We start from the raw sequence: 57,105 nt of genomic DNA on the forward strand, positions 1-57,105 counted from the left end.
AGCCTGCGGACCTTGACCGGTTGCGTCACCTGGCCTCCTGAGCGCCGATCGAACGTGATCAGCACCATCCAATCGGCAGGAGCGACTTACACGCCAACCCGGTGATCGTTTCCGGTCACAGCACTAGTGTCATGCGCCTGAAATTCGTCGGAGATATTTAGCGAGGGATTCAAGGATCTCTTCTGCGGTCTTCTTCCATACGAAGGGGCGGGGATTGTCGTTCCACTGAGCGATCCAGTCCCGGATGTCTCGCTCCAGGGATTGGATGCTCTTGTGCACGCCGCGGCGGATCATTTGGTCGGTCAGGAAGCCGAACCAGCGCTCGACCTGGTTGATCCATGAGGAGCCGGTCGGGGTGAAGTGCAGGTGGAAGCGGGGGTGGCGGGCCAGCCATGCCTTGATCGCCGGGGTCTTGTGGGTGCCGTAGTTGTCGCAGATCAGGTGGACGTCCAGCTCGGCCGGCACCGTCTTGTCGATCGTGATCAGGAATTTCTTGAACTCGGTGGCGCGGTGCTGGCGGTGCAGTTCCCCGATGACGCTGCCGTCGGCGACGTTGAAGGCGGCGAACAGGCTGGTGATCCCGTTACGGACGTAGTCGTGGGTGCGCCGCTCGGGCATGCCCGGCATCATCGGCAGCACCGGCTGCGACCTATCCAGCGCCTGGATCTGGGACTTCTCATCCACGCACAGCACCACCGCCCGCTCGGGCGGATGGTGATACAGGCCGACCACATCGACGACCTTCTCCACGAACAACGGATCGCTCGACAGCTTGAAGGTGTCGGCCTGGTGCGGCTTGAGCCCGAAGTCCCGCCAGATCCGCCCGATGGTCGACTTGCTCAACCCGCTGCGTACGGCCATCCGGGCGCGTGACCAGTGCGTGGCGTTCTTCGGTGTCTCCTCCAGTGTCGCCACCACCACCTCTTCGATCTGATCCAAGGTGATCGAGGCCGGCCGGCCCGGACGCTGCTCATCGATCAGCCCGTCCAGTCGTAACCAGATGAACCGATGACGCCACTTCGACACCGTGTCCGGGTGCACCCGCAACTCGGTGGCGATCTGCTGATTGTCCTTACCGTCCGCGCACGCCAGCACGATCCTCGAGCGCATCGCCAAGACCTGCGAGGACTTCGCCCGCCGGGCCCACCGTTGCAGTACCACCCGCTCGTGGTCGGTCACCGTCAACTCCGCCTTAGGCCGCCCCACGCGGGACCCATCGGCCAACCCATCCAACCCACCCTCGGCAAAGGCGGCACGCCATTTGCGCACCGTGCCCACGGCGATGCCCAACTCCCGCGCCACCTGGGCATTACTGGCCCCCGGCTCCGCGCAGGCAAGCACGATCTTCGCCCGGATCGCCAACCTCGATGGCTCTGCCGACATGCCAACCAGCCGAGCTCGCTCGACTTCGGTCAGATGGATCTCCACCGCCAGCGGTCCCGAATGCGCCATGCCCACAAGAATAGAAACTTATCCGGCGAATTTCAGGCGCATGACACTAGGTGCACGTCGACCAGGCCGACCTCCTCTGACAGTTCCCGGCGCGCCGCCACTTCGATGTCCTCGCCTTGGTGGTGGAGAAAGCCCCCCGGGAGAGCGAGCATGCCGTAATGCGGCTCGACGCCGCGTTCGACGAGCAGGACGTGCAGGCGGGCGTCACGCAAGGTCAAGATCACCAGATCGACAGCGAGCAGGACGCTCGGCGGCTCCCATTGGTCGTCGGCCATGAATCCTACAGTATCTTTTTGTCAGATTGACAGGAAGCTTCGAAAGGTCGCAATTCCCTTCCCGGTTAAGGCTCACGGGAGTCATTACAGGGGTTGCAAAGTTGAGGCGACCCGGCGTGGTTGCGGGCCTTTCACCTGATCGGGGATTATCCCCATAGGGTGCGGCATCCGCATGGGGTCTGACCCCGGCTACCCAGGCCAAGGCCAAGCGTGAGCAGGTGCGGGCGAAGCACCGCTGATGTGGCACCGCCATAGGCGGCCAAGCACACCGCGCCCGGGCCGACCGCACATTGCCACAACCAGGGCCTCGTAACGGAATGTGATCTACCGCATTCATTCGCGAAAGTGTGTTCGATTTTGTTATCTGCGAAGGCTTGTCCCCTCAGGTAAGGATGAGATAAAAGGATCTTGAGATATATCCCATCACTCCTGATTGAGGGTGTTAGTGAAGACCACACAGAAATTAGGGCGCTCCCGGTTACTCGCGATAACGTCAGCGCTCTCAGTGGCCACCTCGCTGATGACGGCCCCCGCTATCGCCGAGGTGGAGGCTCCACCTCCCACCCAGAAGCCCTCCGCCACAGCTTCGACTGATCCTTTTGAGGCTCTGAGGGCTGAAGCAAAAAAGCAAAATAAGCGGGTCGAGATCCCCGCTTACCGCAGCGAGTATGGAACGTTCTACGCCAACCCCGACGGCCGGACGATGCACGCCGAGGTGGCGACCAGGCCGGTGTGGATGCGGGCGAAGGACGGCACCAGTTGGCTGCCGGTCGATCCGACGCTGGTCGAGAAGGATGGTGTCATCCAGCCGAAGGCGGTCAAGGGCGACCTCGTCCTTTCGCCCGGCGGCGACACCATGCTGATCAAGGTGAATGGCGAGGCGGGTCCGGCCTCGATCGCGACCCCGAACAAGCTTCCGAAGCCGGAGATCAAGGGCAGCGTCGCCACTTACCGGTCCGCTTACGGCAAGGGTTTGGATCTCGTCATCACAGTGACGCCCAGTGGCTTCACGCAGGAAATCGTGATCCGCGAGCGGCCCGGCTCCGGGAGCAGAGACCTGAAGTTCCGCATCCCGGTGAAGTTGCCGAAGGGTTCGAAGTTCGGCACCGCGGCAGGCAAGCCCGCTCTGCTGAACGCCAAGGGCAAGCAGACGGGGGATGTCTCATCGGCGCTGATGGTGGACGCTGCCGCTAACGCCAACCCCGACACGGGGAAGATCGGCCAGGCTCCGATTGAAGTAGAGCACAGTGCTGCAGGTGACAGTGCTGTCGTCGCCGCCGACTCCAAGTTCCTGGCCGATCCTGCTGTGACATATCCGGTGACGGTGCAGACGGCGTCGGAAACATGGACGGGTACTGGGATCGACGGCGACACGCACGTTAGCAACGTTCGCCAGAGCGGCAAGGATAATGCGGGGCTGACGTGGTCGTTCGCCGGCAGGTCGCACAGCGGCTCTCAGACGCACCGCGCCTATTTCCGCTTCAACATCAAGGGCACGCCGCTGGAGGGTGGCACAGTCAGCAACGCGGACCTGCGACTGTTCAACTACAACTCCTCCAACTGCTCTGACACCGACAATCCTGGTATCGAGCTGCGGCAGATCACCAGCTCCTGGGACATACAGACGCTGACGTGGAACACTCAACCGCGCTCGACGACCGAGGGGCACGTCGGCAACAAGGGCGCCTACAGCGCGACCATCTGCCCTGAAGGCGAGGGTGAGCTGTACTACTCGATCGAGCAGATCGTCCAGGGTTGGATGAACGGCACTCCCGACCTGGGCGTGGTGCTGAAGTCCCCGATCGAGACGGAAGCCTCGAACTGGCGCAGCTACCGGATGTTTGAGTACGGCGGCTACGACACCTACCCCGCCACTCCTCGCGGCCCGGTGCTGTTCATCGAGTACACGCCCGTGCCAGCGGAGTACCTCGACGTCGCCTATCTCACCGACAGTGACGCGGCGACCGAGGATACCTATGAAGCGGATCAAGCGCAGGTGGACTCAGGCACAACGGGAAATGAGCCGGATCCCACGCCTGTTCCGAACGCCGACGAAGTGCGGGCAGACAGCCTCCGCTCCGGCGTGGCCAGCGAGAGCGAGCTTATGGAGCAAGGTCATCCGGATGGGCTGACCGATGAACAGATCGAGCAGGGAAGCGACCCTAACCGTGGTGACAACACACCGCCAACCTCGACGCCAACACCTCACCCGACTCCGACAGGTCCAACAACTCCCGACAAGATCCTCAATGAGAACCCCTACTTCGAGACGGCCATCGCACCATGGACCGGCATAGGAGGCCTTCTGGAGCGTTCGACCGACCGGGCACACGAGGCGAACGGACAAGCGTCCGCACGAGTAACCACCGATGCGGGGGCTTCGGAAACGACCGTGCGTTCTGAAGGCGACATTCCGGTATCGAAGACGGAGTTCTACACGTCCTCAGGCTGGTTCTACTCGCCCGGAAAGGATCAATCCCTCCACTACGGCATCGAATGGCTGGATCAGACAGGCCAGACGATCAGCTCAAGTCTTGAAAACGTTACCGCTGCCGCAGACACCTGGACCCAGGTAGAAACTCCGGAATGGCCTCCAGCCGATGCGGTCAAAGCACGACTTACCGTACGGCTAGGCGCCCAAGCAACGGCCACATCGCTCTATATGGACGAACTCATGTTGCTTGGACCGGGCGCGCCACCACCTGTGACAGGGAATCAGCACACTATAACTATACCGCTGCAAGCGGACATGTGGATCGACAATGAAGGCGGTGGCGATGCCGCGGGTGAAGGGCTATGGGCCGGAGCTTGGAGTTTCTTCAGCAGCATGACCCTGGAGCGCAGCTACCTGCGATTCGACACGACCGCAATCAGTGGCAAGGCGGTGGTAGACGCAAAGCTCCAGCTATGGAACAACTCATCCGACGGCTGCGGAGACAGCCAGTCGGGAATCAAGACGCAACAGGTCACAACTGCGTGGACCACCGACACAGTATCGTGGAGCAACCAACCTGCCAGCACGACCGCAAATGAGGCCACGGCCCAGGATCCGGGAGGCTGCACCGACGAGCCCGGCGCGAACGTGGCCTGGTCCTGGCCCATCACCGGGATTGCTCAGGCGTGGGCTGCGGGCGAACAGAACAACGGTCTCGTCCTCCGAGGCGTCGATGAGTCCGCTACGGCCCCCGTATACGACCGCGGATTCCTCTCCTCCCGCGGGAGCACGTCCCAGGAGCAGAGTCCCACTCTGACTGTGACCTACGTCGATACCACGACTCCGACACCTACACCCACCCCCCCTTCGACGGGGGAACCGGATGTGACACCGCCGTCGATCGTGGAGACCAGCCCATCGGACGAGGCCCAAGGCGTCCCAGCCGACACCGAAATTACTGTCCACTTCAGCGAAGCCATTAAAGCCGCAACGCTGACCCTGGTCGACCAGTTTGAGAACGTGATCGTGCCGGGCCGATCGCAGATGAGCCAGGGCGACACAGTGCTCACGTTCACTCCCAGCCATCCTCTGGATGGCATCTACAACATTCAGCTAAGTAATGTGTCAGATGTTGCAGGAAACGTCATGCCTCCATATTCGGGGATATTCTCTACCGGTACTTGGAGTCCCGCAAAGGCGCTGTCTGACCCGTCCAGGCAGTCGTTGAAGATCGGCACGCTTCGGGTGCGAGGCAGTCGCCTGGACAAGGGCAAGCCGACCATCTCTAGCGTGGAGCCGTACCTGCTGGTCAACGTGGAGCGTAAGGGCGCCGGCCGCACCACTGTTGAAGTCGAGGTAGCGCACGATCCTGATGCCGTCGGTCATCGCGAGGGAACAGTCTGGGATTCCACCGTTAGCGTGACGCCAGGAACACGAACCGTGAGTTTCAAAATCCCTCCGACGAAACTCAAGAAGGGGTGGGGCCTGCGCTGGCGGGCCCGAGCATCAGCCGGCGGTGCGACTGGCGCGTGGTCTGAGTGGAGCACCTTCCGAGTGGAGGCATCCGAGAAGCGCTCGACCCCCGTCAAGACGATGGATGAGCTCCCATCCACGAAGTCGTGGCCAGAAGAAATTAAATCCTGGAGCGAGTGCACGGCAGACAATGCCGCCATCCTCTCAGGCCGGAAACAAGGATGGCTCAAGAACCGGTTCAATTGGTGTCAGACCCGGTTTGTCAAAATACGCCAGTGGGTCAAGCGAGGCGGAAAGAAAACAAAGATCGGTGAGGTGAAAGGGTGGCTGTATCTTCGAACCACGGCCGCGCTTGACGATCGTAAGTTCTCGGTCTTCTATCGACTCGATCCCACGCTAGCATGGGGCACCCTGTTAAATCCCAACCTGCAACTTCTGCCATACAATACGAGTTCCTCAGGGAACCCGACGACGTGTGCCGGAATACAGTACGGTGTCAGCAATGCTCCGCTGTCATCCTGGGGGCACGGAAATGGGGATCAGGACTGGGATGGCGCCTGGGAGTTTCATTCCCGGTATCTGGCCGATCCGAGAAGCGCCATCGAGCAGTGTGTAGTGAGCCCACATTTGAAGGCTACGGCCCCAGGGTTCAATAAAACGACCAAGAAGAATGTGAAAATTTACGTCCGGTGCGACAGCTCGGCCGCTATCACCTGGTATGGGGGGCGTGGTGGGTGCGTGGTCATGATGGGTGTTCCCATCATGCATCTGTCGAGAAACGACGTTAACGAGAAGGGCGACACCTGGCCTGAACAATATGACCATATCTACGATGCGCTTTATCGGAGCATGGGATCTTATCCGCTACCGGGGGGCGTCAACTTCCCCGGCTTGCCGCCCAATACGCAGAAGCGTATCCCCGGAGATACAGCAATGCGTTCGCTAACCCGGCTGACGAACTCGACAGCAGTGAATGAGCAGCGAACAGAATCGAGCCGTATCTGCCACACTGAAATCAGGAAAACGTGGCCCGGGAGCATTAAAAAATACGGAGACAAGGCGCTAAACTGCGACGAATTCCCATTCGCCTCTACCTATCAGGGATCCTTGCGCGCAGATCCTGCATATAACTTCTCTGTTCGACTGATAAACGGTAGGCAGAACCAAAAGTTCGGCAGCTCGCTGGGGGCGTGGTTCCAGAATAATCGGATTCTCGATGGAGACTCCTTCATGGTCAACATGCATACGCCGGTGAGATGGACCTAGCCCCATAACTACTGGAGATTCGAGTGTCGCCCCGACGGATAGACTCTGTCGGGGCGCCTTCCACTAGACTGGCGTGGAACTGAGGAGGCCCGTAGCATGGCGAAACTGGTCACTGCCATGGAAGACATAGTCTCCGTCGAGTACGGACAGTTCCTGTTCCTAGACGAGGACGGCTCGGCAGGCGCTAAGGATGCCCCCTCTCCATGGGAGCTCGGCTATGACGACGATGACTGGTTGCAGGTCACCGTTAACGGCGGTCTGGTCAGCACCGGATACTCCGATCACAAGGTGCAGGTGCGGTTCGAGCTCTGGGACGGGGCTCCCGACGATCCCGGCGACGGCAACGTGCGGGAAGTGGAGTTCTCGGCTACCTCAGGGCGGATCCGCCTAGCCGAGTTGGTCTCCCACAGCGACCACGCCGCCTTCGATCTAGGACAGCAAGTTACGTCATGGAAGCTCCGCGCGATCTTGCGCGAACTCCGCGACCCCGACGAAGTTGACTGGGAAACCGAAGGATTCCCGTCGGACCTGGAGGTCTACTGCCTTCAGTTCTGGCCAGGCGGGTAAGTCTCGAGCAACGCACGAAATCTGTGGATCTGTCGGGAAGGGGCTCCTTCCCGACAATCACATAGGGACTCAAGTATGACCGACGCGCCAACGGCGGTCGGGAAGGCACGCCCGATACTCAAGCTAGTGCCCGGGCCGTCGGAGGGAGACCGGACCGGCGGCCAGGTTGCCGGGCCGTCGTCGTCGATCGATGAGATCGTGCGGGAGGGGGCGGCGGATGCTGGCCGGGATGCTCCAGGCTGAGGTCGACGCCTGTATCGCCAGGTTCGTCAATGAGCGGTGACGAGCGGGGCCGCCGTCTGATGGTGCGGAATGGCTCTCACCAGTCGCGCGAGATCGCTGACCGTGCGATCAGCGGCTTCCCGGAGCGGTCGGGGCCCGATCGGGCTGCGCAGAAGCCTGCAAGTCTCTGAGGATGGCGTCGCTCTCGCCTCGGCCGGTCGGATCTTGAGCCAGTCGTACGGCCGTGCTGAACTCGGGAAATGCCACCAAGATCATCCCGTATATATCCCGTGATCATGCTCCTACGGCTGCATTGGGGTGCGCCCGGCGGCCTACCAACGGTCTAGCAAGCAAAAGACCTGCGGCCGAGAAAGCGCAGGTCAGCATGCTAAAAGCCTGGTGGAGAAGAGTGCCCCCGGCAGGATTCGAACCTGCGGCACCCGCTTTAGGAGAGCGGTGCTCTATCCCCTGAGCTACGGAGGCGGACCCCGTAAGCCTAGCGAAACTACGGCAGTGTGTGGGACGCGGGGCGGCGGTGAGTTTGGCGGGGTGGGTCATGGGTGCTCTGAGCTGCAGTAAAGGCATGGCAAGCGATCAGATTGTTGCGCATCCCGCGTAGATAGCGTCGGGTCCGTGACCAGAAGGCGACGTAGTCAGGTGCGTAGGCGGCCTGTCGTGTTGATTGCGGCTGTGTTGGCGCCGGGGATCCTTGCTGGGGGGTTGTTGGCGGGGGAGCTCACCGGCTATGAGAGGGCGGCGGCGCAGCGGGGGATGCGGGCTGGGGTTGGGGGGTGGGTGGGGTTTGAGCCGGTTTTGATGCCTGCGCCTGGTCGGCCTGAGCGGTGGTACGAGGGGGTGGTGCCGGCAGTTGTGCGCGATGCCGCGCCGAAGCCGAAGCCGCAGGAGGGCGAGGCAGAGATGGTGATGCCCTCTCCTGCGCCTGTCGTCGTGGAACGAGGTACTACGGCTGAGCCTGTGCGTACGGAGCGGGCGTGTGCGGGGGAGTGGGTGGATACGTGGCTTTGGAAGTCGTGTCGGGAGCATGAGCGGCGGCCCCAGCGGGAGGCGACCGGCCTCGAGCGGGAGGCGGCTGGCCCCAAGGGAGAGGTGACCGAGCCCAAGCGGGAGGCGGCCGGCCCCAAGCGAGAGGTGGCCGGGCTCAATCGGGAAGTGACCGAGCCCAAGCGAGAGGTGACCGAAGGGGGAAGCGAAGGCGGAAGTGAGGGTGGAAGTGAAGGAGGGGAGGTGGATGTTTGGGAGTGGTGGTGGCCTGCTTGATGCGTTCGCTGAAGATGGTGCTGTTCCGACTGTGCTTGGCCTCGTCTGAGTGTGTATGGCTCCGCTTGCCGGTGAAACCGAGTACGCGTTGATCCGACCGTGAGGAGTGTGGCAGTCGCCTGCCCTGCCACCCACCCCCATAGATGCCACAGATGGCCGCCGCGCCACCCCGAGGGTCATCACATGCCCCCGTGGGTCATATGCCCGTGAGGATGCACCGGCCGCACACGTGGGCGGATCTGTCCGTGATGTACCCGTCCTACCTGGGACGACAAGCCCCTGAAGGCTGCTGGTAAGGCAGTTGGACGTACAAAGTGGTTCTTTCGCGGTCATAACAGGTCTTCTGACTTCGGTCCGGGCACTCGGAGGGCTGTAGTAACGTGCGTGCCGGACCCTGGTAACAGAGTTGCAAACGGAGGAGTCGACGGTGCCATCCCCTCGGTCAGCGGGTCTGATCGCGGTTGTCATGGCCATGACTTCCCTGGTCGTGCTACCTGCGGCTACGCCTGCCCACGCCGAACGGCGGGATCCGGCGACCCTTACCGAGCTCCGCAAGGAGGCCGAGAAGTCGGCCAAGGAGCTTGAGGACGCGACCAAGGCGCTGGAGAAGCGTCGTAGCGACATCGCCGCCTCTGAGAAGGCGCTGACGGGCAAGCTCAACGCGCTGCAGGAGGCGGAGAGGAAGCTTGCCGTGATCCGGCAGCCCGTGTCGCAGATGGCGGAGTTGCTGTACGAGCAGCCCGTCGGAGGTGATGGGGTTACGCCGTTCCTGTCCGGTGACGCTAACGCGGATACGTTGCGGGCCCTGACCAACACCTCTCATATCGTGGCGCTTCGGCAGCAGGTGGTTGAGCAGACCAGCACGCTCTACAAGGAGACGGAGCGGCTGGCCGGGGAGGCGCAGGAGTTGCGGGCGTCGAATCTGCTGGCCGAGGCGCAGATGGCGGTGGAGATCGATACGCTCAGGCAGCGGTCGGACAAGATCGTCAAGTCGTTGACCGCGGCGCTGGTGAAGATGGGCATCAAGGTCGACAAGGTGGGGCGGGCGGCGCTGGGGTGCAATCCGTTGCGGGCGGCGACGGCCAACTCCTATCCGAATGGGTTGATCCCCAAGGCGATGTTGTGTCCGTTGCAGCAGAAGGGGCAGAGCCTCAGGGCTGATGCGACGATCGCCTTCGTCAGCTTGAATGAGGCCTATCGGAAGCGGTTCGGCAAGCAGATGTGCGTGACCGACGCGTACCGCAGTCTGGCTGAGCAGCAGTCGGTTTACTATCGGCGGCCGGGGTTCGCGGCGGTGCCGGGGCGGAGTAACCACGGGCTCGGGCTGGCTGTTGACCTTTGTGGTGGGGTGGAGCGGTTCCGGTCGGTGGAGTTCGTCTGGATGGAGAACAACTCCAAGAAGTATGGGTGGTTCCATCCGTCCTGGGCCTACAGCAGCCCGTTTGAGCCGTGGCATTGGGAGTACGACCCCAAGAAGGATTCCGTTCTCTAGGCGAATCCATTTCGGTGACGGTTGCTACGGGTGGGGCTTGATGGTGATGGACAGTCGGCCGCCTGCCTGGGCGGCGGCCAGCTGGCTTGCTTGTGACGGGGTGGTGGCCAGCACGATCAGGGCGCCGTGGTCGTCGTCGGCCTTGGGGATGGTCACGACGGTGACGTCGTCGGCGACCAGTTGGGCCGGCTGGCCCTCCCAGGCGGCCAGGACGCCGATCGTCGAGCCTGGGGCGATCAGCTGGGCCGTGTCGGAGTCGGCGATGCGCACCGGCGCGGCCACGGTGCCGGGTGGCAGCGGGAGCGAGTGGAGCAGGCGTACGTCGGTGAGGGGCTCGCCGCGGCGCATGGCCCCGGCCAGCACGCGGCCGACGGCGCCCGAGCGGACGGCGCCGGACGGGGGTGGGTTGAGGGCGGCCGGGCGGAGGTCGCCCGGTTTGAGGATGCCGGGGGAGAGGTCATGGGTTGCCACCAGTACGGAGGGGGCGTGAGTAGGGCGTAGGGCGACATATGTGGAAAGGACGCCGATGCCAGCTGCCATCGCCGCGACAAGACGCCGCCGACGACGTCCAACCCGCCCAAGGCACCCGAGCCGGCCGAGCCCTCCGAGCCCGCCTAGCCGGCTGAGCCGTTCAGGCCGCCCCGCCGAACCGGGGCGGGCGAGCCCCGGCCGGCCGCCCGCAGGGCTTCCATTCACGGCAGTTCGAACGGCAGCTTGATGCCGTCCAACGCCGACCCGCACGGGCACGATCGCTCACTCGGCAGCCCCTGCACGGCCTCCGCCACCAGACCCCGCATGCGTGTCACATTCCGGGCGAAGAACTCCAGCACCTCGTCATGGGTCACGCCTTCGCCGGCCTCGACCCCGGCGTCGTGGTCGGTCACCAGCGACAGGGAGGTGTAGCACAGCGCCAGCTCGCGGGCCAGAATCGCCTCGGGGAAGCCGGTCATGCCGACGATCGTCCACCCGTTGCCCGCGAACCAGCGCGACTCGGCCCGGGTCGAGAAGCGCGGGCCCTCGATCACCACGAGGGTGCCGCCGTCGACCGTGGCCCAGCCGCCCGCCCGAGCGGCCGTGACGGCCACGGAGCGGCCCGAAGGGCAGTAGGGGTCGGCGAAGGACACGTGCACCGCGCCGTCGATGTCGTAGAAGGTCTGGACTCGTCCTGACGTACGGTCGATGAGCTGATCGGGGATCACGATCGCGCCCGGCCCGTGCTCCACCTGGAGCGAGCCCACGGCGCTGGGCGCGAGCACCTGGCGGACGCCGAGCGAGCGCAACGCCCAGAGGTTGGCCCGGTAGGGGATGCGATGGGGCGGAAAGCGATGATCCCGCCCGTGTCTGGGGATGAACGCCACGGGGCGCGAGCCGATCCGCCCGACCGTGACCACGTCGCTGGGCGGCCCGTAAGGGGTGGCGACCTCTATTTCCTCCGCATCGTCGAGCAGGGAGTAAAAGCCCGAGCCGCCGATGACGCCGATGTCTGCACGAGTGAGCATGGCGCCGAGATTAGCGGTATCGGTGGAGGGGGAGCAGGGGCTGAATGGCGTTCTGTGGATAACTTACTTCGTTGCGTTAGCACACAAGTGCGAAGAGTAGTATCTTCGCATGCGGCAAAAGGGCCTCGTCTTCATCATCGTCGCGCTCATGCTCGGCCTGCTGCTGGCGGCGCTCGACCAGACGATCGTGTCCACCGCCCTGCCGACGATCGTGAGCGACCTCGGCGGCCTGGAGCAGCTGTCGTGGGTGGTGACGGCCTACCTGCTCGCCTCGACGGTCTCCACGCCACTCTGGGGCAAGCTGGGCGACCAGTACGGCCGTAAGAGGCTGTTCGTCGCGGCGATCGTCATCTTTCTCGTCGGCTCGGCACTCTGCGGCCTGAGCCAGAACATGGGCGAGCTCATCTTCTTCCGCTCGATCCAGGGGCTGGGCGGCGGCGGGCTCATGGTGCTGGCCCAGGCGATCGTCGGCGACGTCGTGTCGCCCCGCGACAGGGGGAAATACCAGGGGTTCTTCGGCGGGGTCTTCGCGGTGTCCAGCATCGTGGGGCCACTGCTCGGCGGGCTGTTCGTCGACCATCTCAGCTGGCACTGGGTCTTCTACATCAACCTGCCCATCGGCGCGGTCGCGCTGTTCGTGATCGCCACGGCGCTGCCGGGTGACCAGACGCGGACCAAGCACAAGATCGACTATATGGGCGTCGTGCTGCTCGGCGGCGCCACGTCCTGCCTGGTCCTGATCGCCACCGGGGGTGCCGCCGTCAGCCCGATGATCATCGGGCTCGCGGTGGCGGCCGTCGCCCTGCTCGCCGGGTGGGTGCTCGCCGAGCGGCGGGCGGCCGAGCCGGTCCTGCCGCTCGGGCTGTTCAGGATCAGGGCGTTCTCGCTGACGGCGTTCGTCGGGTTCGTGGTGGGGTTCGGGATGTTCGGCGCGCTCGCGTACCTTCCGCTCTACCTGCAGGTGGTTCACGGGGTCAGCGCGACGTTGTCCGGGGTCTATCTGCTGCCGATGATGGCGGGGATGTTCACGATGTCCATCGTGAGCGGTCAGATCATCGCCAGGACCGGCAAATACCGCTTCCTGCCCATCGCGGGCACCGGAGTCGCGACGGCGGGGATGTTCCTGCTCTCCATGGTGACCGAGCACACGAGCCTGACGGCGCTGGGTCTGTCCCTGCTGGTCCTGGGGGTGGGGCTGGGGATGACCATGCAGGTGCTGGTGATCATCGTGCAGAACGCGGTCGACTTCAAGGATCTCGGCGTGGCCACGTCGGGGGCGACGTTCTTCCGGATGATCGGCGGCTCGTTCGGCGTCGCCACGCTCGGCGCGGTCTTCACCGCCCGGCTCGACGCCGATCTGCGCGGTCTGCTGGCCAAGACCAGGCTGCCGCCGGGCTTCGATCCGGCGCAGGTCCAGCAGGATCCCACCACCGTCCAGCGGCTGCCGGGCGACCTCGTGGCTGCGTTTCTGCACGTGTACGCCGACGCGATCGCCGCCGTCTTCCGGGTGGCGGCGCCGGTGATGTTCGTCGCGTTCCTGCTCAGCTGGTTGATTCCGCAGCAGCGCCTCAGGGAGACGACCAAGGCGGCCGACCTGGGGGAGGGGCTGGGCGCCACGTCGGCGGAGCGGTCGTCGCTGGCCGAGGTCGAGCGCGGTCTCGTACGCCTGGCGGACGCCAACCTGCGCAGGGGCTTCTACGAAAGGCTGGGCGACTTGGCCGGTTTGACCGGCGTGCCACCGCAGGGCGTCTGGATCGTGGCCAGGCTCGGCGGCGAGGGCTGGGTCAAGGCCGCGGACCTGGCGGAGCGGGCGAACGTCAGCCGCGAACAAGGCCGTCCCTATGCCAACCAGCTGATAACGGACGGCCTTGTCGAACGGTCACCGGACGGCGACTCGCTGCGGCTCACAGAAGACGGGCAGCGGGCCGCGCTGAGGCTGCTGCGCTGCTCGAGCGAGGGATTGAGCAGACTCGTCGCGGACTGGGGCGCGCACCCCCAGCTGGAGCAACTCGTCGAACGAGTCGCCCCGGCCCTGCTCGGCGACAACGCCGATTGCCCACGCCAGGCGAGGCAGCGTAGGGGCGCGGCGTAAAGGGGGCTAAGAGGTCGCGGAAGCGGCTGCGGGGGCCGGAGTCGTGGTGGACTTCGACTCGGCCGGCTTGGACTCCGCGGGCTTGCTCTCGCTCGACTTCCCGTTGGACGAGGACGAAGAGGAGGTGGACGAACCAGTCGAACTGGCCCTGTTGTCCGTACGGTAGAAGCCCGATCCCTTGAACACGATCCCGACGGCGGAGAACACCTTGCGCAGGTTCCCCTCGCAGGCCGGGCAGACGGTCAGCGCATCGTCGGTAAACTTCTGAACGACTTCGAGCTGCTCACCGCAGTCGTTGCAGGCGTACTGGTAGGTCGGCACGCGCTCCTCCTTCAAGTTCTGGCACTCGAGCGATGCGACTGCTAATGGTAACCGATTAGGTCAAACGTCTATTCCGAACCGCGTTCTCCGTACCATCCGGCCAGCTTGCCCCGGCGGCTGACCGCGCGCATGCGGCTCTCGACCTCGTCGCGGCAGGCTGCGGTGGCGACGACGAGCAGCTGGTCGTCCGCCCGGACCCGGGTGGTGCCCGAGGGTACGAACGATTTGCCGTCGCGGACGATGAGCGTGACGGCGGCCCCGGCCGGCAGGCGCAGCTCGAAGATCTCGACGCCGTGCAGCTGGGAGCCGGGCGGCACCTTGATCTGCAGCAGGTCGGCCTTCAGCTCCTCCAGCGGCGCCGACTCCACCTCCAGGTCGTGCGCCTCTCCGGGGGCGGCCACACCGAGGATCCTGGCCACGAACGGCAGCGTCGGCCCCTGCAGCAGCGTGAAGACCATCACGATCACGAAGACCTCGTTGAAGATGTCCTTCGAGCCCGCGACCCCGGCCGCCCAGGGGATGGTCGCCAGCACGATGGGGACCGCTCCGCGCAGGCCGGCCCATGACAGGAACGCCTGTTCGCGCCAGTTCGTCCGCCCGAGGCGCAGCAGCCGGGCCGCCAGCGCGCTGACCATCACGGACAGTGGCCTGGCCAGGAGCACCAGGACCGTTCCCGCGATGAGGCCCTGGACGATCGCCGACGGCATCTCCTTGGGGTCGGCCAGCAGCCCGAGCATCACGAACAGCCCGATCTGCGCCAGCCAGGCGGCCCCTTCCGCGAACCCCCTGGTCGCCGCCCGGTGCGGCAGTCGCGAGTTGCCCAGGATCAGCGCCGTCAGGTAGACGGCCAGGAAGCCCGAGCCGTGCAGCAGCACCGCCCCGCCGTACGAGACGAAGGTCAGCGCCAGGACGGCGATCGGATACAGGCCCGAGGCGGGCAGGGCGACGCGGCGCAGGGCGTACGCGCCGGCGGGCCCGATGGCCAGGCCGACCGCCGCGCCGATGAGCAGCTCGGTCCCGGTCCGCAGCAGGAACGCGCCGAGTGACGGCGGCGAGTGAGTGGCGCCGCTCAGCAGCACCACCGCGATCACGGTGGGCGCGTCGTTGAAGCCCGACTCCGCCTCCAGCACGCCGGCCAGGCGCGGCGGCAGCGGCAGCCGCCGCAGCACCGAGAACACGGCGGCCGCGTCGGTGGAGGCCAGCACCGCGCCGAGGATCAGCGCGGAGTTCAGCCCGAACCCCAGCAGCCCTTGTACGGCCACCGCCACCACCAGGATGCTGACCGCCACGCCCAGGGTGGCCAGGATCAGGGCCAGCGGCACCGAGCGGCGCACGTGGCTCCAGCTCGTGGTCAGACCGCCCTCCGCCAGGATCACCGCCAGCGCGCTCAGGCCGATCTGCTGGGCCAGCTCCGGATTGTCGAACGGGATGCCGAACCCGGCCTCGCCCAGGACCAGGCCCAGGCCCAGGAAGAGCAGAAGGCTGGGCAGGCCGCTGCGATGCGCGATGCGGACGGAGGCGATGGCCGCGATGACGATCGCGGCACCAAGGAGAAGCCAGACATCAAGCGTCATCTGGTCCCCTCCTGTGTGTTTCCTTCACATAAGCCTAGTGAGTCCGCTGGGTGTGATCGCCCAGCGGACCTGCTGATCGTGCGGTTCGGCCGGCACGTCGTCGATCAGCTCGCCGTCGTGGAGAAGGGCGACAGTCGGGACGTTCGGCCCCACTCTGGACAGGGCGCGGTCGTACGAGCCGCCGCCGCGGCCGAGCCGTACCCCTGACCGTATGTCCACGGCGAGAGCGGGGACGATCACGAGGGCGGCCGTGCGGACCGCGTCGACGCCACGCCGGGTGTCGACCGGCTCCATGATCCCGAAGCGGCCGGGCGCGAGTGTGTCGGGACCGTCATAGACCGCCCAGTCGAGGTCGTCGTCCGCCCGTAGCACGGGCAGCATCACGGTCGCGCCGTGCTTCCACAGCGCGAAGACCAGCCCGTGCGTCCCCGGCTCCGACCCGACGGACCAGTAGCAGGCCACCAGCCCGGCCATCTGTACCCACGGCTGATCGAGCAGTGTTTCGCGGACCTTCGAGGCGTTTATCCGCAACTGCTCCGGGGAGAGGAAGCTACGCGCTGAGAGCAGCTCGCGGCGCAGTTTCATCTTGTCCACAGATACCTCCACTAGGGTCTACTCATGGCTGACTTCGACCCTGTGACGAAAGCCGTCGTGCCCGCCGCAGGTCTGGGCACCCGATTCCTACCAGCGACGAAGGCGACACCCAAGGAGATGTTGCCCATCGTCGACAAGCCCGCGATCCAGTATGTCGTTGAGGAGGCGGCCTCCGCCGGGCTCCTCGACCTCCTCATGGTCACCGGCAAGAACAAGCGGTCGATCGAAGACCACTTCGACCGCGCGTTCGAGCTGGAGGAGGTGCTGGAGGCCAAGGGCGACGAGCATCGGTTGTCCCAGGTCCGCGACCCGGCCTCGCTGGCGACCCTGCACTACGTACGGCAGGGCGAGCCGAAGGGACTCGGGCACGCGGTGCTCTGCGCCAAGCAGCACGTCGGCGACAATCCGTTCGCCTGCCTGCTCGGCGACGACCTCATCGACTACCGCGACAAGCTGCTCGAACGCATGATCCAGGTGCGGGGCACCTATGGCGGCAGCGTGATCGCGCTGATGGAGGTGCCCAAGGAGCAGGTCTCGCTGTACGGCGTGGCCACGATCGAGGCCACCTCCGAGTCCGACGTCGTACGGGTGACCGACCTCGTCGAGAAGCCGGCGGTGGACGAGGCGCCCTCCAACTGGGCGATCATCGGGCGTTACGTGATCGACCCGGCGGTCTTCGAGGTGCTCGAGAACACCCCGCCGGGCCGCGGCGGCGAGATCCAGCTCACCGACGCGCTCCGCACGCTCGCCGCGCGCGGTTCCGAGGAGGGCGGGCCGGTCCACGGCCTGCTGTTCCGCGGCCGCCGCTACGACACCGGCGACAAACTCGACTATCTCCGCACGGTCGTGAAGTTCGCGGCCGACCGGCCCGACCTGGCGCCCGAGTTCGTGCCGTGGTTGCGGGAGTTCCTCGATGAAATCAGTTGACGCCCACCTGGCCGAGATCCTGGCCACCGTGCGTCCGCTGGCCCCACTCGAGCTCGACCTGGAGCAGGCCCTCGGCGCGACCCTGGCCGAGGAGGTCTCCTCGCCGGTGCCGCTGCCGCCCTTCGACAACTCGGCCATGGATGGCTATGCCGTACGTGCCCAGGATGTCGCGGACGTCCCGGTCACCCTCCCGGTGATCGACGACGTTGCCGCCGGGTCGAGCGAGCTGCGGGCGGTCGGTCCCGGGCATGCCGTCCGCATCATGACGGGGGCGCCCCTGCCCGCAGGCGCCGACGCCGTCGTGCCGGTGGAATGGACGGACGGCGGTACGGTCTCCGTCACGATCGACCGCGCCGTCACAGTCGGCAACGCCATCCGGCGGGCGGGCGAAGACGTACAAGCCGGTGAGGTCGTCCTCAAACCGGGCACGGTGATCGGGCCCGCGCAGCTCGGCATCATCGCCGGGGTGGGCCGCCGCCGCGTCATGGTACGGCCGCGCCCGCGCGTCGTGGTCCTGTCGACCGGTGCCGAACTGGTCGAACCCGGCATGCCCCTCGGGCCAGGCCAGATCTGGGACTCCAATAGCGTGACCCTGACCGCCGCCGTACGCGAGTCCGGCGCCGACGGCTTCCGCGCGACCACCGTCGGCGACGATCCCGCCGCCTTCCTCGACCAGCTCGACGCGCAGCTCATCCGCGCCGACGCGATCGTCACCAGCGGCGGCGTCTCGATGGGCGCCTACGAACCGGTCAAAGAGGCGCTCACCCCGCTCGGCACGGTCAACTTCGAGAAGGTCGCGATGCAGCCCGGCATGCCGCAGGGCTTCGGCGTCGTGGGCGCGGACCAGGTGCCGATCTTCGCATTGCCTGGCAATCCGGTCTCGTCGTTCGTCTCCTTCCTGATCTTCGTCCGGCCGGCGCTGCTGAAGATGCGCGGCCTGCCCGTGGAACCGCCGGAGACGGTCTCCGCCCAGGTCACCGGGCCGTTGCGGTCGCCGTCAGGGCGGCGGTCATACCTGCGCGGTGTGCTGTCGTCTGACGGCACCGTCTCGCCCGTACGCGGGCAGGGCTCGCACCAGCTGGCCGCGCTGGCCTCGGCCAACGCGCTGATCGTCGTACCCGAGGACGTGACCGAAGTGCCTGCTGGAGCTGTGGTGGAGGTGACCCAGTTTTGACGGAGTTCACCCATCTCGATGAGACGGGCGCCGCGCGCATGGTCGACGTGTCCGGCAAGGAGGTCGGGGCGCGGTCGGCCACGGCCACCGGGCGGGTGCTGCTGTCCGCCGCGGTGGTGGAGCTGCTGCGGTCGGGTGAGGTGCCCAAGGGCGATGCGCTCGGCGTGGCGAGGATCGCCGGCATCATGGGCGCCAAGCGGACGCCCGATCTGATCCCGCTCTGCCATCCGATCGCGTTGCACGGGGTCAAGGTGTCGCTCGACGTCGAGGATTGGGGGGTCGCCATCACCTGCCGGGTGAAGACGGCCGACCGTACCGGTGTCGAGATGGAGGCGCTGACGGCGGTGTCCGTGGCGGCGCTCGCGTTGATCGACATGGTCAAGGCGGTCGATCCGGCCGCGGTGATCACCGATGTGCGGGTGGAGGAGAAGGTGGGCGGCAAGACCGGGTTGTGGACGCGGTGATCCGGGCGCTCGTGGTGACCGTGTCCAACCGCGCATCAGCCGGGATTTACGCCGATAAATCAGGACCGCTCCTGGTTTCGTTGCTTTCGGCGGCCGGATGTGCCGTGGAGGGGCCCGTCGTGGTGCCCGATGGTGAGCCGGTCGAGGCCGCACTCCGCGACGGCGTTTCGCAGGGGTACGCGGTGATCGTGACGACCGGCGGGACCGGTCTGACGCCGACCGATCTGACGCCGGAGATGACCACCCGGGTGATCACCCGCGAGATTCCCGGGATAGCGGAGGCCATCCGGCAGGCGAACCGCGACAAAGTGCCGACCTCGATCCTGTCCCGTGGTCTGGCGGGCCAGGCGGGCGACACGTTGATCGTCAATCTGCCCGGATCCTCCGGAGGCGTACGGGATGGTGTGGCCGTACTCGCTCCCGTCCTTCAGCATGCGGTCGATCAGATTCGTGGCGGTGACCACCCTCGCCCGTAGCGTGCGGAGAGTCACCGCTACTGATCCGTGGCGACATCGTGCCCGATAGGGGGATGATGAGAGATGTGGATCGACTTCGTGGCTGGCCGGCGGTTCTCAACGAAGGCCCGGTGGGCCTGCGACCGCTGCGGCTGGCCGACGTACGTGTGTGGCGAGAGACGCGGCTGCGCAACGCCGAGTGGCTGCGTCCCTGGGAGCCCAGCAATCCGGAGACCCCGCTGTTCCGAACGGGTCTCGGCCCGTACGTCTCCATGGTCGGCACCCTGCGCCGCGAGGCCAGGCAGGGCCTCGCGCTGCCGTGGGTCGTCACGCACGGTGGCCGGTTCGCGGGACAGCTGACCATCGGCGCCATCGTCTGGGGCTCGGCGCGCTCGGCACAGGTGGGCTACTGGATCGACGGCGCGCTGGCCGGTCAGGGCATCACCCCGACCGCGCTCGCGATGGCCGTCGACCACTGCTTCTTCACCACCGGCCTGCACCGGCTGGAGGCGAACATCCGCCCCGAGAACCAAGCCAGCCGCAGGGTGGTTGAGAAGCTCGGATTCAGGGAAGAAGGCATACGGCGTCGCCAACTTCACATCGATGGAGCCTGGCGCGATCACATTTGTTACGCGTTGACCGTCGAGGACGTACCCGGGGGCTTGCTCGTACAGTGGCGTCGCGCGCGTGAGTCAGCCGCTCACGGTGGGTCTCCAGTAGAAGAGGTTTGACGATCTCGCGACACACCGCACCGAATGCTCGTCAATTAGTGACACGCGGTCTTACGGTGCGTGACGTGAGCACATCGAAGACGCCGTCGGCACCTAGGCGTCTTTGTGGTGCCAGGAGGTGGCTGTGAGCATCCTCCTCTACCTGGCCATCGTCGTTATGTGGCTGTGTGTCCTGGTTCCGATGTGGTTGCGCAGGGACAAGACCAACCTCGCCGAGCTGGTGGAGCTCGAGGAGTACTACACCGGCGAACACCAGCTCCCGGACCTGTCGCAGCAGCCCGACGACTTGGTGGAGCAGCCCGAGGACTACACGGGCGAGTTCGAACGCGTCGACCCACGGCAGTTCCGGGCCCGGCGCCGCGCGATCATCGTGGCCCGGCGCCGGCGACTGCTCTTCTTCACCGCCCTGCTCGTGATCGCCTCTGTCGTCACCGCCGCGGTCAAGGTGATCCCCTGGTGGAGCGTCGCGCCCGCCGGGCTCATCATGCTGGCGTACATGACCTTCCTCCGGATCGCGGTACAGGTGGACCGCGAACGGCGCGATCGCGCGATCCAGGCCCGTACGGCCCGCGCCCGACGCCTGCGCGAGCAGCGGCGGGCGGCGGAGCTGGCGGCCGAACAGGCCCAGGCCGAGATCATCGACCTGGCGGCTCGGCAGGGGGACGTACTGTTCGATCAGTACGCGGAGCCGCCTCGGCGGGCGGTGGGGGACTGAATGTGTGGCGCGAGGAGTGCTGGGAGTTTGCTAATCTGGTCGAGTCCATGGGGATGTAGCGCAGTCCGGTAGCGCACTTCGTTCGCATCGAAGGGGTCAGGGGTTCGAATCCCCTCATCTCCACCAGGATATTTGCAGGTGACAAGGGGTTTCGGAGTTGATCCGGAGCCCCTTTTCCCTTGTCTGGGAGCCAATCGGGGAGCCATCTCACTCGGACTCTCTACCCGTGTCGGCTGTCGCCGAAGATGGTGTTCATCGTTTGGGCACCTTTGGTGATCACCGGTCTGAGCTGGTGCCGGTACACGGCTTCGGTGACGCTGGTGCCCGCGTGCCCGACGAGATCGGCGATGGCCTCGATGGGTACGCCTTGGTCACTCATGATGGAGACGAACGAGTGACGTAGTTCCCGGGGGCTCCAGGCGGTTCCGAGCCCCGCTCGTTTAGTGATCTTGCGGAAGGCCCGCCGTACGTTCGAGGCGTCCAGCGGAGTTCCGACGCTCGTGCAGAACACCAGGTTGTGATCCTGCCACGCCTCGCCGACCTTGAGCTTAAGGATGGCTTGGCGGGTGTGATGTTGCCGGAGTGCCCGCGCCGCCAGCTTGGGCAGTTCCAGCGTGCGACGCGACTTGCGTGTCTTGGTGTCCCCTCCTTCTCGGTCGGCACGCCATACGTAGATGGCGAACTTCTTGTGCTGAAATCCCACCTCCGTCACCGGATGCCAGGTCTTGAGGCTGGGGATCCAGGCGACGACATGATCCCAGCGCAGCGCGCGGGCTTCCTCGGTACGGACGCCTGTGGTGAGGCTGAGCACTACGTAGGCGTGGAGTTCGGAGAACTCGGCGGCTTTGAGTACGGCCTCTGCCTCCTGCCGAGTGAGCGCCCTGCTGGGGCGTCCATCCGTACCCGTTGGTGTGGTGACCAGCTCGGCAACGTTCCTGAGCACCATGTCGCGTGCCTGAGCTTGCCGGATAGCTCGCTTCAGCACGCCGTGATCTCCCGAAGAGTGGTGGTGGCCAACGTGTTGGCGAGCCGGTCAATCCACTCGTCCACGTGATCGGCACGTAGCTGCTTGAGCTTGATCTTTCCTAGTTTCGGGATGATGTGCGTCTCGGCGAGGATGCGTAGCTTGGTGACGGTGTTCTCGGACCGGCCTTTGAGACCCTTGCTGAGCCAGTCGTTGACGGCATCGCGCACGGTGTAGGTCTCCGATGCGCTGACGCCTGCCTCAAGGTCCTTGACGGCCTTGATCAGCTTGTCCTTGACCAGGGTCTTGGCCTTGCGCTTGAGGCGCTGACGCTTGCCGTCCGGGCCGAACCCAAGGGAGATGGCTCCGGTGTAGCCGTCCCCCTCGGGGTAGATGGTCGCTTCGTACTTGCCGATCAGGATCTTGGACAAGGGATCATCTCTTCTCGTGACGGTTGAGGTACTCCTCGATCGCCTTCCTGATCACCCACGGCACATCTCGCTCCTGCGACTCGGCGTACCTGCGGAGACGATCTTTCAGTTCCGTTTCCACCCGTACGGGAGGCAGGGTTGTTCGGTCGCTCGTCATTGACGGCTTCCTTTCGTGTCATGCAGTTATCAAGAGGCGCTTGCCGGTTGTGCGGCGGTGCCGCACAACCGGCCCTGTAGCACGCTGTTCTACGCCTCGTCTATCGCTTCCAGCGAGGAAATGAAGTCGGCGAGGCGCCGGTCGGTGATCCGGCGAAGCTTGCCGATCTTGACGCTCTTGACGCTCTTGAGCTGGCCGGTACGGAGAACGAAGTAGACCTTGTCACGTCCGATGCTCAGCATCTCCGCGACTTGTTCGACGGTGTATGCCTGCATGTGCATCCCCCCTCTCGTTCGTCGGGGTGTGCGGCTCCCTTCCTTTGCGGGCTCCCCGCGCACTGTCGCTGGTTACGCATTGTGATCGTCCGTCCGCGTCTGTCGCTCCATATACACGCGCAGACGCGCGCGGACGGACGCGGACAACGAACGCGGACGATTACGGATCGTGTATCTCTGGGAGGACGCGCCAGCGTCCCCGCCTGACCTGTTCGACCTGGCGCGCACGGCCCAGCTCCTGGAGGCGTTGGTAGACCCAGGTGCGGCGCATACCGGTTGCGCGAATAAGATCGCCGATGCTTACCCCGTCGCTGGGGGCCTGCCGCAGCGTGGCTGTCAGGGTTTCCTCGGCCTCCCGCACGGCGCTGTCACGCGCATGCCGGGGCGACGGTTGGACGGTGGACTGTGACGGCATGACGGGCAGTTCAGCCGCGCGTAGCAGGGCTTGAGCCGATACCTCGTCGAGGGGCGGGCGGTGTTCGGCATGCCGCTCTGCGGTGGCCTGTACGCCCTCGTCGTTGAGGAGATAGGTGCGGGCGCGGCGGGGGATGTCGTGTTCTGGGGAGCTGATCAGAAACTTGCCAGGGGCGTCCAGCTTGTGCGGGTGCCAGCCGGCCTTGACCATGCCCTGTCCCAGGATGAGGTTACCGTCGCGGGGTTCTTGGAAAAGGCGTCCAAGATAGACAAGGCAGCTTGGTGCTATTTTCGAGCAGCCGAACATGGTGACAGCAGTGCTATCGCACAAGCTGTCGTTTTGATGCGCAAGAACAACAATCTTCACGGGGCAATCGACCATCTTCGTCGCCTTGTGAATCACGGTGACCCTGTCGCCCTTAGGCACCTAGGCAATCTGTTGGCAGAAGTTGGGGATTCCGAGGCGGCGATCCACGTATACAAGCAATTGGCTTCCACTGGAAGCGCAACCGGATGGCTTTTGTGTGCGCAGTTGCATGAAGGCATGATGCAATACGATCAAGCGGTCCAGGGCTACGAAAGTGCTGCCCGCGCGGGAGAAGCATCTGCATGGCGACTAGGCGGGCAAATCCTAGAGAGACTGACCCGTTATGAAGATGCACTTGGCATGTACGAACGAGCGGCTCAGGCGGGGGATCCTCAAGCGGGCCGGAGAGTTATCGAGCTCAGCGAGGAGTTGAAAGGCGCTGAACATACAATTTCTCTGTACCAGCAGGCTGCCCAGAACGGCGATACGCAAGCACTGTACCGAGCGACTCACCTCTTGAGCTCAATGGCAAGAGAAGAGGAGGCAATTGCATGGCTGAGGGATCTGATCAAGCGAGGACACAAAGAGGCCCTCTACTGCCTGGCTCACCTATTAGTACTCCAGCCGCACTTCCAGTTGCGGTAGGACATCCCGGGACCACCCCGGACCGCCTGGGTCTTGCCCGGTTAAGGAAGAGACGGCCACCGCTGTGATCATTCAGGTGTGATGGATTTGAAGATCATGCGATGGCCGCGTTGGCCAGCGTAGAACACCTCAGCGCTGCTCGTCTGCAGGCCGGCCTTGATACCGCATTTGGGCGGGTGGCCGGCCGGTTCAAGCGCCCGGAAGTGCGGCGGCGTGCTCGCTCGTGCATCGAGGGGATGCTGTCCGGGTTGGAGCGTAAGAACGGCTGGTCGCTGGCCGAGTACGCCGGGGAGGGCAGGCCTGATGGGATGCAGCGGCTGTTCAACGCCGCCAAGTGGGACGTCGAGGGCGTGCGCGACGATGTGCGCGCCTATGTCGGGGAGCATCTCGGCGAGGTTGAGGGTGTGCTGGTGGGCGATGACACCGGGTTCGAGAAGCAGGGCGCCTGCTCGGCCGGGGTGCAGCGGCAATACACGGGCACCGCTGGGAAGATCACCAACTGTCAGATCGGGATGTTCCTCGGCTACGCCTCTAGCCGCGGCCGGGCGATGGTGGATCGAGAGCTGTATCTCCCGCGTGAATCGTGGATCAACCAGCCTGACCGGTGCATGGCCGCGCAGATAACCGAGCACGTCGGCTTCGCCACCAAACCGCAGTTACTGCAGACGATGATCGACCGGGCGATCACCGCTGGGCTGCCGTTCGGCTGGGTGACCGCCGATGAAGCTTACGGCGACAACGGGCCATTACGTCGCTTCCTGGAAAGCCACCGGATCGACTACGTACTGGCCGTCTCCTGCTCCCACCAGATCACTACCCGCACCGGCAAGCACCGCGCCGACCTCATGGCCGCCAAGATCCCCAAGAGCGGATGGCAGCGCCTGTCGTGCGGTGACGGCGCCAAGGGAGAGCGACGCTATGACTGGGCACTGATCGCCACCGACACCCCGACGCATCGCCTGCTCATCCGCCGCTCGATCAGCAAGCCGTCCGAGCTGGCGTTCTACCTGTGCCACACCCCCGCCCCCGTCCCGCTGGCCCGTCTGGTCCACGTGGCCGGCACCCGCTGGACGATCGAGGAATGCTTCCAAAGCGGCAAGAACGAGGCCGCCTTCGACCACTACCAAGTGCGCCTCTACCCCGCCTGGTACCGCTACATGACGCTGGCCATGCTCGCCCTGGCTTTCCTGGCCGTCACCCGCGCCTCCCTCGGCCCAGAGCCCGACCCGCCGACCGCCACGCACACCGACCAACTCATCGCGCTCTCCGTGAACGAGATCCGCCGTCTCTTCGCCCTGCTGACCCGGCCACCCATCAACGAGCCTCACATCCTGGCCTGGTCACGCTGGCGACGACGCCACCAAACCCGCGCCCGACAAAGCCACTACCAGCGACAACAAATCAAAGATCGATAAGTGCGGCTGGAGTACTAGGTCGGCCTACTCATCGATCGGCGTGAGGATCAAGCGGGCGTTGTCCCTCGATGGACGGGTCATCGCGTATCGGGCCGTGTGGTTGCTATGGCCGACCGGGCGGCGAAAGGCGGCAAACCGCTGCGCCAACATAGCCAGGATGAGGAGCCCGGTCATGGTGGCCATGTCCTCACCGATACATTTCCGCTTTCCCTCGCCGAACGGCAGATAAGCCGCCCGTTGCTCGTGGTCGAGCCTGCCGGCGAATCGGCCGGAGTCGAAGCCCGCCGGGTCCGGCCATCGGGCTGGATCGCGGTGCGTCGCATAGGGGGCGACGATGATCTGGTCGCCCACGGCGAGCCGGTGCCTACCAAGTTGGGTCTCCGCCTTGACGTTGCGGAAGAACATGGGGAACGCGGGATGCAGGCGCAGCGACTCCTGCAGAAGAGCCTGCGCGGTGACGAGCCGCGGAAGGTCCTCCAGCGTAGGGGTGCGGTCCGCGCAGACATTGGCCACCTCGGTCCGTAGCCGGTCCAACTGATCTCCTCGCTCGGCCATCAGGACGCACGCCCACGACAGCACGGTTGCCGTGGAATCGAATCCCGCCATCAACAGTGTGAAGACCTGGTCTCGTACCTGCCGGTCGCTTAGGCGGTGACCGCTCTGCGGATCGGTGGCGGTCATCAGCTGCCCGAGCAGGTCCCCGGCCTCGGTGCCCTGATCCCGGCGCGAGGAGATGATTGACTTGACTCTGCCATCCAGCGCCGCGATGGCCTTTCGATAGCCGCTCGCCCCGGGTGCCCAGTGCGGGAGGAAGATTCGCCCCGCCATGCCGTCGAAGACCGGCAGGGCGAGCTGCGTAAGCTCGGCCGTATCGACTGCGTTCCCCAGCGCATGCCGCATCAACACCTCGACACTCAGCAGCTTCAGCTCGCTGAAGAGCTCTATCGGACCGCGCAGATCCCATGCGTCCATTCGGCTCCGCCAAGCATCGGCGGTCAACTCTATTACGGTGCGCAGTTCGGCTCGGCGAAAGGCTGGATTCATGATCTGGCGCAGCAGGTGCCAGGTCGCCTTATCGTTCACTGTGAATAGGCCATCCTCACCCAGGGCATCGGCGATGATTCGATAGATGGGCCCGCCCTTGTCGAACTGTGTCGCGTCGGTGACCAGGATTCGATGCAAACACTCGGGATCGCTCACTACCCAAAACTTCCGGCGCCCCGGGATCGGCAGCCGGGCAACTCCTTCGTGTGTGAGCGCCAGCCGGGTACACAGCACGACCGGGTCTCGGCGTAGCAGCGCCGCGACCACCTCGGGCAGGGACGGCTTCGTGGGCATGCGCTGCCTCCAAGTACTCCAGGGGGAGGGCCCCAGTGACACTTCGCGATCTTGCTGTTGAGGCCACATGAGTACGGCCACCGCGTGATCATCAATGTTTGTGAGACCGTGGGCGGTAAGCGTAGACCCTGAGGATTGGCTGGTCACCTTCGAGGAACTGATGGGCCGGATCGCGGACCGGTTTTGCCGGGTGGAACCGCGCCGTACCGCCCGCGCCTACCTGACCAGGCTGCTGTCCGGGATCGACGCTGAGAGCAGCAGCCGTCCTGGATCTTGTTCTCGTCACACAGGCATGATCACGGGCGGCTGCACTCGTATGTTCTCCCCGCCATCACAAGATCACATCAGTCGGGCGCGTTCGTCCAGCTCACACGGCGAAATGCGGCTGCCGTATTAGAACAGCATGGACGCATTGATGAGGCTATCGAACTGTGCGAGAAAGCCGGACGGCAAGGAGACTCAACGGCACTCGGCCGCGCTGCAGGTTACCTTCAGAAGCAAGGGCGTACCGAAGAGGCAATAGGCTTATACCGGTATGCGGCCGAGTCCGGAGACCTCTTGATGCTTACGTTTGTTACTCACATTCTCGCTGGTCTGGGGCGGGTAGACGAGCTAATACCTATTCATCAACGCGCGGCAGAGAATGGTATCGTTGGCGCCTATGACACGGCAATAGAGCTTTTCAGTGAGCCCTTCCGCGTAACCGAAGACCACGGACCGTGATCGTCTAGTCGGCGTGCACTTGCACCACCCCGGGCACGAGAATGCGTGAAGCCCCTGCTAGAAGAGGTCGCTCAACAGGTCACGCCGCCGTGCCGGGTGAGGATCTCCAGCATCGCCCGGCTGGTGCGGGCCTGCCGAGGGCCTTGCCGAGCTGGCCTGACGACGTCCGCCGCGCAAGCCTGGGCAGGCGAGGAAGCCTGTTGATACGCATCTCCACCTGGAGGGCAGGAACGCTGCTGTCACGCCGATCGTCTTCCTTTGTGATCGATGAATGCTCAAAAGAGGGGGACGCATGAAACAGGAGCCATCAAAGGACTTAGGTATGTTCGGCCCGGCTCTCGCCCGGTCACGGGAGAACGTGGTTACCTCCGCGCTTCCGTTCCTCGTTCTCAGCGTTGCGGCCGCGTTCCTGTTCGGAATCTCGTGGGTCGCGCTGCTGGGCGGCGTGGTGCTGTCCGTCCTCGACCTGGTGATCCCGGCTCTGTTGGTCTTCGCGTCCTGGTCGCTGCCCAAGCGGCTGGCAGATCTCGACACGGCCGGGCCGGCGAATACGGTCCTGAATCTGGTGTCCGCAGTTCTCGTTGAGCTGGCCCGACTGGGCGTGGTGGTGTTCCTGAGCGCCCAGCTTCTTGACGCCGCCTGGCTGGGGCTCGGCTTCCACATCCGGACCATGGTGATCGCTGTCGTGATGTTCGGCGTCGCGGCGTTGGTGGCGTCTTCACCATCGGATCAAGGGGATGCCAGGCCGGGTGGGGCGGCTTCCTACCTGCGCGGATCTCTTGGGTTCGGCAGGAACATCCTGTTGGACATGGGGTTGACGCTGCTTCTGGTCTGGAGCCCGTGGCTCGCCTTTGTCACCGTTCCCGTGGGTGCCGTGTGGCATACCCTGCTGACGTCCAAACGGTCACGCTAGGGGTGTGTCCCGGCTCGTCCTGCGTGCATGCAGGAAGGGCGAGGTCAGCTCAGCGTGGCCGCCTTGCGCAGCAGGCGGTCGCCCGACGTGGCCGTCGATGCTTCGGTGAAGATCACGTAGAGAACGCTGAGCACACCGCCCAGCCGCTCCTGGCTACGACGGTTTCCAGCGGCTTCACATGACGCCCGTCTGCGACTTCGGCCTGTGCCCGACACGGCAGTCGTGAGGCCGCTACGAACACGCCAACCCAGTGAGCCTTTCCGTGTAATGGATCACGACGTTGCGTGATCTTCGGTCAGCTGTGGCGGCCGTGTTCGAGGCGGAGCAGGACGTGGGCGGCTTTGACGATCGCGCCGATGCGCCAGGGGTCGAGGGTGACCCGGCGTAGGGCTTTGAAGGTGGTTTTGAGCAGGGAATTCGCCCGTTCCGCGATGGCGTGGATGCCACGGATGACCTGGTTGTAGGCGCGCTGGTCGTGGGACAGGTCGCCGCCCTTGGGCTTCTTGACCGGGTGGCGCAGGGCCGGGTTGAGGTTCTCATAGCCCAGGTCGGTGAGGGTGAGCAGGCCCGTTTCTACGGTCAGGGCCTCCAGCGCGGGCAGCAGTTCCCGGGCGGCCTTGGCGCATGTGGTGTCGTGTTCGCGGCCGGGCCGTACCGGCGAGGTCCACAGAGGCCATCCGTCCGGGTCCGACAGCACCTGGACGTTTCCGCCGTGGTGCTTATGTTTTCCGCTCCACCACAGGTCGGCGCCGTTCGGGCCGGGTGTGCTCACCCGGTCGGTGCGTACCACCGTGCCGTCCAGGTTCAGATGCGTCAGCCCCGATCGCTTGGCCTCCTCCAGCACGGCGGCCAGGTCCGGGGCCTGTGCGGCCAGCACGTCGATGCCCTCGTGCAGGTAGGTGTAGGCGGTGCTCTTGCCGATCCGGTTGTCGGTGGCCAGGTGCCGGATCCGGGTGTCGTCGACGAACCAGCGCAACACCAGCACCGCCTGCTTGAAGGGCCCGAGCGCCCGGGTGCCCTTCCGTGTGCCGATCGCACGCCGGTGAGCTGCCACGATGCCCGCCAGGTACTCGGCGGTGGACCGGTTGATCTCCAAGGCGGCGGTATATGTGACACTGGATGGCACGTGGAGCCTCTCGCTGTGAAGTGGATCTGTCGCAAGACCTCTTCTAGCAGGGGCTTCACTTCTCTCGTGCCCGGGGTGGTGCAAGCGCACGCCGACTAGACGATCACCGTCCGTGGTCTTCGGTTACGCGGAAGGGCTCAGTGACATCGGTCAATTGGATGTTGCCTTGGCCTGGCTGCATGAACGGGTGGCTGCGGGAGATCGGAACGCCGCAGTATGGTTACGTCATCTGCAGTAAATTTGGTTGGGGGTGGGGTGATAGATAGAGAGGTTCAAAGGCTGAGGTTACGGCGGTGAAGCCGCTGATCAGCTGGGGGCGGTACGGGGACATATCGAGCATCGACATGTGAGGCCGCCCTACGAGGAGCGGGTGGCGGGGGCTGTGCTGCGCCGACGGAACCAACGCCGGTGGCCCCGGATGAAGGTCACTACGAAGAGGACCTGGATGGCGCCTTCGATGAGCACCAGGAGCCCGGAGTCCAGCGCTAGGAGCACCGGTCCGCCGTTGAAGCCGTCGGCGATGGCGAGGAGGGCTCGCACCAGCGCCGCGATCGCGATCGGAACGCCGAACAGGGCGAGGAAGCTGAGGCTGATGGTGGCACCGAGTACGAGGAAGACGGAGTAGACGCGGGTCGCCCGCCGCTCATGGGGGGCCAGCCCGGTCGTCGGGTCCGCGACAGGAGCGGGACGGCGGCGCAGGCCTGCGACGGTTCTCGCGAGCAGATACCTGGCGTAGGCGAGCCCGTCGTCGAAAAGGTTCCGGGTCCGCAGCAGATCGCGAAGAACGTAGTACAGGTCGGTGCGCATGTAGACCTGGAGCTGGAACGGAATGCTCAGGAGGACGCAGACGACGAGTGCCTGAAGTACGGCCTTCACCGGCTGAGGCATGGCTACGTGGGCGACCAGCAGGGTCAGGGACGCGATGAGAAACAGGTCCCAGGCCATCCCCGCCAGATACACCCGATAGCGGGATCGCCGCGGCACGCCCCACACCGCCGTGACGTCGGTCTGCACCACCAGGTTGTGGAGGCGGGTGCCGAAGCCGATCCGCCCGGGAACGCCGAGTGACCGGGCCGCCGTCAGGTGCATAAGCTCGTGCATGCTGATGCTGATCGACATCATCACGGTGTTGACCAGCACCGTCAGGCCGACGTAGTCGCCCCAGAAGAAGTCCGTGTAGTTCGGCAGCAGATCGGGCCGCATGGCGAGGGTGACCAGTGCCGCGCCCATGACCAGCAGCCAGAGGAGTTTCATCGGCCGGCTGAAGAGCCACGCCACATGCCGCTCGGTCAGTCGGCTGAAATGGCTGCGCGGAGTGTTCGCCTCCGGATCCGGCAGCGGCTCTCCGTTGACGGAACGGACGAATCCCAGATCCGCCAGGGCTTCCACGAGCTCCGCGACGTCGAGCTCCACCTCCTGCTCGGCTGCCATCCGCTCCTCGGTGGCGCTTATGGGGAGCCCCGCGCTCAGGAGGCTGATCGCGTCGCCGTAGACCGCCGGCAGCTCTATGAACTCGCCGATCTCTGACCGGCCGACGACCACGACTTCCGGGTCGTCGTCGTCCGGGCGGACGATCAGCGGATGGAAGCCGACGTTGCTGTCGGCGGTGAGCGGTGCGGCACTCACGACGTTGTGGGCCCGCAGGCGGGGCAGTCGTCGTCGTGCGGAACGTCGATGTAGTAGAAGTGATCCCACATGGCGTAGTTCCAGTGGAAGACCCGGCCGCGCACCTGGGTCGGCAGGCCGCCGAGGTGATACAGAACTTCCAGCGCGCAGAGATGCCCGCTGATGTTGGCGCTCGCCGCCACCACGGCGTTCGGACGCTCCTCGGTAAGTGAGCGGCCGTGGGCGTTGACCTCACGACGGTCCTCCTGACGGTGCAGGCACGCCCAACACCCGGTCTCGCCTGGGATCAGGGATCCGACGACGGCCATCGGCCCCGTGTAGAAGCTGACGAACCATGGCGTGCCGGTGCGCAGCGCCGCCTCGTTGGTCCAGAACATGATGTCCGGGTGCGGCTTGTCCGCGCAGAGGACGAACACGTCGCAGTCTTCCATCAGGGCGGCGATGTCATTGGACGCGCCTGCCTTGACGGTGCTGCCGGTCACTGTGACCAGACTGTTCATGGCACGCAGCCGATCCACGGCGCTGTCGACCTTGGGGCGGTCGATGTCCTGCTCGGTGTACAGGAGCTGGCGCGTGAGGTTCGGTTCCTCGACTGTGTCGAAGTCGGCGATGTGCAGAGCTCCGATACCGCTGGAGACCAGTCCGGCCGCCACGGCGGAGCCCGTGCCGCCGATGCCGAGCAGGCACACCTTGGCAGCTTTGATCTTGGACTGAATGTCGTACGGAGAGCTCCGCGGAGTGGAGTCGATCCACGCGAAGAAGTTTCTGGCCGGTCCGTAGCGTGCCGCCTCACGCGGGGTGAGGTTGCCGGGAAGCGGCGCGCCGGCGTCTTCGACGAATCCGTTGTCGATCAGCCCCGCGATGACCTCGCGGACGCTCTGGTCATCGAAATCTGGGTGCGTCTCGGCGAAAGTGGCACAAATCTGATCGATCGTCTTGGTGCCGTCCATAAGGACGATCAGCTGGGCGATCGCGCCGTCCTCATCGTCCTGGATCTCGGAGGAGATGCCCTGCTGCATGAGACCTATGACGATGCGACCATCCGGCAAGGCCATGGGCTGATGGACACTCTTGATGCGGGGGAAGTGCACGAGAACCTTCCAGGTCACGCCGAGAACACAGGAGGGCCGGCCAGGTCCTGCCTGACCGGCCGGGTATCCGTAGGTGTCAGCCGACCAGACGGAGCTGGGTGGTCTCCACCTTCTCCAGCCGCTTGATCTTGAGGTCGATCTTCTTCGTGGGCTTCTTGTCCTCGGTTACCTGGCTTGACTTCTCCACGTTGCCTCCCCGATAGAACGAAGGGCGGTGCGCGACGAGTTACGCACCATGATCAGCGATCATAGCCACAAGGTTCCGCCGACGTAAGCCCCGATCTCCTGCGCCTTCGGATTGAACGGTGTGATTAGGCCATCAGGTTGCTGAACGCCCGTTCCATCACATACCGCTCCGCTCCTACTGCCAGCGAGACGATCTCGCATGGGAGGGGTCGAAGGCCCCGGGGAGCACGCCGAGGCCCCTGGGCGCGAAGCGCCTGATCGGGTGAGCTCTTGCAGTGCGCGTGGTCGCCCGGGCTACCGAACCGGGCCGTGTTTCGCGTCCACGACCACCTGTGCGCGGAGGCAGCGATGCCGTTGGGGCTGGCCGCGCCGCCCCCGCAATAGCCCGTAGACCGCTGCGCGGCTCGGCCTGGTGGTGATGGCCTGTTAACCGCGTCAGCTCTTCTCTACTTCGTTCCGTACACACTGCCAGGCGTGCATGCTGACGGCGCGAATCTCGGTCGCGTCGCGAAAGCATGCGGGGTAGAGCAGGTTCTCGGGAGCGTCGCTGTTAGGCACGCTAGGGTCAGCTATGGCCAGAGCAGGCACCTCGACGACGACCCGCCACTCGTCGGGACCGCATTGAGCCAGGACGGTGCCCGGCAGCCACGGCCACGAGTCGCGATCGTCGTTCTGGTCATCGCGTAGGGGATACCTGACGAGGACGGGAGCGTCTTCGGGGAAACGCCCGTCATTGTCGTCAGGGAGGTACTCGATCATGGGATTCCTCTCCCACCCCGGGGAGGAGCCACGGGAGCCAATTTCGGGAGCCACCGCCTTACGGCTCCCTCGGACTTCCCGCGTCCTCCCCGGAGCGTTCTGTAAGGTGAGAGGCATCCGACGACTCGGATCGACATCCTCCGACTTCCCGGAGTTCCTTCGCATCGAAGGGGTCAGGGGTTCGAATCCCCTCATCTCCACCAGGGGCCGTTCTTGAGACGGCTGGACTGAAGTTGACGGGATCCCGTCTGATCATTGAGATCAGGCGGGATCTTGTCGTTTCAAGGTTTCCGAATCTGGTCCGTCCGGGAGCATACGGGTTTCGTGGAGATCGTCGATGTCCTGTCCCGGGACATGCTTGACGCGTCGATCCCAAGACAGCGGGTGACAGGTGCTGTCTTCGGCCAGGCTGTCGTTGCGTCGTTGCGTCGTCGCGCGACGGGAGGCCGGGAATGGCCCTGGTGGATATGCCCGTTGTCGAGCAGCGGTATCAGGCGGTCCTGGCTGTGCTGGCCGGCGGTTCGGTGACCGAGGTCGCCCGGTAGGCGGGGGTGGCGTGGCAGACGTTGTCGGGCTGGGTGTCTCGCTATCGCCGGGCTGGTGCACCGCTCGCGGCGGCCGCATGCGTCTCCGTCACAGATGCGGACGGAGGTGAAGAACTTGACCGATCCCTCTGGCAGGGGTCTCCAGGGGTGAGGACGGATACCTCGAGGAGCAGGATCAGAGCCGGATGCCCTTGATGATCTCCGCCAACCCTGGCACGAGAGGCGGGCTCGCCATCACGGTGACGACGACTCCCGCGCGCTCGACCCAGCCCGTGTACACACCGGCCCCAAGCGCGCCGTCGCCCTGCTGGCGAAGCACCTGGCGATCGCCGATCTTCGTGGTGGTCGTGTCACCGGAGAAGGTCCCGATGTGGAACGGCGCGTTCTTGAGCTGCGCCAACGAGGTCGCCTTCGGCCAGCACACCACCCTGACCCACAGCGCCCGGTGCCGGCGGCTCATGTCGTCGCGGTCGTCGGACCATTGGTAGCTGTACTCGGCGATGCCGTCGTGCCTGTCGACGAGGACCTGCCCGTACGTGAACCCCTTCGGGATGTGGTTGACGCGAACTCCTTTGACCGCTGCCGCGCCTCTCGCCGGCTTGTCGACCTTGGCAGCTGACGACCGCAGAATGTCTGCCTTGGAGGGGACGGGACAGCTCGGCCGCTCCGCCGCCTGTGCGGGGAAGGCCACGACAGACGCGGCAACAGGGAGCACGGCCAGGGCGGCAAGCTTCTGAATCTTGTTCATGGCAGGGTTGGATGCGTCCGGATCGAGAAAGGTTCGGCACTCTTTTCGAGTTCCACCCGCCGCAGCGTAGGGCCCAAGACAGCCCACTCCGGCGCGTCCCAGGGATGGGATCGCTCAGAAGGAGCGATGCGCACATGGGTATTTTGGGCGGAACTTCGTCGGTGATGAGTGCATCAAACCGAGCGTGTTGATCGAAGGAGACCCTCAGCGGCTCGGTCGTTACTGGCTGGCCGGGCGGCTCGGCGCCGGCGGCCAGGGAGTGGTGTATGAGGCATATGCCGAGGACGGCCGCCGGGTGGCGATCAAGGTGCTGTACGGCGATCAGGTGGCCCAGCTCGGCCGGGAGGCGGCGGCCGCCCAGCGGGTGGCCTCATTCTGCACCGCGCCGATCATCGAGGCCAAGCTGGAGGGCCCGCGTCCCTACATCGTCAGCGAGTACGTGGAGGGCCCGAGCCTGCGCACGGCGGGCAGGATCTTCGCGGGTGACGACCTGCACCGCCTGGCCACCGCCATCGCGACGGCGCTGACCGCCATCCACGACGCCGGGGTGATCCACCGCGACCTCAAGCCCGACAACGTGCTGCTGGGCCCGGACGGCCCCCGCGTGATCGACTTCGGCATCGCCAGGACCGCCGAGATGTCGCTCACCGCGACCGGCGTGGTGAGCGGCACGCCCACCTACATGGCCCCTGAGGTGTTCATCGGCCAGCGAGCGGACGCCTCGGCGGACGTGTTCGCCTGGGGAGCCGTCATCGTCTTCGCCGCCACCGGCCGTGATCCGTTCCACGCCGAGAACCTGGGAAGCGTCATGCACCAGGTGTTGTCGGCCACCCCCGACCTGTCCGCTATGCCCAGCACGCTGCGCCGGTTGGTCTCCTCGGCACTGGCCAAGGAGCCGGCCCAGCGGCCGACCGCCCGCGAGCTGCTGCTGGCGCTGGTCAGCGGCGACGGCGACCTCGACACCGCCCGCCTGCTCGCCCAGGGCGGCCACCGGGCCGCCGGGATCGGCGCGCAGGGGCACGATCCCGCGCTCGGCACGCTGGCCGAGCAGGCGTACACGATGCTCGATCCGGCCGAGCGCGAGCTGGTCCCCGAGGTGTTCCTGCGGCTGGTGACGGTGGACGAGGCGGGCGAGCTGTCGGCCCGGCATGCCGAGCTGGCCGAGCTCGTCGAGGGGCGGGCGCCGCACGAGGTGGCCGCCGTGCGCAGGATCCTCGCCGTGTTCGGCTACCTCCTGGCCAGGCAGGACGGCGGCGTACGGCTGGCCAGGCCGGCCCTGCCCCAGGCCTGGCCGCGGTACCGCCGGTGGATCGAGACCAACCGCGACGGCCTGGCCGTACACCGGCAGATCCTCGCCGCGGCGCGACGCTGGGAGACGGCGGGACGCCGGGACGGCGACCTGTTCCAGGGCAGCAACCTGGACAGCGCGTTGGAGTGGGCGGCCACCGCCCGCCGCGACATCACCCTGTCGCCCACCGAACGCGACTTCCTGTCCGCGGCGGCCACCCTGACCAGGCACAGGGCCAGGCGGGCCCGGCTGACCTCGCTGAGCCTGGGCGGGCTGCTGGTGATCGCGCTGGTAGCCGGCGGGCTGGCCGTACAGCAGAGCGCGGTGGCCGACGACCGGGCCGAGCAGATCGCCGGGCAGCTGACCAGGTCGGAGGCGGCCAGGCTCGCGGGGGTGGCGACCACGACCCGCGGGAGCGACCCTCGCCAGGCGATGCTGGCGAGCCTGGCGGCCTGGCGGCTGGACCGCACGCCGGCCACCAGGGCGGCCCTGGTGGCCTCGCTGGCGCAGCGCGAGACGGCGATGTTCCGCGACCCGTCGACCGCGGGCGACACGGTACGCACGCTCGGCGCCGACGGCCGGACGCTGATCAGCGCCGATTCCACCGCGACGCGCGCGTGGGACGTGCGCAACGGCCGGCTCCTGCGGACACGCGGCGCCCGGCCGGCCGAGCCGATGGACAGCGTGACGCTGAGCCCGTCGGGCAAGGTGCTGGTGACCGTGACGGCCAGGCGCGCATCCGCGGTGGACCTCGTCAGCGGCAGGCCGATCAGCGACTACGTCTTCCCCACTGCCAAGGATTTCACGAACGAGTGGGTCGACGTGGCGTTCGAGCGGGACGATTCCGTCCTGCTCCAGGAGGGTGACCGGCGTACCCGCTGGGACCTGCGAACCGGCGCCGCCAAGGCGCTCGGGCCCGCCCCCGCGGGCACATTCAGCCGGGACGGGGTCTGGCAGGCCGCGCGGCGCGGTCGTCTGCTGGAGCTGACCAACCTGAGGACCGGGGCGAAGGACTTCATCGGCGACAAGGACGGCGCCGGCACCCAGGGCACCTGGAACGGCGGCGCGGCCGTGTTCGGCGCCGGCCTCATCGCGACGGTGGCGCCGCGGTCGATCCAGTTCTGGCGCAGGTCGGACACGCAACTGCTCACCACGGTCCAGGTACGGGGGGAATTTGATGAGGCGGCGCAGGGAGCCTTCGACGGAAGCACGTTCCGCTACCTGCTGGGCGACCAGGTTTTCTCGGTGGACGTGGCCGACCTGACCACCGAGGACGACGATCACCTTGTGAGCACGGCGGCGCTGAGCGGCGACGGGCGGCTCGTGGTCCGCGACGGCGAGCTGTCGGCCGTCGGCGGGAGGAAGGTCGGCGCGTTGCCGGAGGCGGAGTACGCGGTATTCAGCCCGGACTCCCGTTTCGTCGCCACGTTCGGGCCCGGGGTGCGGATCGTGGACACCGCCTCGGCCGCCGTCCAGGGCACGCTGCGCACGTCCGCCGTGCAGGTGGCCTTCTCTCCCGACGGCGCCAGGCTGGTCGTGGTCACCGAGAAGGGCGGGGTCGAGCTGTGGGACCGGCAGACCAGGCGGCGCATGTGGTCGGCCGAGGCGGGCGCGGCGAAGTACGCGGCCTTCTCCTCCGACGGGCGGACGCTGGTGGTGGCAGGCGACCGCATTCACCTGCTGGAGACGGCCGCAGGCAAGGCGTTGGGACCGGCGTTCGGCGGCGGCGGCAGGAACGCCGAGGGGGTGCGCGCGTATTTCACCCGCTCCGGCAAGGCGGTCGTGGTGCTCGACGCGCGGCGACGGATGACGGTCTGGGACGTGGCCACGCGCCGCAGGCTCGCCACCGCGCGCGGGTTCGGCGACCCCGCCGCCTACTCGCCGCGCGAGGACCTGCTCGCCAGCCTTCAGCTGGGGGGAAGGGTGCGGCTGGTCGACGTGATGTCGGGCACGGACCTGGGCGCGCTGCTCGACCAGGGCGGCGGGCAGGACCCGGAGACCGGGCAGCCGCTCGACGTGGCGTTCACCGGCGACGGGTCGGCGGTGCTGACCGTGGACGGCAACGGCGCGGTCAGGCGGCACGCCGTGGGCGGGGAGGCGTTGGCGGCGGCGGTGTGCGCGAAGGCGGGCGGGCTGAGCGCGGCCCAGTGGCGGGTGATCGTACCCACGCTGCCGTACAGAAAGGCATGTCCCTAGCCGGCGACCGCGACGAAGCCCGTGCCGCGGTGGGTCACATCGGAGTAGGCGCGTATGTGATCCTCGCCCTCAATGGTCTGCAACTGACGACACCCGACCACATCCGTGGACGGGTCATGGTGTTCGTCTTCAGCTCTCGTCCGCGTTCCGTTCTCCGCGCGATCATCTGGTCAATCGGGTCATCACGTATCAGGGTCACACAATTGGATACCCCCACGAGGGCCCCTTCGATGCCTGACGCTGACCTCACCGGCCCTGCATCGTCAACGCTCAGGACGGAGCGACACCGGGCCGGGTGTAACGGCCCGATCGCAGGCTGAGCGGGAAATGATCTCCAAGAGTTCGGGAAGCGATCTTCAAACAGTCGTTCCTCCGCATGCCACAACCACTTGTGAACACCCCACCAGGGGCCGTTCTTGAAACGGCTGGACTGAGGTTGACGGGATCCCGTCTGATCATCGCGATCAGGCGGGATCTTGTCGTTTCGTGGGGTTCCGAATCGGGTTCGTCCTGGGTTTGGGGGCTGCGGAGCTGGTGTCTGGGAAGGCCCGGGTGGTGTCAGGCCGCTGGTGGGGGGCGAGATCCGGCCGTTGGGCATGGCGAAGCCGACGGTGAGTGGGGCGCTGCGACATGGGTGGTGGGTCTTGCGGCTTATGGCGTTGGCGCCGATGCGTTTGTGCGGGGTGTCGAGGACCAGGCCAAGCGCCAACTGCGGGAAGGAGCCGAGCACGGAGCGAGTGCGGGCGGCGACGGTGAGGGTGGCGCTGTAGCCGTACTCGGGTGGGCCGTTGTCGGCCGAGTGGTGCCAGCCTGCGGTGAGCTCGGTGGAGGCGATCGGTTCGCCGGTGGAGCGGCGAGTGCGGGTTGGGCGGGCGAAGACCGGGGTGGCGGTGGTGTCGATGCCGACATCGCCGCGGAAGTGGCGGAGGTAGCCCCGGCCTTTGGCCCAGCGCACCGGGGTGAGCACCAGCGCGGTGACGATGTCCTGCAACAGTTTCCGCTTGCGCGAGTGTGCTGGGTCGTCATCTTCCCAGGCGGTGGCGGGCGTGTCGGCCTGATGCTGGGGGCAGGCGGGCGCGCCGATCGTGGCGGGCTGGATCCAGCACTGTGGTCAGCTGTTCTAGAGGCGGCTGAATGGGATCCCGCCTGATCATATGGCCGGGCGATGTGGGTCCTGGCCGGGAGGTGATCAACCCGGCTGAGCGGTGGACCCGTTTGTCGCGGTGCGCGCGGCGATATGGGCGATATAGCCGTCGGGCCGGATGAGCACGCTGGAGCTCTCGCCGATATCGTAGGCGCTGTGCACACGGCCGCCGAGGTCGATGATCGTGCCCGGTTGGGTGACTGTGGTGTCGGTGGTGACGCGGACTGTGCGCAGCTCGACGGCGAGGGGATTGTCGATCGTGGCCTGTGCTGCCGGACGGCCGCGGTCGAAGGCCAGCAGCGTCCAGTGCGGGCCCCGGAGGAGGTCGAATATCCGGATCGCCCGGCCGGACCCCGGCTCGACGGCTTCGGCGTCCGGGGCGCGGTCACCGGGGCGGGCCCGGTGCTGGTCGCAGTCGGGCATCGGGCCGGTGAGGGGGCTGTGCGGGTAGGCGATGGTCAGACCCGTGGTGAAGTCGCCGGTGAGCCCGTGCTGCGCGGCAGAGCCGTCACCACTCTCGGCGGCGTGCATGACCGCGTGCAGGCGGGCGGTGCTGTCATCCAGGACGGCACGCGCCACCGGCCGCCGTTCGACTTCGTAGGTGTCCAGCAGGGCCGCGTCGGCGCCGCCGAGGACGGCGGCCAGCTTCCAGCCGAGGTTGTAGGCGTCCTGGATACCGGTGTTCATGCCCTGGCCGCCGGCCGGGGAGTGGATGTGGGCGGCGTCCCCGGCCAGGAAGACCCTGCCCATCCGATACCGGTCGGCCAGGCAGACATTGATCTTGTAGAGTGACAGCCAGTCCGCATCCGTGATGGCAACCCCGGGCAGACCGGCATGCTCGGCGAAAAGGTGGCGAAACAGCTCAAGAGTGGGCTGGACCGGATCGTGGTCGTCAGCGGGAATGGACGCCTGAAACTGCCAGATATCCGTGCTGGGTAGAGGGAACAGGGACAGGATGCCGTGCTCGGGGCTCATCCACAGGTGCTGGCAGCCCCGATCCAGTCCCTCGATGTGGACGTCGCCGAGCCACCAGCGGTGTTCGCCATAGGAGACGCCCTCCAGCGCCACGCCGATCTGCTGCCGGACGAGGCTGCGGCCGCCATCGCAGCCAACGACGTAGCGGGCGCGCACCTGCTGATCGCCGGTCGCCGTGCGCACGCTGACCTCGACGGCGTCGCCGTCCTGCCGGACGTCGGTGGCTGTCGCGCCCCAGGTGATGTTGCCGCCGAGCTCGACCAGGCAATCCCGAAGGATCTGTTCGAATATCGGCTGTGACAGCCATACCGGCGCATAGGGGGCTCCCGGCTCCGCCGTACCGACCGCCGCCTCGACCGCCTCGGAGATCACCTTGTCGTGGTCGTAGTGCCGGGTAGGCACGTGTACTGCTCCCAGTTCCATGACCCGGTTGATGACGCCGAGATCGTCGGCCACTTCCAGTGCCCGCGGCTGGATGGTCTTGGCGCGGGAAGCCGTGCTGGGGCCGTCGGCCCGGTCGAGGATCCGACAGTTGATACCGCGACGGACCAGGTCGCAGGCGAGTGCCAGCCCGGTCGGTCCGGCGCCGACGATAAGAACATCGGTCGAGATGAAAGCCTCTGCCATTTTAGGTACCTACCCTAGATATCTTTTTTCTGGCCGGACGGCTGCGCTGTACGGCTCAGCTGGAGGTGTGCGACAATATACCTATAGTAGATATCTAATCAAGTGAGGGTCGATGACCAGCCGAAACGACGCGTTGATGGGGCTGCTGCATCGCATGACTCAGCTCACCAGCACCCTGAGCCGGGGGCAGTTGTTCGAGCGGGCGACCGCCGCCGCGGGGGTCACGTTGGACAGGCCCCTCGTGACCATCCTCGTGACCCTCCAGGCGGCCGATCGGCCGCTCAGGGTGGGAGAGCTGGCAGCCCGGATGCAACTCGCCGGGCCGTACGTCACCCGGCAGCTTAATGACCTTGAGCAGCGCCGCCTGGTCAAGCGCGTCCCGGACCCCGACGACCAGCGAGTTCGCCTGATCGCCCTCACCCCTTCAGGAGAGGGTCTCATCGGCCGCTATCTACAGGTCATCGATGGTTGGTTCGATCAGGCGCTGTCCGAATGGTCCGGAGACGACCAGCGCGACCTCGTCCGCCTGATCGGTCGGCTCGTCGACGATCTCACCACGCATCTGGACGCGATCGTCAATGAGGACGCCTTCGTCGAATAGCGCCCAAAGTCCATGATCAACCCTCGGGGAGAGTCGGGCTGACGCTGGGAAACGATCGCTGCCGGTCTGGGAAGCGATCTTCTCAACCCCTTCTACATCCCAGGCCAGCTGTACTCGTGAACACCCCACCCAGGTCAAAGGCCACTTCCAGCCATCGGACGTGGCCTTTTTGATCTTCTGAGTGACAAACTGAGTGACATGCTGGCGGGCTACACGTCCGCGATGCCGTCGAAGATACGATCCATGGCCAGCGCGCCGGTTTGGAGCACGGGGCGGATCTGGTGTCGATAGACGGTCTCGGTCACGGTGGTGCTGGCGTGTCCGCACAGTTTTGCGATCTCGTCTATGGATAGGCCGCCGTCGTCGGAGAGCAGCGACACGAAGCTGTGTCGTAGCTCACGTGGTGTCCATGCGTCGGCATAGATGCCCTTGATGCCTCTGATGGGCGTGGCAGGGTTCTGGCCGGCAGGTGCAGCGGGTCTTGTCGGTGCAGGCGTGGGTGCGAACGTGAGTGAGACGGCCGGTCCAGCATGGCGATCAGGGCGGTCCCTGGCGCAGGGTCAAGCCGGAGGACCGGGGATCGTAGCGCAGGCGATGATCGAAGAGGTCAGATCGCGCAGCGGGGTCAGCAGGCGCGGATAGTCGGCCGCGTTGAGCGCGTACAGGCGTTGTGCGCCGTTGCGGCGCACGGTGAGCAGCCCCGCGTCACGCAGGATCTTCAGATGGTGCGACACAGCGGGCTGGGACAGGCCCAGGTGGTCGGCGATGTCGCTCACGCTGCGCGAAGCGCCGGATTCGAGCAGGAACACGATGATCTCCTGCCTGCGTTCGTCGCCCAGCGCGGTGAACAGCGGCCGGGTCGTGGCGAACAGCGCCAGGACGTCCTGTGCCTCGGCATGGCCGGTCATGCGGACGCCTCGGCACGCAGCTGCGTGAGGTGTGTGACGGGAAGGCCACGGGCCGCGCCTTCGGCGATCCAGCCGTCCAGCATCAGGCGCGTCTGCGCGCTCACCTTGGTGAAGTGCGTTTCAAGATAGCGCGGCAGGTCGAAGGGTACGAGCAGTGACAGCGCGCGTAGGGCCACGGACACGGCCCAGGCCGGGATCGCGAGTGGGGCCCGCCTTCCGTGCACTGCCGCGGCGATCGCGACAGCCTCCCGGCTGGCTCGTGCCGCGTGCGCGTACCGGGTGGCCGCGATCGACCAGCCCGCGTTCTCCAGCGCGGCGATGTAGGGCATCATCCGGGCGGCGGTGATGTCGGCCGCCCCCGCTTGCCGTGTGCGTCTGGCGCGCGCGCCGCCCGCCCGGAGCGCGGCGATCACCTGCCGGGCGCGCGGTTCCGCCCCGAAGACGCCGAGCGCTGCCCCGGGCGGTGCCCAGTAGGCGATGCCGGGCTCGCACACCTCGCCGGGCATCGGCGCCTGGTAGGCGAGCAGGGCCGGCACCACCTGGATGATCTGCTCCGCCGGCCAGGTCCGGGTGAGGACCGCGTGGTCCTGTGGTGCTTGGCTGATGGTGACCACGGTCGCGCCGCCGGTCGCGGTGTGCAGGTCTCCCGTCCAGGAGCCGGGCAGCGCGGTGGAGTCCACGCACAACCACACCATGTCCCACTCTCCGGCCACCGGCTCAGTGACCACCTGGTACGGCGTCAGTCGCTGCTCGACGGGCCGTCCTGGCCGGCGCAGCCGGTACAGCAGCGCGCCGTCACCGTCCGCCCAGTGCTCCCTGCCGGGCTTGACCAGGTAGCTGACCTGGGCGCCGCCGGCCGCCAGCCACATCCCGAAGACCTGCCCAAGTGCTCCCGCCCCCACCATCAGCACCTTCATCCGGTCTCCATCCTTAGGAATATTTAAATCTTTCGATGGATAGAGTATCTCGGGATTGGCGCTGGTTGGAAATCCAACGGGTGGCGCCGCCGTGTCGAGCAAGGTTCACACATACATGCGAGCCACGCATCTTTGCGCGCCTCGTATCTTTGCGCGCCTCGCAAATTTGGGTAGAGTGTTCGCGTGGGGCTGAGAGAGCGCAAGAAGGAAGAGACCCGGATCGCGCTGAGCTGGGCGGCGATCAAGCTGACCGTTGAGCGTGGCTTCGACAACGTCAAGGTGGAGGACATCGCCGCCGAGGCGGGCGTCTCGCACCGCACGTTCAACAACTACTTTTCCAGCAAGGGCGAGGCGATCGCGGCCAGGCACTTCGACCGAGCGGTGCAGATCGCCGACGAGCTGAGGTCCAGGCCGGACGGCGAGCCCCTGTGGGAGGCCATCGCCAACGCGGTGTTCGCCCGGTTCGCGCTTGGCATGCAAGAGGCCGAGCGCCCGGCCGACGAGCGCTGGATCGCCGGGGTCAAGCTGATGACCCAGCATCCGGAGCACCGGGGCGAGTTCCTCAAGGCCCACGCGGCCGCGGTCGATGCGCTGGCCGCGGCGGTCGCCGAGCGCACCGGCACCGATGTCGAGCGTGATCTTTATCCGCACCTGGTCGCCGGCGCGGTCGGCGCCGCCATACTCGCAGCCATCCATCTGTGGCTCCACAGCGATGCACCGGCACCGTTCGAGGAGTTGCTGCGCGACGCTCTCGGCCAGCTCGCCGCGGGCCTGCCCATGCCCTGACCTTTCCAGACCTTCCCAGGATCAGCCGGCCTGTCGCCGGTCGATCCGTCATGCCCAAAGGAGCGCCATGATCACCGATGTCGTCATAGCCGGAGCCGGGCCCAACGGCCTGATGCTGGCCTGCGAGCTCAGCCTGGCCGGAGTCCGCCCCCTGGTCCTGGAGCGTCTGCCGGAGCGCACCCAGGAGAACCGCGCCAATGGCCTGGTCGGCCAGGTGGTACGGATGCTCGATCGGCGAGGCCTGTACGAGCGGCTCACCGGAAATCAGGACCCACCCCGGCCCGCTCCCGGATTCGTCTTCGGCGCGTTGCCCCTCGACCTGAGTGCGCTGGACGACAACCCCCTCTACCTCCTTCAGGTCCCGCAGCTCAGGATCGAGCAGATGCTGGAGGAACGGGCCGTCGAGCTCGACGTTGAGATCCGGCGCGGCCACGAGCTCACCGGATTCACCCAGGAAGCGGGTGGCGTGGCCCTCCGGGTCAGCGGGCCGGCCGGGCCGTACACGATCGAAACGCGCTACCTGATCGGCGCCGATGGCGGGCACAGCATCGTACGCAAGCTGGCCGGGATCCCCTTCCCCGGCGTGACGACCGACGAGACGATCGCGCGCACCGCGCACGCCGTCGTGCCGGCCGAGCTCGTCGATCCGGTCACCGGCGGCCTCGACATTCCCGGGTACGGACCCATCCCGCCGTTGCTGCACCACCGGACCGAGCGCGGGTTGTTCGTGTACGCGCCCCTACCGGGCGCCCCCGCACCGTTGATCTCCACCATGGAGTGGAGCGGACAGGACGCCGCGGGGCCGCTCACGCTCGCGGAACTGCGGGCCAGCGCCCGCCGGGTGCTCGGTGTCGACATCGCTTTCGGCCCGCCCGACGGCCAAGGGCCGCACTTGATGCGCAAGCTCAACGGCGGCAACACCCGCCTGGCCGAGCGTTTCCGAGACGGCCGGGTGCTGCTGGTCGGCGACGCCGCCCACGTGCACTCGGCGATCGGCGGACCCGGGCTCAACCTCGGCCTGCAAGACGCGGTCAACCTCGGCTGGAAACTCGCGGCAGACGTGCGCGGCACAGCCCCCACCGGTCTCCTCGACACCTACGAGTCCGAGCGCCGCCCGGTCGCCGAGCGGGTGGTCATGTCCTCGCGCGCCCAGTCCGCACTGATCGCCCCGCGCAGCGAGGTCACCGGCCTGCGCGAGCTTTTCACCGAATTCCTCGGCGACCCGCGCAACGTCCGCCGTATCGCCGACCTGATGTCGGGCGCCGACATCCGCTACGACGTGGGCGTCGACCATCCATTGGCCGGTCGGTGGGCTCCCGACCTGGACCTCAAAGACGGTGGCCGGCTCGCCGAGCTGACCAGGGACGGTCGCCCGTACCTGATCGACTTCACCGGCGGCGACTGGGGATACCCCGCGACCGCGGCACTGCCCGGCTCCGCTGTACCGTGCACGGCGTTGCTGCTGCGGCCCGATGGATACGTGGCATGGGCCACCGACGTCCCGCAGCCGGATGCGGAGTCCCGCGCATCGCTCCGAACGGCGATCCGACGATGGCTGGGATGACCGGATGGGCGCACCTCTCAAGGACTGAGGTGGGCGTGAGCCCGGCAACCGTTCGGGCGTCCCCAGCACGGTGGCGCCGCGAAGCGGGCGTCCTCAGCACGTGGGTTCGTCGGGGTGGCGGGGGACGCCGACGGCGTTCCAGGCGTCGCGTACGGCGCGAAGGCCCTCACTGCCGAACAACTGCTGCCCCGCCTCCATCGAAGCGCGGCGAGCCGCCTCATGGCCGACCTCGCCGAGCAGGTCGCCGAGCTCAAGCGGCAGGATGGCAAGGATCTGCTGCTCACCGGCGGCTCCAGCCTGGCAGCCGCGCTCACCGACCATGGTCTGATCGACGAGTACCACATCGCGGTACACCCGGTCGTGCTGGGCGGTGGCCGGCCGCTGTTCGTCCCGCGCGACGAGCGACTGGGTCTGCGGCTGGCCGAGTCCCGTACCTGCGATTCGCAGGTGGTGGTGATGCGGTACGACTCGGTTTGACGCTTCAGCTCCTGGGATGTCTTTCAGATGCGGGCGGGTTCCAGGGCGCCGAACCACCGCTGCAAGGCCGCCCGGAGTGTTTCCGTCTCCGCGGAATCCGGATGGGGCGAGGCGGATGCCCAGGCCACGTAGCCGTCCGGGCGAAGGAGCAGAGCGGTGGGCCCATCGGGCTGGGGGCGGGCGGTGACGATGTCGACCTGGTCGTGCCGCAGGGCAGGTGCCTGCGTCAGCGATGCGCCTTCGGTCAGGTCGAGCAGCAGGGGACGGGCGGTTCTGGTCAGTTCGGCCAGCCGGACCGGTCCGGTCGGGGTGTGCAGCTCCAGGTCCGGGGCGAAGCGGCCCGTCAGCGGGTGCGGCTTGGGGTCGCCCATGTCGTAGCGGATGTCGGCGCCCGCGGTCAGTTCGGCCAGGCGTCGCACCGTGTTCGGGTCGCGGAGCAGTTCGGTGAACAGTTCGCGCAGGCCGGTGACGTCGCTGCCGGGGGCGATCAGCGCCGCCTGTGCCTGGGCGTTCACCACCATGCGGTGCGCGGCCGATCGCCGCTCCGTCTCGTACGTGTTCAGCAGGCCGGGCGGAGCGCTTCCTCGGATCTCGGCGGCGAGTTTCCAGCCGAGATTGCTCGCGTCCTGGAGGCCGAGGTTGAGCCCGGGGCCGCCCGCGGTGGCGGCGAACACGTGGGCGGCGTCGCCGATCAGGAACACCCGGCCGTGGGCGAACCGTTCGGCGATCCTGGTGTTGCCGCCGGTCAGCCGGCGCAGGGCGTGCGGCCCTTGGCCGTCGGGCGGCCCGAGTGGCACGTCGACGCCGAGCACGCGGCGGATACTCGCCCGCAACTCCTCCAGGCTCATCGGGGCGTCCGTTGCGGGCTGGTCCCACTCGTTGGTGCTGACCAGCGGTGGATGGCCGGGCATCGGCGCGTACGAGAACCCTCCGTGCTCGGTGCGGTGAGGGAGGAACGGCATGACGGCGCCGTAGCCGGGCACGTTCAGCGCGCCGTTGGCCGGGTCGACCCAGTCCGCGGGGACGGTGGCGTGCGCTGAGCGGACGGTCATGCGACCGTAGGTGATGCCGGGGAATTCGATGCCGGAGAGCTTGCGCGTGGTGCTGTGGGCTCCGTCGGCACCGATCAGGTATCCGGCCCGTAGGTGATACACCCCGTCCGGGCCCGTGATGTCGATGGTGACGGCGTCGTCGTCCTGGGACAGGCCCACGACCTCGTGTCCCCGCCGGATGTCCACGCCCAGTTCGATCGCTCGATCCTGCAGGACCTCCACTATCCGTCGCTGCGGCACCGGCAGGGCGTAGACGGGGCTGTCCTCCAGGAGGCTCAGGTCGAGGCCCATCGCGCCGAACATGAAGTACGCGGAGTTCGGCCGCGGCGGTTCGGGGCTGCCGCTGAGACGTTCGTGCAGACCGCGGTGGTCGAGCATCTTCACGACCTGGCCCAGCAATCCGTTCGCTTTCGGTTCCTGGCTGGGCTCGAATAGCCGCTCCAGCACGAGTGGCCGGACCCCTGCCAGGCTCAGTTCGCAGGCCAGCATCAGCCCGTTCGGGCCGCCGCCGGCGATGACGACATCTGCGATCATGTTGTTTCCTTCGTTGGTGGGGCGTCCTGCGAGGAGGCGACGCCAGGCTAGGCAGAAAAGTGCGTGCACGCAAGTTTGCGTGCGCGCACCCAAGCTGGAATGCTGAGATGGTGACGACAAGACGAACCGGGTTGCGCGAGCAGAAGAAGCAGGCCACCCGGGAGGCGTTGAGCGCGGCGGCATTGCGGCTGGCCCTTGAGCGTGGGCCGGACAACGTGCGCGTCGACGACATCGCCGAGGCCGTCGGCGTCTCACCCCGGACGTACAACAACTACTTCTCCAGCCGGGAACAGGCGATCATCGCCGCCGTCACCAGCGAACGGGAAGCGCGGGTCGCGGCGGCGGTGGCCGAGCGGCCCGACGGGGTCGGGCTCGCCACCGCGGTCATCGAGGCGATCGTGGATCTGTACACAGATCCGGGCGAACCCGGTCGCGACGCGCTGCTGCTGATCACCACCCGTCCCGCGCTGCGCGAGGCATTCGTCGATACCACCAGCGCGATCGAACATCCCCTCACCGACGCGATCGCCGGCCGCCTCGGTGATGTCGACCCGCACACCCCCCGAGTGCTCGCGGCGAGCGTGGCCGCCGCGGTCCGTGTCGCGGTCGAGCAGTGGCTGCGGACCACTGCCGCGTCCTTCACGGCCGGCGGGCTCGTCGTGCCGTCCGGCTCGCTACCGGACCTGCTGCGCACCATGCTCGCACCACTCACGCCCGCACTCGACGCCGCGGAGCAACGGGCCCGCCGCCGGCGTCGGTGAGCTGCTTCCTGGCTAGGGGAGCGTTGCTGGGGGCCGAGGTGCTGGCCTGACGTGGTGTTGCCGGAGCCTCAGTCGCCGGCCTGGGCAGGTTCTGCGTGCGCCGTGACGTGCGGGCTTTCGTAGGCGCTCGTCAGGCGTGATCGCGACGCCTCTAGGTGGGCGGTCATGGCGCTCGCCGCCGCCTCGGGATCGTTGCGGCAGATGGCGTCGAGCACCGCGCGGTGCTCGTCGGCGGCGTGACTGGCGATCCCGTGGTGGAAGTACAGGCGGTAACCATGGGTGTGCGCCCGGAACCTGCGCAGCGTGTCGGCGATGAGCGGGCTGCGACTGGCCTCGGCGATCGCGTTGTGGAACAGGGCGTCCAGCTCCGCGAAGCCGCGGTACGCCTCGTAGGTGTCGCCGACCAGCGGTGACATCATCTGCTCCAGCGATGCCCGCATGGCGGCCACCTCGGCGGCCGTGGCGTACCGCGCGGCACGCGCGGCGGCGGAGGGTTCGAGGAGCAGGCGAACGTCGTACAGGTCGTCAAGGGCGGCCCGGTCGAGCAGGGGGGCCACCAGGTAGCCCGTGTTCGGCCGGCGGACGACGAGCCCCTCCGACTCGCAGCGCGCGAGTGCTTCGCGGACCGGCGTCTGCGACACGTCGAGTTCGCGGGCGAGCCCGTCGATCGACAGCTTCGCCCCAGGCTCCAGGTCGTGATCCATGAGCCGGGCCTTCAGCGCCTGGAAGACCGATTCGCGGACGCTGACCTTGGTCGGCTCGTCGGAACCCGAGCCGCTGGACGCGCCCGTCACCGGCGTTGAGTCACCCATCTCCCCTCCATCTGACGTCACCGCGGGCATCTTCCCTCTTCGTGGTTGACACATGACCGAAACGCCCTGCATCCTCATGCAATCGTATCGTATCCGATCTGGGCAAGCCGCCCGACGCAAAAGGATGAGTTCGTGACCTTCCCTGACTGGTTCGCCGACGCGGGTTTCGGCCTGTTCGTGCACTGGGACCATGCGAGTCAGCAAGGCGTGGAGATCGGCTGGCCCCTGGTCGGCAAGTCGATCCTTCCGGGCCGCACAGAACCCGAAGCCGACATGACCATCACGCAGTACCAGTCGAGCGCGGCCACGTTCGACCCGCGGCGCTGGGATCCGCGAGGCGTCGCGCGGCTCGCCCGCGACGCGGGTGCCCGCTACGTGGTCTTCACCGTCCGCCATCACGCCGGGTACTCGATGTACCACACGAGGCAGTCGGAGTTCTCCATCGCGGCGTCGCCGTACGGACGTGACGTCACCCGGGAGTTCTTCGACGCCTTGCGCGCCGAGGGCCTGCGGGTCGGCGTCTACTACTCGCTGCTCGACTGGAACCATCCCGACTACCCGGCGTTCACCGACGCCGATCGGCCCTATCCGTACGACCGTTACCGGCGCCCCTCGCCGGAGCAGTGGGCGCGATACCTCGGCTACGTCAAGGGACAGCTCACCGAGCTGCTCACCGAGTACGGGACGATCGACCTGCTGTGGTTCGACGGGGAATGGGAGCGCACCGCGGCGGAATGGCACGCCGCCGAGCTCCGCGAGCTGATCAAATCCCTGCAGCCGGATGTGATCATCAATGACCGGCTGCCGGGCCAGGGCGACTACGCGACACCCGAGCAGGGCATGCCGCGCCGGCCGCCGGGCGGACCGTGGGAGCTGTGTCTCACCATGAGCGAGAGCTGGGCCTACCGCCCCGACGACCTCGACTACAAGAGCCCGCGGTTGCTCGCCTCCTACCTGAGCGAGGTCGTCTCCCGGGGCGGCAACCTCCTGCTCAACATCGGGCCGCGGGGTGACGGCTCGCTCGTGCCGACCGAGATCGCCACGCTCAAGCAGCTCGGCAGCTGGCTCGCCAGCCATGGCGAGAGCATCGTCGGGGCCGCGCCCGCGCCGGAACGCCTCGACTTCCACGGCCCGGCCACGCAGCGCGGCAACAACGTCTATCTCCACCTGCTGCTGCAACCGAAGGACGTGCTCGTCGTCAGGAACGTTCCCATCGGCTCGGTCGTCGGCGTTCGCCTGCTCGGCACCGAGCAACCGCTGCGGTACAGCCTCAACGAGGAAGTGCACAAGGCGAACGGCGCGGACGACGAGCCGCTCGGCGAACTGTTCATCACCGTGCCCCCACCGACCGGCGCCCTCATCGATGTCATCGCCATAGAGCTGTCAGCTCCCTGGAAGGACGGGTCCCGTGCCACTTTCTAGAACTCTCAAGGCAGCCAGGCCCGTCCTCGCGGGCGTCCTGCTCGCGGCCGCCGTCGTCGCGTGCGGCACCGGCACCGGGCCAGGCGGCGGCGACGGCAAGACGCTGCGGGTCCAGATCCCCACCGGACCGCTGGCGAGCGCCATGCAGCAGGTCGGCAAGGACTTCGAGAAGGCCAACCCGGGCACGGTGGTCACCTTCGAGGGCGTCGACTCCGGCAGCTCCCGCGGCCCCAACGTGGCCCTGCTCAGCTCGACCGGCACCCCGGACATCGGCTACCTCCAGCGCAGCACGGGTGTCTGGTCGGCGCTGCTGAAGAACAAGCAGCTGACCCCGCTGGACGACGTCTGGAAGGCCGCCGGCCTGGCGGACAAGTACTCCAAGAGCCAGGTCGACTACTACACGACCAACGGGCAGCACTACGGCGTCCTCTACGAGCAGCTGCTGATCAACCCCGTCTACTACAACAAGGCGGCCTTCGCCAAGGCCGGCATCTCCGATCCGCCCGACCACCAGGTCGCCTCCGTCGCCGACTTCGAGTCCATGGTGGGCAAGGTCAAGGCCGCCGGTTACGAGGGATTCGGCGTGGGCGGGTCGAGCCCGTACGACCTGGGACACACGCTGGACGCGCTGCTGCCCACCGCGGTGCCGGCCGCCGACTACGACGCCCTGCTCACCAACTTCAAGCCCGGATCCCCCACGAACGTCAAGTACACCGACCCCGGCTTCGTGAAGGTGCTCCAGACGATCCAGGACTGGCAGAAGAAGGGCATCTACCAGAACGGGATGCTCGGCATGGACACCGACCAGGCCCAGGGGCTGTTCACCAGCGGAAAACTCGCGATGCTGCAGGGCGGCAACTACACCTACGCGAGCCTGAAGGAGGCCAAGCCGGCGTTCGAGATGGGCTGGTTCCTGCTGCCTCCGCTCACCCCGGGCCAGAAGACGCCGTTCGACGCCTTCAACGGTGACACCCTGGTGGTCCCGGTCAAGGCGGCGAACCCGGATCTGGCCAAGAAGTTCCTTCAGTTCTTCATGACCGACAAGTACCAGGTCAGCGTCGTCGCCGCCACCGGTTCGCTCCCGGTGTTCAGCTCGATCCCCGCATCGAGCCTGTCGAACCTCGGCGACCTGGTGCAGCAGCAGTTCGAGCTGTCGCAGTCCGTCGGATTGGTCAACATCTGGGACTCCACCGTGCCGTCCACCCTCGGGCAGGCGTTCTCGGTGCCGGTGCTGCAGAAGCTCGTGGCCGGCAAGCTGACCCCGCGGCAGGCGGCGCAGCAGTACCAGTCGGCGCTGGAGGACCTGCAGTCCGGCAAGGTGTCGGGAGCATCGGACTGATGACCGCCGACAAAGTCGTTCTGGCGACGGCCGCCGCGCCGCGGCCTCCGCGCCGGAGGGCACGGATCTTCCCGATCGCGGTGATGGCCCCGGCCCTGGTGCTGCTGCTCGTGCTCGTCGCCTACCCGATCGCCGGATCCGTGCGCATCAGCCTCGGCACCTGGGACGGCATCGGCGCGGTCGCCTATCACGGCCTGGACAACTACCGGCGGCTGCTGCGCGATTCGCTGGTCTGGGAGTCCATCGGGACCAGCCTGCAGTTCTTCATCGGGACCGTGGTGTTCACGGTGACCTTCGGCTGCCTCCTGGCCAACGCGATCAGCCGGAAGGTCCCCGGCGCCCGGATCTTCAAGGTCGTCTGGTTCCTGCCGGTGATCATCCCGGTCAGCATCGCGGGCATCTTCTGGTCGAACGCGTTCCAGCCCACGACCGGCGTGGTGAACTCGCTGCTCGGCCTGATCGGGCTCGGGGACGATCATGCCTGGCTGGCGTCGTCCTCGACGGCACTGTACGCGGCGATCTTCGTAGCGGTGTGGACGCAGACCGGGTACGCGATGCTGATCCTGCTGGGCGCGATGGAGACCATCCCCGAAGAGGTGCATGAGGCGGCCACGCTCGACGGCGTCGGGGCGGCCGGACGGCTGTTCCGGATCACCTTGCCGAACATCGTGCCGATGCTGGGCACGATCACGACGCTGACCTCGGTGTTCTCGTTCAACGCCTTCGGCATCATCTACGCGATGACCCGAGGTGGCCCGGGTAACTCCACGAGCATCCTTCCGGTGCTGGTCTACAAGCAGTCCTTCGTCGACCAGGACTACGGCTACGGCTCGGCCACCGCGGTCATCACGACGCTGATCGTCGCCGTCATCGGGATCATGGTCATGCGGATCTTCCGCCAGCAGACCCTGGACGCGCGATGACGGCGCCGCGGACTCAGAGCGGAACGCGATCGGCCTGGCGGCACGGCCCGTTGTGGTACGTCGGCTACGCACTCCTGCTGCTCTGGACGGTGATCACGGTCGTGCCGTTCGTGTCGATGCTGCTGCTGTCCCTGCACTCGACCAGCGACATCTACGCCCACCCGCTGGGGCTGGGCGGCCAGTGGGTGCTGTCGAACTACGCCGACGCCTGGCGGGGCGTGGTCGGTGGCGCGCCGCTGTCGACGTACATCATCAACAGTGTGCTGGTGGCACTGTGCAGCCTGGCCATCGGCGTGACCTGCGGCAGCCTCGCCGGCTACGGCCTGGCCCGCGCGACCAGGGGCCTGTCGAACGCCGTCAGCCGCGTCATGGTCCTCGCCCTGAGCGTCCCGCTGGTCGTCGCGCTGATCCCGACGTTCGAGCTGCTGGGCAGGTATCAGATGCTCAACAGCGTGGCGGGCATCTCGCTGGTCTACGCCGCCTTCATGACGCCCACCATCGCTCTCATCATGCGGTCGGTGTTCGCCGCCGTACCGCGGGAACTGCTCGAAGCAGCCAAGATCGACGGTTACGGGGAGCTGGCCGCGCTGCTCCGGGTGGTTCTGCCCGTCAGCAAGGGCGGTTTCGTCTCGGTCACGCTGCTCGGGCTCATCTTCGTGTGGAGCGAGGTCCAGTTCGGCGTCGTCCTGCTGACCCGCCCGCAGAACCGCACACTGTCGGTCGGTCTGCTCTCCTTCCAGGGCCAGTTCGTCAGCGACCAGGGGGCCTTCTTCGCCGGCCTCGTCATCGCGACGTTCCCGATCGTCATCCTCTTCCTGATCTTCCAGCGCTACGTCACGAGCGGCATCACCCTGGGTGCGCTCAAGTGAGTCCCTCAGCGGCCTCTTCCAGGAGCACATGACATGACCCGAATCGAACGAATCGACGTCCAGATGGTCGACCTGCCACCGGCGGCCGTCCGCGTCGACGCGATGCAGTCCTTCGTCAAGCAGGAGACCGTGCTCGTCACCGTGCACACCTCCGACGGGCTGTCCGGCACCGGGTACTCGTACACGATCGGGACCGGCGGGCGGGCCGTCATGTCCCTCATCACCGACCACCTGGTCCCGGCACTTCTGGGCCGGGACGCTCGGCCGGTCGAGGCGCTGTGGCGGCACATGCTCGACCAGACGCGCGCGACCACCGTCGGGGCCATCACCTCACTGGCGTTCGCCGCCGTCGACACCGCGCTCTGGGACCTGCGCGGCCGCCGTACCGGTGAGTCGCTGTGGCGGATGGCAGGTGGCGCGCACGAGCGGCTGCCCGTCTACGACACCGAGGGCGGCTGGCTGCACCTGCCCGTCGAGGAACTGGTGGACGGCGCGAAGCGAGCGGCCACAGCCGGGATGTGCGGGGTGAAGGTCAAGGTGGGCAGGCCGTCGCTCGCCGAAGACGCCGAGCGGCTCGCGGCCGTCCGCGAGGCTGTGGGAGCGGGCTTCGAGGTCATGGTCGACGCCAACCAGGCATTCACCTCCGCGGAGGCGATCCGCCGCGCCCGGACGTACGAGCCGCTCGGCATCGCCTGGTTCGAGGAGCCGCTGCCGGCCGACGACCTCAACGGGCACCGAAGGCTGGCCGCCTCCACCTCGGTGCCGGTGGCGGTCGGCGAATCCCTCTACTCCGTCCAGCGGTTCGGTGACTACCTGGCCGCGGGCGCGGTCGGCATCGTGCAGGTCGACGTGGCCCGCATCGGCGGGATCACCCCATGGCTGAAGGTCGCCCACGCCGCCGAGGCGTTCAACGTCGCCGTGAGCCCCCACTTCCTCATGGAACTGCACGTCAGCCTGGCCGCCGCGGTGCCGAACGGGATGTACGTCGAGCACATCCCGCAGTTGCGGGCGATCACCCGTAGCTCTCTGGTGATCGAGGACGGCCATGTGGCGCCGCCCGACGTCCCCGGCATCGGGATCGACTGGAATCCCGATGCCCTCGACGACCATCGCGTCGCCTGAGTGAGACGAGGTGACGAGCAGCCGCGCGGGTCTCTCCGGAGACGTCACGGCAGCAGCGCGGCGGCCTTGACCTTGTGCAGGTGGATCACGATGTCGAAGGACTTGCCGAGGGCGGCCTTGGTGGCCTGGTCGGGTGACCAGAAGCCGCCGCCGATCAGGCGGGTGGGGCGGGGCTCGGCGAGCCAGGTCCTGGCCGCCGGTGGTGCGGTACGGGTGTCGAGGATGAAGTCGCGGTAGCGGACCTGGTCCAGGACGTACTCGTTGTAGTCGCTGTCGGCGGCGGCGACCGAGCCCTTGCAGGTCAGAGGCCGCTCGGCCGGGGTGGAACCGGCCGGGCACGCACCCTTGTCGAGGCTGAAGTTGTAGCCGCCCTGGTCGAAGCTGGTGCCGACGGTGACGAAGCGGTCGCCGAGGCGCTCGCGCAGGACGCCGCCCATCGGGGCGGGGACGAACATGGTGTCGATCGGGGTGTAGCTGATGTGCGCGTTCAGCCCGGACATCTGGATCTTGTGGCCGGTCGTCTTGTTCCACCAGACGACGTTGTCGGCCAGCGCGTTGTCCCGATACTCCTGCGCCTGCCTGCGTCCCTCGGCGGTGGCCTGGTCGAAGGCGAAGTCGGTGAAGGTCTGCGACAGGGCGCGGGCGTGCTGCACCGCCCACTGGTAGTCCTCGCCGCCGGGCTTCTGCCGCTGGAGGAGCTTGAGGGCCTCGGTGGCGCGCCGGGCGCTGTCCTTGCGGGTCTCCAGCGGCTGGGACAGCGCGATGCCCATGTACTCCCCGGCGTTCGGGGTGGTGGGCCGCAGCCCCTCGTACAGCTTGGTGAACTCGGGCGTCAGGTCGGGGTGGTGCTCGGCGACGTAACCGAGGACCTTGTCGAACAGGACGTCGCCGGGGTAGAGCAGGTCAGCGCCCATGAACTGGACCTTGGCCTGGTGGGTGGCGTTGTAGGAGCGCATCCAGGTGATCAGGCCGAGGAACTCGCGGTTGTTGAACAGGGCGTAGGGGCCGGTGACCTCGTCGTGCAGGATCTGCCGCGGGTCGCCCTTGCCGCGAAGGACGTAGTCGTTCAGCCGCACACCGGTGCTCCAGCTCAGCTCCCGGGCGAAGGTGGTGAACCCCTTCTCCGTCACCAGGTAGCGGAACAGCAGGTGGTTGAGGGTGTAGAACTCGGCGGTGCTGTGCGTGGCCTCCCCGACACCGACCACCTTCGCACCCGCCACCATCGCGCCGAACGCGTCCAGATCACGCAGGCCACCCCGGGGCGAGGTGGAGACGAGAGGCTTGGCCACCGCGTCGATCGCGGCCACGACGGCGCCCGGGCTGCCGGTGTCGGCGATCGCGGCGGGGCTGACGGCGGTGGTGAGCGCGAGGCCGAGGGCGAGCGCGCCGCCCCAAGGCTTGGTGTTCATATGATGTCCCGGTGCATGAGTGGTTGTTGTTGACGGATGTAAGCCTCGGCGGCAGCGCTGACAGTGCGGCGACAGTCCGCTGACGATGACCGAGAGACGACATGAGCATCCCCATCGACATTCCCGACGCCTTCGCCGCGTCGTACGGCGCGAACATCGCGTCCGGCCGTGCCTGGATAGCCGAGTTGCCCCGGCTGGCCGCGGACTTCCTGGACCGCTGGACACTGCGGCCGGACGGCCCCGCAGCACACGGCATGGCCTCGCTCGTGCTGCCAGTGATCCGCGCGGATGGTGCGCCCGCGGTGCTGAAGTTCCAGCAGGCGAGCGAGGACAACGTCGGCGCCGCGCTCGGTCTGCGGGCATGGAACGGCAACGGCATGGTGCACCTGCTCGACCACGACCCGGACACCGGCACCATGTTGCTGGAGCGACTGGACGCGGCCCGGCCCCTGTCGTCGGTGGTTGACGACGATGCCGCCATGCGGATCCTCGCCGAGCTGATGGCGCGCCTGGTCGCGCTGCCCGCCCCACCCGGTCTGCGGCATCTGTCCGACATCGCCGCCGCCATGCTGGACCAGGTTCCCCGCGCTGTACCGGCGTTGCGCGACCCGGACGAGCAGCAGCTGGTACGCACCTGCGCGTCCGCCGTGGCCGAATTGATCGGCGAACCTGGTGACCGCCTGCTGCACTGGGACCTGCACTACGACAACA

Annotated in this window: 51 protein-coding genes and 2 tRNA genes (1 of these 53 only partly in view); 26 read left to right on the top strand and 27 right to left on the bottom strand. The window is 66.8% G+C overall.

The genetic code is table 11. From position 1 onward, the window contains the following. Nucleotides 1-129: 129 nt before the first annotated feature. Together LDL49_RS30890 and LDL49_RS30895 are read right to left on the bottom strand one after the other, a co-directional pair. Nucleotides 130-1,452: an IS630 family transposase gene (locus LDL49_RS30890; RefSeq protein WP_225296088.1), complete on the bottom strand. Its 1,323-nt coding sequence runs from the start codon at nt 1,450-1,452 to the stop codon at nt 130-132. 32 nt (nt 1,453-1,484) lie between these two features. Then, complete coding sequence (locus LDL49_RS30895; protein WP_225296090.1) at nt 1,485-1,727, bottom strand: NUDIX domain-containing protein; 243 nt, start codon at nt 1,725-1,727, stop codon at nt 1,485-1,487. Between the two features lie 505 nt (nt 1,728-2,232). Here LDL49_RS30895 and LDL49_RS30900 point away from each other — a divergent pair. Both LDL49_RS30900 and LDL49_RS30905 read left to right on the top strand, forming a co-directional pair. Beyond that, nucleotides 2,233-6,900, top strand: a complete 4,668-nt coding sequence (locus LDL49_RS30900; protein ID WP_225296092.1) for a DNRLRE domain-containing protein — start codon at nt 2,233-2,235, stop codon at nt 6,898-6,900. Between the two features lie 96 nt (nt 6,901-6,996). Beyond that, entirely contained in the window at nt 6,997-7,467 is a 471-nt protein-coding gene (locus LDL49_RS30905) for a hypothetical protein (RefSeq protein ID WP_225296095.1), read from the top strand. Nucleotides 7,468-8,099: 632 nt separating this feature from the next. Here LDL49_RS30905 and LDL49_RS30910 read toward each other — a convergent pair. Then, nucleotides 8,100-8,172 (bottom strand) — tRNA-Arg (locus LDL49_RS30910). Between the two features lie 1,267 nt (nt 8,173-9,439). Here LDL49_RS30910 and LDL49_RS30915 point away from each other — a divergent pair. Next, nucleotides 9,440-10,459, top strand: a complete 1,020-nt coding sequence (locus tag LDL49_RS30915) for a D-alanyl-D-alanine carboxypeptidase family protein (RefSeq protein ID WP_225296096.1) — start codon at nt 9,440-9,442, stop codon at nt 10,457-10,459. Nucleotides 10,460-10,483: 24 nt separating this feature from the next. Here LDL49_RS30915 and LDL49_RS30920 read toward each other — a convergent pair whose 3' ends face one another. Both LDL49_RS30920 and LDL49_RS30925 read right to left on the bottom strand, forming a co-directional pair. After that, nucleotides 10,484-10,930, bottom strand: coding sequence for a CpaB family protein (locus tag LDL49_RS30920; protein ID WP_225296098.1), 447 nt, complete (start codon nt 10,928-10,930; stop codon nt 10,484-10,486). Nucleotides 10,931-11,151: 221 nt separating this feature from the next. Further along, the gene (locus LDL49_RS30925; RefSeq protein WP_225296101.1) at nt 11,152-11,958 is read right to left on the bottom strand and encodes an S-methyl-5'-thioadenosine phosphorylase; all 807 of its coding nucleotides are present in this window, start codon (nt 11,956-11,958) and stop codon (nt 11,152-11,154) included. 109 nt (nt 11,959-12,067) lie between these two features. Between LDL49_RS30925 and LDL49_RS30930 the strand changes: the two genes are divergently transcribed. Beyond that, entirely contained in the window at nt 12,068-14,050 is a 1,983-nt protein-coding gene (locus tag LDL49_RS30930; protein ID WP_225296103.1) for a DHA2 family efflux MFS transporter permease subunit, read from the top strand. 6 nt (nt 14,051-14,056) lie between these two features. Here LDL49_RS30930 and LDL49_RS30935 read toward each other — a convergent pair whose 3' ends face one another. The 3 genes from LDL49_RS30935 to LDL49_RS30945 all read right to left on the bottom strand — a co-directional run bounded on the left by LDL49_RS30935 (nt 14,057) and on the right by LDL49_RS30945 (nt 16,530). Beyond that, nucleotides 14,057-14,371 (bottom strand): FmdB family zinc ribbon protein, encoded by a 315-nt coding sequence (locus LDL49_RS30935; protein ID WP_225296104.1) that lies wholly within the window; start codon nt 14,369-14,371, stop codon nt 14,057-14,059. 68 nt (nt 14,372-14,439) lie between these two features. Next, a complete protein-coding gene (locus tag LDL49_RS30940; RefSeq protein WP_225296106.1) occupies nt 14,440-15,945 on the bottom strand; it encodes a potassium/proton antiporter in 1,506 nt (501 codons plus the stop codon). Nucleotides 15,946-15,969: 24 nt separating this feature from the next. Then, complete coding sequence (locus LDL49_RS30945; RefSeq protein WP_263655732.1) at nt 15,970-16,530, bottom strand: 5-formyltetrahydrofolate cyclo-ligase; 561 nt, start codon at nt 16,528-16,530, stop codon at nt 15,970-15,972. 33 nt (nt 16,531-16,563) lie between these two features. On the opposite strand from LDL49_RS30945, the gene galU reads away from it, so the two are divergent. The 7 genes from galU to LDL49_RS30980 all read left to right on the top strand — a co-directional run bounded on the left by galU (nt 16,564) and on the right by LDL49_RS30980 (nt 21,131). After that, entirely contained in the window at nt 16,564-17,466 is a 903-nt protein-coding gene (gene galU, locus LDL49_RS30950; protein ID WP_225296110.1) for a UTP--glucose-1-phosphate uridylyltransferase GalU, read from the top strand. Beyond that, the gene (glp, locus tag LDL49_RS30955) at nt 17,453-18,640 is read left to right on the top strand and encodes a molybdotransferase-like divisome protein Glp (RefSeq protein WP_225296112.1); all 1,188 of its coding nucleotides are present in this window, start codon (nt 17,453-17,455) and stop codon (nt 18,638-18,640) included. The genes galU and glp overlap by 14 nt, the downstream gene beginning before the upstream one ends. A 38-nt stretch (nt 18,641-18,678) precedes the next feature. Then, nucleotides 18,679-19,104 carry a cyclic pyranopterin monophosphate synthase MoaC gene (gene moaC, locus LDL49_RS30960; protein ID WP_372470479.1) on the top strand — a complete coding sequence of 142 codons (426 nt, stop codon included), beginning with the start codon at nt 18,679-18,681 and terminating at the stop codon, nt 19,102-19,104. Beyond that, nucleotides 19,101-19,580, top strand: coding sequence for a MogA/MoaB family molybdenum cofactor biosynthesis protein (locus tag LDL49_RS30965; RefSeq protein WP_225296540.1), 480 nt, complete (start codon nt 19,101-19,103; stop codon nt 19,578-19,580). Before moaC ends, LDL49_RS30965 begins: the two co-directional genes overlap by 4 nt. Nucleotides 19,581-19,636: 56 nt before the next feature. Beyond that, nucleotides 19,637-20,290, top strand: a complete 654-nt coding sequence (locus LDL49_RS30970) for a GNAT family N-acetyltransferase (protein ID WP_225296541.1) — start codon at nt 19,637-19,639, stop codon at nt 20,288-20,290. Nucleotides 20,291-20,414: 124 nt separating this feature from the next. Next, entirely contained in the window at nt 20,415-21,005 is a 591-nt protein-coding gene (gene sepX / locus LDL49_RS30975) for a divisome protein SepX/GlpR (protein ID WP_225296117.1), read from the top strand. A 49-nt stretch (nt 21,006-21,054) separates the two neighbouring features. Beyond that, nucleotides 21,055-21,131, top strand: a tRNA-Ala gene (locus LDL49_RS30980). A 94-nt stretch (nt 21,132-21,225) separates the two neighbouring features. Here the strand turns inward: LDL49_RS30980 and LDL49_RS30985 are convergent. From LDL49_RS30985 to LDL49_RS31005, 5 genes are all read right to left on the bottom strand, one after another. After that, a complete protein-coding gene (locus LDL49_RS30985; RefSeq protein WP_225296118.1) occupies nt 21,226-21,990 on the bottom strand; it encodes a tyrosine-type recombinase/integrase in 765 nt (254 codons plus the stop codon). Further along, nucleotides 21,984-22,400 (bottom strand): tyrosine-type recombinase/integrase, encoded by a 417-nt coding sequence (locus LDL49_RS30990; protein WP_225296121.1) that lies wholly within the window; start codon nt 22,398-22,400, stop codon nt 21,984-21,986. The genes LDL49_RS30985 and LDL49_RS30990 overlap by 7 nt, the downstream gene beginning before the upstream one ends. Before the next feature lie 4 nt (nt 22,401-22,404). After that, a complete protein-coding gene (locus LDL49_RS59335; protein ID WP_225296123.1) occupies nt 22,405-22,557 on the bottom strand; it encodes a CopG family ribbon-helix-helix protein in 153 nt (50 codons plus the stop codon). A gap of 89 nt (nt 22,558-22,646) precedes the next feature. After that, nucleotides 22,647-22,838: a helix-turn-helix domain-containing protein gene (locus LDL49_RS31000; protein WP_225296125.1), complete on the bottom strand. Its 192-nt coding sequence runs from the start codon at nt 22,836-22,838 to the stop codon at nt 22,647-22,649. A gap of 154 nt (nt 22,839-22,992) precedes the next feature. Next, entirely contained in the window at nt 22,993-23,613 is a 621-nt protein-coding gene (locus LDL49_RS31005) for a helix-turn-helix domain-containing protein (RefSeq protein WP_225296127.1), read from the bottom strand. Between LDL49_RS31005 and LDL49_RS31010 the strand changes: the two genes are divergently transcribed. Further along, nucleotides 23,590-24,198 (top strand): tetratricopeptide repeat protein, encoded by a 609-nt coding sequence (locus LDL49_RS31010; RefSeq protein WP_225296129.1) that lies wholly within the window; start codon nt 23,590-23,592, stop codon nt 24,196-24,198. The genes LDL49_RS31005 and LDL49_RS31010 overlap by 24 nt on opposite strands. 101 nt (nt 24,199-24,299) lie before the next feature. After that, nucleotides 24,300-25,613 (top strand): IS701 family transposase, encoded by a 1,314-nt coding sequence (locus LDL49_RS31015; RefSeq protein ID WP_225296131.1) that lies wholly within the window; start codon nt 24,300-24,302, stop codon nt 25,611-25,613. Between the two features lie 24 nt (nt 25,614-25,637). On the opposite strand, the gene LDL49_RS31020 is transcribed toward LDL49_RS31015, so the two are convergent. Beyond that, nucleotides 25,638-26,951 carry a cytochrome P450 gene (locus LDL49_RS31020; protein WP_225296133.1) on the bottom strand — a complete coding sequence of 438 codons (1,314 nt, stop codon included), beginning with the start codon at nt 26,949-26,951 and terminating at the stop codon, nt 25,638-25,640. Nucleotides 26,952-27,966: 1,015 nt separating this feature from the next. Between LDL49_RS31020 and LDL49_RS31025 the strand changes: the two genes are divergently transcribed. After that, the gene (locus LDL49_RS31025; RefSeq protein ID WP_225296136.1) at nt 27,967-28,587 is read left to right on the top strand and encodes a hypothetical protein; all 621 of its coding nucleotides are present in this window, start codon (nt 27,967-27,969) and stop codon (nt 28,585-28,587) included. A 295-nt stretch (nt 28,588-28,882) separates the two neighbouring features. Here the strand turns inward: LDL49_RS31025 and LDL49_RS31030 are convergent, their stop codons facing one another. The 5 genes from LDL49_RS31030 to LDL49_RS31050 all read right to left on the bottom strand — a co-directional run bounded on the left by LDL49_RS31030 (nt 28,883) and on the right by LDL49_RS31050 (nt 34,668). Continuing rightward, nucleotides 28,883-29,713 (bottom strand): HARBI1 family protein, encoded by an 831-nt coding sequence (locus tag LDL49_RS31030; protein ID WP_225296138.1) that lies wholly within the window; start codon nt 29,711-29,713, stop codon nt 28,883-28,885. A gap of 357 nt (nt 29,714-30,070) precedes the next feature. Continuing rightward, on the bottom strand, nt 30,071-31,339 hold the full coding sequence (locus LDL49_RS31035) for a hypothetical protein (protein ID WP_225296140.1): 1,269 nt from the start codon (nt 31,337-31,339) through the stop codon (nt 30,071-30,073). Beyond that, nucleotides 31,336-32,448 carry a HesA/MoeB/ThiF family protein gene (locus LDL49_RS31040; RefSeq protein WP_225296142.1) on the bottom strand — a complete coding sequence of 371 codons (1,113 nt, stop codon included), beginning with the start codon at nt 32,446-32,448 and terminating at the stop codon, nt 31,336-31,338. Before LDL49_RS31040 ends, LDL49_RS31035 begins: the two co-directional genes overlap by 4 nt. A 603-nt stretch (nt 32,449-33,051) precedes the next feature. Next, a complete protein-coding gene (locus LDL49_RS31045) occupies nt 33,052-33,375 on the bottom strand; it encodes a hypothetical protein (RefSeq protein ID WP_225296144.1) in 324 nt (107 codons plus the stop codon). Nucleotides 33,376-34,095: 720 nt separating this feature from the next. Beyond that, nucleotides 34,096-34,668, bottom strand: coding sequence for a hypothetical protein (locus LDL49_RS31050; RefSeq protein WP_225296146.1), 573 nt, complete (start codon nt 34,666-34,668; stop codon nt 34,096-34,098). Nucleotides 34,669-34,852: 184 nt separating this feature from the next. Between LDL49_RS31050 and LDL49_RS31055 the strand changes: the two genes are divergently transcribed. Then, nucleotides 34,853-38,152, top strand: coding sequence for a WD40 repeat domain-containing serine/threonine protein kinase (locus LDL49_RS31055; RefSeq protein ID WP_225296148.1), 3,300 nt, complete (start codon nt 34,853-34,855; stop codon nt 38,150-38,152). A gap of 34 nt (nt 38,153-38,186) precedes the next feature. On the opposite strand, the gene LDL49_RS31060 is transcribed toward LDL49_RS31055, so the two are convergent. Together LDL49_RS31060 and LDL49_RS31065 are read right to left on the bottom strand one after the other, a co-directional pair. Beyond that, nucleotides 38,187-39,143 carry a hypothetical protein gene (locus LDL49_RS31060; RefSeq protein ID WP_225296150.1) on the bottom strand — a complete coding sequence of 319 codons (957 nt, stop codon included), beginning with the start codon at nt 39,141-39,143 and terminating at the stop codon, nt 38,187-38,189. A 198-nt stretch (nt 39,144-39,341) separates the two neighbouring features. Continuing rightward, nucleotides 39,342-40,898, bottom strand: coding sequence for an FAD-dependent monooxygenase (locus LDL49_RS31065; protein ID WP_225296152.1), 1,557 nt, complete (start codon nt 40,896-40,898; stop codon nt 39,342-39,344). Nucleotides 40,899-41,010: 112 nt separating this feature from the next. On the opposite strand from LDL49_RS31065, the gene LDL49_RS31070 reads away from it, so the two are divergent. After that, nucleotides 41,011-41,499, top strand: coding sequence for a MarR family winged helix-turn-helix transcriptional regulator (locus LDL49_RS31070; RefSeq protein WP_225296154.1), 489 nt, complete (start codon nt 41,011-41,013; stop codon nt 41,497-41,499). Between the two features lie 209 nt (nt 41,500-41,708). Here LDL49_RS31070 and LDL49_RS31075 read toward each other — a convergent pair whose 3' ends face one another. The 3 genes from LDL49_RS31075 to LDL49_RS31085 form a co-directional block, all read right to left on the bottom strand. After that, entirely contained in the window at nt 41,709-41,879 is a 171-nt protein-coding gene (locus LDL49_RS31075) for a hypothetical protein (RefSeq protein WP_225296156.1), read from the bottom strand. Between the two features lie 180 nt (nt 41,880-42,059). After that, nucleotides 42,060-42,407 carry an ArsR/SmtB family transcription factor gene (locus LDL49_RS31080; protein WP_225296158.1) on the bottom strand — a complete coding sequence of 116 codons (348 nt, stop codon included), beginning with the start codon at nt 42,405-42,407 and terminating at the stop codon, nt 42,060-42,062. Beyond that, nucleotides 42,404-43,324: a ketopantoate reductase family protein gene (locus tag LDL49_RS31085; RefSeq protein ID WP_225296160.1), complete on the bottom strand. Its 921-nt coding sequence runs from the start codon at nt 43,322-43,324 to the stop codon at nt 42,404-42,406. The genes LDL49_RS31080 and LDL49_RS31085 overlap by 4 nt, the downstream gene beginning before the upstream one ends. Before the next feature lie 183 nt (nt 43,325-43,507). On the opposite strand from LDL49_RS31085, the gene LDL49_RS31090 reads away from it, so the two are divergent. The 3 genes from LDL49_RS31090 to LDL49_RS31100 all read left to right on the top strand — a co-directional run bounded on the left by LDL49_RS31090 (nt 43,508) and on the right by LDL49_RS31100 (nt 46,151). After that, complete coding sequence (locus tag LDL49_RS31090) at nt 43,508-44,110, top strand: acyl-CoA-like ligand-binding transcription factor (RefSeq protein WP_225296162.1); 603 nt, start codon at nt 43,508-43,510, stop codon at nt 44,108-44,110. A gap of 67 nt (nt 44,111-44,177) precedes the next feature. Beyond that, on the top strand, nt 44,178-45,674 hold the full coding sequence (locus LDL49_RS31095; RefSeq protein WP_225296164.1) for an FAD-dependent monooxygenase: 1,497 nt from the start codon (nt 44,178-44,180) through the stop codon (nt 45,672-45,674). Nucleotides 45,675-45,788: 114 nt separating this feature from the next. Next, nucleotides 45,789-46,151, top strand: a complete 363-nt coding sequence (locus tag LDL49_RS31100) for a dihydrofolate reductase family protein (protein ID WP_225296165.1) — start codon at nt 45,789-45,791, stop codon at nt 46,149-46,151. Nucleotides 46,152-46,174: 23 nt separating this feature from the next. Here LDL49_RS31100 and LDL49_RS31105 read toward each other — a convergent pair whose 3' ends face one another. Then, nucleotides 46,175-47,737, bottom strand: a complete 1,563-nt coding sequence (locus tag LDL49_RS31105) for an FAD-dependent monooxygenase (RefSeq protein WP_225296168.1) — start codon at nt 47,735-47,737, stop codon at nt 46,175-46,177. A 107-nt stretch (nt 47,738-47,844) separates the two neighbouring features. Between LDL49_RS31105 and LDL49_RS31110 the strand changes: the two genes are divergently transcribed. Then, nucleotides 47,845-48,498, top strand: coding sequence for a TetR/AcrR family transcriptional regulator (locus LDL49_RS31110; protein WP_225296169.1), 654 nt, complete (start codon nt 47,845-47,847; stop codon nt 48,496-48,498). 68 nt (nt 48,499-48,566) lie between these two features. Here the strand turns inward: LDL49_RS31110 and LDL49_RS31115 are convergent, their stop codons facing one another. After that, the gene (locus LDL49_RS31115) at nt 48,567-49,310 is read right to left on the bottom strand and encodes a GntR family transcriptional regulator (RefSeq protein WP_225296172.1); all 744 of its coding nucleotides are present in this window, start codon (nt 49,308-49,310) and stop codon (nt 48,567-48,569) included. Between the two features lie 132 nt (nt 49,311-49,442). On the opposite strand from LDL49_RS31115, the gene LDL49_RS31120 reads away from it, so the two are divergent. Genes LDL49_RS31120 through LDL49_RS31140 form a run of 5 tightly spaced genes read left to right on the top strand, consistent with a single transcriptional unit; the run spans nt 49,443 to nt 54,985 of the window. Further along, nucleotides 49,443-50,732: an alpha-L-fucosidase gene (locus LDL49_RS31120; protein ID WP_225296174.1), complete on the top strand. Its 1,290-nt coding sequence runs from the start codon at nt 49,443-49,445 to the stop codon at nt 50,730-50,732. Further along, nucleotides 50,719-52,071, top strand: a complete 1,353-nt coding sequence (locus tag LDL49_RS31125) for an ABC transporter substrate-binding protein (RefSeq protein ID WP_225296176.1) — start codon at nt 50,719-50,721, stop codon at nt 52,069-52,071. Before LDL49_RS31120 ends, LDL49_RS31125 begins: the two co-directional genes overlap by 14 nt. Then, entirely contained in the window at nt 52,071-52,994 is a 924-nt protein-coding gene (locus LDL49_RS31130) for a carbohydrate ABC transporter permease (protein WP_225296178.1), read from the top strand. Before LDL49_RS31125 ends, LDL49_RS31130 begins: the two co-directional genes overlap by 1 nt. Further along, entirely contained in the window at nt 52,991-53,863 is an 873-nt protein-coding gene (locus LDL49_RS31135; protein ID WP_225296180.1) for a carbohydrate ABC transporter permease, read from the top strand. Before LDL49_RS31130 ends, LDL49_RS31135 begins: the two co-directional genes overlap by 4 nt. 33 nt (nt 53,864-53,896) lie before the next feature. Next, complete coding sequence (locus LDL49_RS31140; RefSeq protein WP_225296182.1) at nt 53,897-54,985, top strand: mandelate racemase/muconate lactonizing enzyme family protein; 1,089 nt, start codon at nt 53,897-53,899, stop codon at nt 54,983-54,985. A gap of 44 nt (nt 54,986-55,029) precedes the next feature. Here LDL49_RS31140 and LDL49_RS31145 read toward each other — a convergent pair whose 3' ends face one another. Next, entirely contained in the window at nt 55,030-56,394 is a 1,365-nt protein-coding gene (locus tag LDL49_RS31145) for an erythromycin esterase family protein (RefSeq protein ID WP_225296184.1), read from the bottom strand. Between the two features lie 101 nt (nt 56,395-56,495). On the opposite strand from LDL49_RS31145, the gene LDL49_RS31150 reads away from it, so the two are divergent. Beyond that, nucleotides 56,496-57,105, top strand: the 5' portion of a protein-coding gene (locus LDL49_RS31150) for an aminoglycoside phosphotransferase family protein (protein ID WP_225296186.1). It continues 308 nt past the right edge of the window; the window shows 610 of its 918 coding nt (coding positions 1-610); it begins with the start codon at nt 56,496-56,498; the stop codon falls past the right edge of the window.

The sequence above is a fragment of the Nonomuraea aurantiaca genome, assembly GCF_020215705.1.
Classification (GTDB): Bacteria; Actinomycetota; Actinomycetes; order Streptosporangiales; family Streptosporangiaceae; genus Nonomuraea; species Nonomuraea aurantiaca.

What these genes read in the sequence shown, in the direction of transcription:
- LDL49_RS30890 (WP_225296088.1), bottom strand. Translation starts at nt 1,452, where the DNA reads ATGGCGCATTCGGGACCGCTGGCGGTGGAGATCCATCTGACCGAAGTC.
- LDL49_RS30895 (WP_225296090.1), bottom strand. Translation starts at nt 1,727, where the DNA reads ATGGCCGACGACCAATGGGAGCCGCCGAGCGTCCTGCTCGCTGTCGAT.
- LDL49_RS30905 (WP_225296095.1), top strand. Translation starts at nt 6,997, where the DNA reads ATGGCGAAACTGGTCACTGCCATGGAAGACATAGTCTCCGTCGAGTAC.
- LDL49_RS30915 (WP_225296096.1), top strand. Translation starts at nt 9,440, where the DNA reads ATGACTTCCCTGGTCGTGCTACCTGCGGCTACGCCTGCCCACGCCGAA.
- LDL49_RS30925 (WP_225296101.1), bottom strand. Translation starts at nt 11,958, where the DNA reads ATGCTCACTCGTGCAGACATCGGCGTCATCGGCGGCTCGGGCTTTTAC.
- LDL49_RS30930 (WP_225296103.1), top strand. Translation starts at nt 12,068, where the DNA reads ATGCGGCAAAAGGGCCTCGTCTTCATCATCGTCGCGCTCATGCTCGGC.
- LDL49_RS30940 (WP_225296106.1), bottom strand. Translation starts at nt 15,945, where the DNA reads ATGACGCTTGATGTCTGGCTTCTCCTTGGTGCCGCGATCGTCATCGCG.
- LDL49_RS30945 (WP_263655732.1), bottom strand. Translation starts at nt 16,530, where the DNA reads ATGAAACTGCGCCGCGAGCTGCTCTCAGCGCGTAGCTTCCTCTCCCCG.
- galU (WP_225296110.1), top strand. Translation starts at nt 16,564, where the DNA reads ATGGCTGACTTCGACCCTGTGACGAAAGCCGTCGTGCCCGCCGCAGGT.
- glp (WP_225296112.1), top strand. Translation starts at nt 17,453, where the DNA reads ATGAAATCAGTTGACGCCCACCTGGCCGAGATCCTGGCCACCGTGCGT.
- moaC (WP_372470479.1), top strand. Translation starts at nt 18,679, where the DNA reads ATGGTCGACGTGTCCGGCAAGGAGGTCGGGGCGCGGTCGGCCACGGCC.
- LDL49_RS30970 (WP_225296541.1), top strand. Translation starts at nt 19,637, where the DNA reads ATGAGAGATGTGGATCGACTTCGTGGCTGGCCGGCGGTTCTCAACGAA.
- LDL49_RS59335 (WP_225296123.1), bottom strand. Translation starts at nt 22,557, where the DNA reads ATGACGAGCGACCGAACAACCCTGCCTCCCGTACGGGTGGAAACGGAA.
- LDL49_RS31000 (WP_225296125.1), bottom strand. Translation starts at nt 22,838, where the DNA reads ATGCACATGCAGGCATACACCGTCGAACAAGTCGCGGAGATGCTGAGC.
- LDL49_RS31010 (WP_225296129.1), top strand. Translation starts at nt 23,590, where the DNA reads ATGCGCAAGAACAACAATCTTCACGGGGCAATCGACCATCTTCGTCGC.
- LDL49_RS31015 (WP_225296131.1), top strand. Translation starts at nt 24,300, where the DNA reads ATGGCCGCGTTGGCCAGCGTAGAACACCTCAGCGCTGCTCGTCTGCAG.
- LDL49_RS31020 (WP_225296133.1), bottom strand. Translation starts at nt 26,951, where the DNA reads ATGCCCACGAAGCCGTCCCTGCCCGAGGTGGTCGCGGCGCTGCTACGC.
- LDL49_RS31025 (WP_225296136.1), top strand. Translation starts at nt 27,967, where the DNA reads ATGAAACAGGAGCCATCAAAGGACTTAGGTATGTTCGGCCCGGCTCTC.
- LDL49_RS31045 (WP_225296144.1), bottom strand. Translation starts at nt 33,375, where the DNA reads ATGATCGAGTACCTCCCTGACGACAATGACGGGCGTTTCCCCGAAGAC.
- LDL49_RS31050 (WP_225296146.1), bottom strand. Translation starts at nt 34,668, where the DNA reads ATGAACAAGATTCAGAAGCTTGCCGCCCTGGCCGTGCTCCCTGTTGCC.
- LDL49_RS31065 (WP_225296152.1), bottom strand. Translation starts at nt 40,898, where the DNA reads ATGGCAGAGGCTTTCATCTCGACCGATGTTCTTATCGTCGGCGCCGGA.
- LDL49_RS31070 (WP_225296154.1), top strand. Translation starts at nt 41,011, where the DNA reads ATGACCAGCCGAAACGACGCGTTGATGGGGCTGCTGCATCGCATGACT.
- LDL49_RS31080 (WP_225296158.1), bottom strand. Translation starts at nt 42,407, where the DNA reads ATGACCGGCCATGCCGAGGCACAGGACGTCCTGGCGCTGTTCGCCACG.
- LDL49_RS31085 (WP_225296160.1), bottom strand. Translation starts at nt 43,324, where the DNA reads ATGAAGGTGCTGATGGTGGGGGCGGGAGCACTTGGGCAGGTCTTCGGG.
- LDL49_RS31095 (WP_225296164.1), top strand. Translation starts at nt 44,178, where the DNA reads ATGATCACCGATGTCGTCATAGCCGGAGCCGGGCCCAACGGCCTGATG.
- LDL49_RS31105 (WP_225296168.1), bottom strand. Translation starts at nt 47,737, where the DNA reads ATGATCGCAGATGTCGTCATCGCCGGCGGCGGCCCGAACGGGCTGATG.
- LDL49_RS31110 (WP_225296169.1), top strand. Translation starts at nt 47,845, where the DNA reads ATGGTGACGACAAGACGAACCGGGTTGCGCGAGCAGAAGAAGCAGGCC.
- LDL49_RS31115 (WP_225296172.1), bottom strand. Translation starts at nt 49,310, where the DNA reads ATGGGTGACTCAACGCCGGTGACGGGCGCGTCCAGCGGCTCGGGTTCC.
- LDL49_RS31130 (WP_225296178.1), top strand. Translation starts at nt 52,071, where the DNA reads ATGACCGCCGACAAAGTCGTTCTGGCGACGGCCGCCGCGCCGCGGCCT.
- LDL49_RS31135 (WP_225296180.1), top strand. Translation starts at nt 52,991, where the DNA reads ATGACGGCGCCGCGGACTCAGAGCGGAACGCGATCGGCCTGGCGGCAC.
- LDL49_RS31140 (WP_225296182.1), top strand. Translation starts at nt 53,897, where the DNA reads ATGACCCGAATCGAACGAATCGACGTCCAGATGGTCGACCTGCCACCG.
- LDL49_RS31145 (WP_225296184.1), bottom strand. Translation starts at nt 56,394, where the DNA reads ATGAACACCAAGCCTTGGGGCGGCGCGCTCGCCCTCGGCCTCGCGCTC.